We start from the raw sequence: 57,671 nt of genomic DNA, 5'->3' as shown, positions 1-57,671 counted from the left end.
CACCCCCCCCCCCCTCCCCCCCCCCCCCCCCCCCCCCCCCCCCCCCCCCCCCCCCCCCCCCCCCCCCCCCCCCACGACTCCATCCACGGGCGCCCTGACTCGACCCCGAGACCGGCCCCGGGCTAAATCCCGGAACCCGGCACACGCGGACTTCCAGCTTCGACCCAATGCTGGCCGCCAGCCTGCACCGCCTCAACCCATGTCGGTTCGACTTCCCGGCTTCGAACCTCGGCCTTGGTCCCTCGGCCTTGGTCCCTCGGCCTTCGACCCCGGGCCGCCGTCGGCCCGCATTCGGCCGCGGCCTCGACGGCGCCTGCATTCGACCCTGACTTCGACCCAATGCTGGCCGACAGCCTGCACGGCCTTAACCCATGTCGGTTCGACTTCCCGGCTTCGAACCTCGGCCTTGGTCCCTCGGCCCCGGGCCGCCGTCGGCCCGCATTCGGCCGCGGCCTCGACGGCGCCTGCATTCGACCCTGACTTCGACCCAATGCTGGCCGACAGCCTGCACCGCCTCCACCCATGTCGGTTCGACTTCCCGGCTTCGAACCTCGGCCCTGGTCCCTCGGCCCTGGTCCCTCGGCTCTGGTCCCTCGGCTCTGGTCCCTCGGCCCTGGTCCCTCGGCCCTCGGCCTTCGACCCCGGCCCGCCGTCGGCCCGCATTCGGCCGCGGCCCTGACGGCGCCTGCATTCGACCCCGACCCCGACGTCGCCTCTGCCGCGGCGTCGACCCCGCCGCGGCCGTCGCCCAGCCCTCGGCTGCGGACCCCAGAGCTCCACCTATGGTCCGTGGCCTGCGATCTGCCGACGCCGACGCCGACGCCGACGCCGACCTCGGCCCCGACGCCGACTCGGCCCTCGGTCGTGGCCCGGGGCTAGACATCCAGCCCCGAACTCGCGGCCCGCTTCGACTTGGTCCTCGAACGGGCCCACCGCCGTCTGGCTCTCGGCCAAGGACCCCGGGCGTCGCTCCCGGGCGGGCCGCTCCAGGGCGTCGCTCCGGGGGTGGGCCGCTCCGGGCGTCGCTCCGGGGGTGGGCCGCTCCGGGCCTCGCTCTGGGTGGGCCGCTCCGGGCGGGCCACTCCAGGCCCTCAACCCGAAGCCGGACCCGGACCCTGTCCCCGGCCCTTGTCCCAGCCGGGTCCGCGCACCTACCTCAGCCTGATGTCGGCTCCGACTCAAGCACTCCCCAGCCCGCATCCCAACCGACCAGAGAACACCTCGCCCCCGCCACGCCAAGCCCAAAAATCAGGGTGGCCACCCCACACGCGCGGGACGACCACCCTCAAAAGAACGATTGGACTCAAGCAGCCCCCCGACCCACCGCCCGCCCCACCAAAGCCGCCAGCATCTTCCCGAAGTCCAACCCCTCAGCCTGCACAGCCAACGGCAGCAAAGACGTCTCCGTCATCCCAGGTGACACATTCACCCCGAGCACATGCGGCCGCCCTTCGGAATCCACGATCAGATCCACCCGAGAAAGATCCCGCAATCCCAGAGCCTCATGCGCCGCCAACGCCGCCTCAGCAACCGCCCCCGCCACGGCAGCAGACAGCCGCGCAGGAGCATGCCACGTGGTCAACCCAGCCGTATACCGAGCCGCATAGTCGTACACCCCGTTCCGGGGGACGATCTCCACAGCCGGTAGAGCCTGCGGCCCGGACCCCAGATCAACCACCGACACCGCCACGTCCGTACCCGGCACGAACCTCTCCACCAACGCCGTCGAGTCGTACGCGAAGCACCCCACCATCGCCGCCGGCAGCGCCGCAGCCTCCCGCACCACCGCCGCGCCCAGCCCCGACCCGCCCTGCGCCGGCTTGACCATCAACGGCAGGCCGAGCCGCTCAGCGATCCGGTCCAGCACCGCCACCGCGCCCAGCTCCGAGAACCGGTCGTGCGGCAACGCGACCCAGTCCGGCGTAGGGATCCCGGCCTCGCGCAGCATCGACTTGGCGGTCGGCTTGTCCCAGGCGAGCCGGGCCGCGCGCGCGTCGCAACCCACGTACGGGATGCCGCAGAGATCCAGCACCCCGCGCAGCGACCCGTCCTCCCCCGTCGCCCCGTGCAGCGCGATCACGACCGCATCCGGTGGGTCCTCGCGCAGCGTCGGCAGCAGTGACACGTCCGCGTCCCGCATCTCCGCCGACAGGCCGGCCGCGCGCAGGGCGTCCAGCACCCGGCGGCCTGACCGCAGCGACACGTCCCGTTCGTAGGACAGGCCGCCGGCCAAGACCAGGACGTGCGTTTCTGATGGCGTACCCATGGTGTTGATCATGCCAAGTCCGGGCCGGGAGTGTCCGCGCCGGCGTGGCCACGACGGCGCGATGGGGTTGTCGGTCCGAAGACCGCGCGCATCGCCAGCTCCTGCTCCATCACGCCGGCCAGCCGGCGCACGCCCTCGCGGATGCGTTCCGGGGGCGGGAACGAGAAGTTGAGCCGCAGGTTGGTGCCGCCGGTACCGTCGGCGTAGAAGCCCGTGCCGGGCACGTAGGCGACGCGGGCCGCGATCGCCCGCGGCATCATCGCCTTCGAGTCGAGGCCTTCCGGCAGGGTCGCCCAGACGAACAGGCCGCCCTCCGGCCGGGTCCACGTCGTGCCGGCCGGCATCAGATCACGCAGCGCGTCGAGCAGCGCGTCGCGGCGCTCCCGGTAGATCTCGCGGTACGTCTTGATCTGCTCGCGCCACGGCATGGTCGACAGATACTGCGTCACGGCGCCCTGCGCGAAGGCGCTCGGGCACAGGATGTTCGCCTCGCTGGCCATCACCAGCTTTTCCCGTACGGCATGAGGGGCGAGCACCCAGCCGACCCGCAGCCCGGGCGCGAACGTCTTGGAGAACGTGCTGACGTAGATGATGCCCTCGCGCCGGCGGGCCCGCAGGGGGCGCGGCGCCTCGCCGGCAAAGCTGAGCATCCCGTACGGGTCGTCCTCGACCACCAGCATCCCGTGTCGCTCGCAGATGTCGAGGATCTCGTCGCGCCGGGCATCGGTGAGCGTGACACCGGCCGGGTTCTGGTACGTCGGGATCGTGTAGAGGAACTTAGCCCGCCCCCCAGCCTCGACGATGGCCTGTTCGAGCGCGGCGGGCACCAGGCCGTCGGCGTCCATGGCCACGTGCCGCACCTGTGCCTGGGCAGCCTGGAACACGCCGAGTGCGCCGACGTAGGTCGGCCCCTCGGCGAGCACCATGTCACCCGGGTCCAGGAACAGCCGTGCCACCAGATCGAGGCCCTGCTGGCCGCCGACGGTCACGACCACGTCGTCCGGGGACGCCCCGACGGACGCGTCGATGCCGGACAGGCTCATGACCTCACAAATGCGTTCGCGGAGCTCGATCGTGCCCTGGCCGATGCCGTACTGGAGGCTGGTCGTGCCGAGCTCGGTCGCGAGCCGGCCCATCATCTCCCCCACCGCGTCCAGTGGCAGCGCCGCGATGTACGGCGACCCACCGGCCAGCGAGACCACCTCGGGCCGGCTCGCCACGGCGAACAGGGCGCGGATCTCGGAGGTCGTCATCCCGCGGACCCGCCGCGCGTACCGATCTGTGTAGTCGTCCTGGGTCGTGCCGGTCATGCGGCTCACCTCGATAAATCGCTGGTCACATCGGCGTCCATGCTAAAGGTCCGACGCATGGGGGCGCCTGCGGTTAACGACCGTTACGCTCCCGTTCAAGGCCATTGCGGCGTAGTATCCGTGCGGGGGCGCGGACGAGCACGTGAACAGGACCGTGCTTCGAGTCCGGAAAATTGTCGATTCTCAAGGGGTCCCGCATGTCGCGACGCCTGGTCAACCTGACTCTCGACACGCTCGAGGATCTGCCCCGGCCCTGCCGCCAGTGCGTCTACTGGGAGCTCGATCCGGTCTCCGCGGAGCGTGCTTGCGCCTCCGGCGATCCGGGCCTCGAGAAGGAGGCCTGGGTGTCGCAGACCCTCCTCGAATGGGGGAGCTGCGGAAAACTGGCATACGTCGACGGGATGCCCGCCGGCTTCGTCATGTACGCCCCGCCGGCGTACGTGCCGCGGTCCATGGCCTTCCCCACCTCGCCGGTCTCGGCGGACGCCGCGCTGCTGATGACCGCGCACGTGGTGGCGGCGTTCGCGGGCGGCGGCCTCGGCCGGATGCTCGTCCAGGGGGTCGCGCGTGACCTCACCAAGCGCGGGGTGAAGGCGATCGAGGCCTTCGGCGACGCGAAGTTCGGTGAGGCGGGCGACGGCGAGGAAGGCTGCGTCGCCCCGGTCGACTTCTTCCTGTCGGTCGGCTTCAAGACCGTCCGCCCACACCCCCGTTATCCGCGGCTGCGGCTGGAGCTGCGGACGGCCCTGTCGTGGAAGTCCGACGTCGAGTACGCGCTGGAGAAGCTCCTCGGCTCGATGAGCCCGGAGACGCTGCTGCGGCCGGTGCGTCCCGCGGCAGCCACTCGCTCCACCCCGAACTGATCGCTCAGGCGTTGCGGGACGCCAGCGCGAGCCGCAGCTGCCGCACGTCGATCGAGCCCGTCGGCACGTCGGCCTCGACGGGGAAGTACATGCGCTGGACCGCGGCCAGGATCGCCTCGACGACCTGCTCCCGGAAGGCCGGGTCGACCAGCCGTTCCCGGTCGGTCGGCGAGGTCAGGTAGCCCAGGTCCACCCGGACGGCGGGCATCCGGGTCAGCCGGAGCAGCTCCCAGGTCTTGGCGTGGATCCGGCAGTCGCGCATGCCGGTGCGCACGACGATCTCGCGCTGCACGAGGTTGGCCAGCCGCTCCCCCACCGTCGAGGTGAGGCCGTTGCCGGTGCCGTAGTGGTACGTCGCCACGCCGTCCGCGACCGGGCTCTCCTGGCCGTCCAGGTGCAGCGAGATGAACAGGTCGGCGCCGAGGCTGTTGGCCAGGGCCGCCCGCTCCTGGCCGGTCATCGGCTGCACCGGGGACGGGCCGCGGGTCAGGTGCACGCGCATGCCGGCGGCGAGCAGCCGGCCCTCGAGCCGGTTGGCGAGGTCGAAGACCAGGTCGGCCTCGGTCCACCGCAGCTGACCGTCCGGCACGACCACGCCCAGATCCTCGACGCCGCCGTGGCCCGGGTCGATCACGATGGTCTTGCCGACCAGGCTGGAGCCGGACTGGCGGAACGCCTCGGCCTCGCGCAGCCACTGCGGGCGGCCACCGACGACCTTGCGGCCGAGCCGGCGCAGCGCCTTCATGGTCTGCGGGCCGCACGAGCCGTCGGGGGTGAGCCCGACCTCGCGCTGGAACTGGGCCACGGCCCGGGCGGTGCGCGGGCCGTAGATGGCGTCGGCGCGGCCGCTGTCGAAGCCCATCTCCAGGAGCCGCTCCTGCAGCGCCCGGACATCCTCGCCGACCAGCGACGTCGGCACCGAGTGGTAGAGGGTGCGGGCGCCGAGCTTCCAGCGGGCGCCGTCGAGGGCCTGCCACGTCTCGGGGCCGACGAGCCCGTCGACGCCGATGCCGCGGCTCTGCTGGAAGGCCCGTACGGCGTTCTCGGTGGCCTCGTCGAAGGTGTCGGCGACCGCCGGCAGCAACTCCAGGCCTACCAGGATCGACTGGATCTCCTCGACGGCCGGTCCGGTGTCTCCACGTCGGATCGAACGCACGCGCGGCTCCCTAACGACTGGGGGGAAGAGCAGAGGGCAACTTACGGAGCGTACCCCTGGGCGGGGGGACGCGATGATTCACGGCAAAGCGCAACGCCCCGCATCCGGGCGGATGCGGGGCGTCGTGGAACGACTCAGAGTGCCGACTCGATGAAGTTCACGAGGGCGCCCTTGGGTTTGGCGCCGGCGACGGAGTTGACCGCCTCGCCGCCCTTGAACATGGTCAGCGTCGGCACGGACATCACCCGGTAGGCGCGGGCGGTCTCCGGGTTCTCGTCGATGTTGACCTTGACGATCTGGACCCGGTCGCCCATCTCGTTGGCGATCTCGGCGAGCAGCGGGTCGACCTTCTTGCACGGTGCGCACCACTCCGCCCAGAAGTCGACCAGCACCGGCTTGTCGGACTGCAGCACGTCGGTCACGAACGTGGCGTCGGTGACGGCCTTGGTTGCTCCCACGGAAAACCCTCCTGAATTACAGCTCTACGAACGAGGCGATGAAGCGTTCCGCGTCGAGCGCGGCGGCGCAACCGGTGCCGGAGGCCGTGATGGCCTGGCGGTAGGTGTGGTCGACGAGGTCGCCGGCGGCGAACACGCCTGGGATGTTGGTGCGGGTGCTCGGATGGTCGACCTTGACGTAGCCCTCGTCGTCCATCTCGATCTGACCCTTGAAGAGCTCGCTGCGCGGGTCGTGGCCGATCGCGACGAAAACGCCGGTCACGTCGAGCACCTTGGTCTCGCCGGTCTGCACGTTACGCAGCCGGGCGCCGGCCACCTTGCCGTCGTCACCGAGGATCTCCTCGACGACGCTGTTCCACTCGACCTTGATCTTCGGGTTGTTCCGGGCGCGGAGCGCCATCACCTTGCTGGCGCGGAACGAGTCACGGCGGTGCACGATCGTCACGGTCTCGGCGAAGCGGGTGAGGAAGGTTGCCTCCTCCATCGCGGAGTCACCGCCGCCGACCACGATGATGTGCTGGTTACGGAAGAAGAAGCCGTCACAGGTCGCACAGGACGAGACACCGTGGCCGAGCAGCTCCTGCTCACCGGGCACACCCAGCGGACGCCACGCGGAACCGGTCGACAGGATCACCGCGCGGGCGAAGTATTCCTTCTCGCCCACCCAGACCGTCTTGAGGCCCTCGGTGCCCGGCTCGGTCGGCTTGTCCCCCAGCTCGACGCGGGTCACGTCATCGGTGATGAACTCGGCGCCGAACTTCTCGGCCTGCTTACGCATGTTGTCCATCAGCTCGGGACCCATGATCCCGTCCGGGTGACCCGGGAAGTTCTCGACCTCGGTGGTCGTCATCAGCGCGCCACCGGACTGCACACCCTCGATGACCAGGGGCTTGAGGTTCGCCCGGGCCGCGTAGAGCGCCGCGGTGTAACCGGACGGACCCGAGCCGATGATGATCAGGTTTCGGACCTCGTCCACTGCCGACTCCTCAGTCTGGTTTCGCCGGGGACACCGGCGACATCGCATGCTGGAACGTCATCGTATGAGGGCGCATTCCCGCGCGTCACGGCATGTGCCGGAGGGCATAGGTAACCCACCTCACGCCGGGCGGGACGACGTCCGTTCAGCCTACCTTCACCGAAGCGCGGGTGTCCGCGCCGACTCCGCGCGTGCCGCAGGCCGGACCCACTGCCCACACCCACGACTCACCGTCGGCGACGAACTGAACGATCAGGGCCGGCCGGTTGTCGAACCGGGCGTAGTCGATGGTCTGCGGGGTGATCGAACCGACGCCGTGCTGCGCCGCGATGGCCTGGATGCACGCGCGCAGCGCCTCCTGCACCCGAAGGCGAGCGAGGGCCGGATCGGCCGCGGCCGCGACCTCCGCCGACGCCCCGACGCCCGGCAACCCCTTGCGGGCGTCCGTGCTGGAGTCCCGCGCCGGGGGCCGGTCGAGCATCGTCGTCATGCCGGCCGAACCCAGGGTGTCGCGGCGATAGTCGGTGCCCGATTCCAGGATCTGGGGCGCGGCATCCGGCGCGCCGAGCTCCTGGCCCGAGTTCGCCCGCGGCGCCTCCGCGGCGGAACCGGCGGCCGAGGTGTCGGCGCTGTCCGCGCCGGAGAACTGCTGGAAACCGAAGCCCAGAAACGCGAGCACCCCGGCGGCGATCCCGACCGGCGCGGCCCACCGCAGCCGCCGCGCCCGCCTACCCCGAGACCCCGAAGGTACGGAGACCAGATGCCGATCAGGCGCAGCACCATCGGTGCCCGGCTCCATAGCGGCCGGACCGGCCGTGACACCAGAAGAAATGTCAGCGATCGAAGTGACCTTGCCGCCGCTCTGGTCGGCAGCAGCCGCGGTCAACGCAGAGTCGAGCCGGGCGAAAACCTCCGCGGGCATCGGCTCGGCGACCGAACCCAGCGCCCGCAGCTGACCGGTCACGGCGGCGACCCCGCCGGAGAGCTGAGCGTGAGCGTCACGCCAGGCCGGGTTCTCAGCGATCAAATTGGTGACGAGGACCTCGTCGGGGGTGCCGTCCAGCGCGCCACCGACATAGTCGGCGAGCAGGTCGATATCGACCTCGCTGAACTCTGCCCCGGTCACTGCTGGTCCCCTCTGTCGGCGACAGACCCGTCACGCGCGGAAAGGTGCGGCGCTGTCGCAGCCGACCCGGATGGGACGCGCGCGGTAGCCCCCCGGTTCCCGGCGTGATCGCCGTCTCCCCCGGCCGCCCCGGCCGGCCCGGCCGCCGCAGTCGTGCCGGTGGCGGCAGTGGTCCCGGTGGCCGTCGCCACCGCTGGTCCGGAGCCCGGGGTGTCCGAGCCCGTCCGCAAGTGGCCAAGGGCCAGAGCCATCCGCGCCCGCCCACGGGCGCATCGGCTCTTGATCGTGCCTTCGGCGACCCCGAGGATCTCGGCCGCCTCGATGACCGGATAGCCCTGCACGTCGACCAGCACCAGGGCGGCCCGCTGCTCGACCGGCAAAGCCGCCAGCGCCGCCCGCACCACCAGCGCGGTGTCGTGGTCCTGCACCGGAGCGGCCGGCTCGGGACCACCAGGGCCGTCGTCCGAGCGGGTGCCGTCCGGCAGCGGGACCGTCGGGTGCGCCTGGCGGCGGCGGATGCGGTCCAGGCAGGCGTTCACCACGATGCGGTGCAGCCACGTGGTCACCGCGGACTCACCGCGGAACTTGGCGGCGCCGCGGTGCGCGGACAGCAGTGCGTCCTGGACCGCGTCGGCCGCCTCTTCGCGGTCGCCGATCGTGCGCAGCGCCACGGCCCAGAGGCGGTCGCGGTGCCGGCGGACGAGGTCGTTGAACGCCTGCGGATCTCCGTCGACGTGGGCGCGCAACAGCTCCGCGTCCGTCCGCCCGGGGTTGTCCGGGGCGGACGGGCCGCTCTGCGCGTCGCCGGAAGTCACGCCCAGCAATCTAGTCGAGGGGGGCGACAGGGTGGGTCACCCTGTCAGTTGCCGTAGACCTCGACCTTGCTGATCTCGGCGCGGTACTTGCCGTCGCTGTCCCGCGGCAGCTCGGTGATGAAGACCAGGATGTACTGGTACTTCTGGTTCTCGTCGAAGAGCGGGAACACGGCGTTGTTGCCGTCGGTCTTGGCCGTGTCGCCGTCGCCCAGCTTCTTGTAGTCCTTGACGATCTTCTCGTCGCCCTGCGAGTTGTTGCCCGGGTCGCTGGTGCCGGTCCGGATGTCCATCGCGATGCCGGGCGACGAGGTCTCGACGCGGACCTCGCTGACCGTGCGGGGCGTGCCCAGGTTGATCAGCAGGCCCATGCCGGGCTTGTTGTAGAACTTCGCCTGCAGGAAGCCCGAGGTCTTCCAGACCGTGTCCTTGTCGTCGTCGACGGTGTAGGCGGCTTCACCCTCGTCGGTGCGGTCACCTTCCGGCGGGTCGACGATGCGGACCATGTCGGGGGTGAGGGCGATCTTCTTGGGCGCGGCGGCCGGGGCCTCGTTGTCGGTGTTGCCCGTGCCCGTGTTGCCGCCCGCGGGATCCTGCGGCGCGGTGTTGGCCTGGGTGGTCGACGGGGTGTCGTCGCCCGACTTGCTGATCGCCTGAATGCCGAAGACCAGCCCGATCACGGCGATGACGACCAGCGCGCCGATGCCGATGACGATCTTGCGGGTGCTGCGGACCGGCTCGGCCGACGTGCCCTGGGTGAAGCGCAGCGGGCCGACGTCTTCGTAGTCGTCGTCGGCGGAGTCCAGCCGGGCCAGCTCGGCGGTGAGCGCGTCGGCCTCGGGGGACGCGACCCGCTTGTCGAGCAGGTCCATGGTCAGGTCGTCGAGGTAGGCCGGGACGCCGGCGCGGATCTGCCGGGGCGGGATGACCGCGCCGCTGCTGTCGCGCATCGCGTCGGGCAGCGCCGAGCCCCTGATCTCGGCGTGCGGCCAGTGACCGGTGAGCGAGAAGTAGAGGATGCCGCCGACCGAGCGCACGTCCGTCTCGGTGCTGTCGGCGGAGTCGGCGCGCGCGTCGGCGAGCACGATCCGGCCGTCGTCGCCGATCAGAGTGGTGCCGGGGTGCACGTTGCCGTGGACCATGCCGGTCGCGTGGACCGCGGCCAGCGCGTCGGCGATGGAGTGGGCGATCGCCGTGGCGCGGGCCGGATCCAGCGGGCCCTCCTGTGCCACGAGCTCGCGCAGCGCCTCGCCGTCGACCCATTCGCGCACCACGTACGCCCGGGAGCCTTCGTCGATCGCGTCGTAGACGCCGACCAGGTTGGGGTGGATGACGCGGCTCGCGTCGACCGCCGCCTGCAGCATCTCGGTCGCGGAGTCCCCGCCGGGATACCGCAGCACGACGGCTACGGGGCGCCGGAGGATCACGTCTATGCCGCGCCAGACCTGCCGGCCCGCGCTGTCGTTGTTGACGTGTTCCTCGAGCTGGTACCGCTCGGCCAGGATCTCACCGACGGTGGGTGCACCGAAGGTCATGACCGGTCCGGCCTCATCGGCCGCGGTCTCGTGGCCTTCGCCGACCTGGGTCACCCGTCCTCCCTCGGTGGGTCCGCACGTGTCGACCACGACCTTACCCGCCCCGAGCCAGTGACCTACACGTCATCCCCCGCCGCGGCACTCGTCCGACACCGCCCGCCAGGACCGTTTCCGCCGCTCGGGGACCGAAAATTACCTGTTCAGAGATTTGTCCACAGGTTTTCCACACGCTAGCGCCCGAGTTTGCGCCGCACCATGCCGACGACCTGGTTGATCTCCCGCACCCGCAGCAGCGCCGCGGTGGCCAGGTAGACGATCATGATGACGCCGCCGGCCGCGACGACCTGAAGTGCCGCTGTCAATCGCCCGGGCGTGTCACCTCCGGGCAGCAGGTGCACGACGAGCAGGCCCGCCGCGCCCGCGACAACGGCCGCCACGAGCACCTTCAGCAGGGCCTTGGCCACCGAGCCGAGGTTGAGCCGGCCGATCCGGCGGCGCAGCACGGCCAGCGAGATCACGGCGGACAGCAGGTAGGACACAGCATTTGCGGCGGTCATGCCGGCGGCCGCGAGTGACTCCGACAGCATCTCGGCCAGCACGAAGTAGCCGGCGATCCGCAGCAGGACGACGGGCACGTTGATCAGCGCCACCGTCTTGTTGCCCTGCAGTGAATAGAAGGCATAAGTACACAGGTAACTGACAGAGAGCGGGATCACAGCGAAGGCCGCCACCACCAGGACCGTGCCCGTCGCGAACGCGTCCTCGTAGGTGAAGGCGCCACCCTGGAACAGTGTCACCGCGATGGGCACACCGAGCACGCCGTACGCGACGGCGATCGGGGCCAGGGCGGTGACCGTCAGGCGGATGCCGCGGCTGAGGTCGGCGCTGACGTCGGCGTAGCGGCCCTCGGCGGCCGCGGCGCTCATCTTGGGCAGCAGTGCGGTCATCACCGAGACGCCGATGATGCCGTGCGCCATCATCGTCAGCAGGTAGACGTTGTTGAAGGCGAGCACACTGGCGTTGTTCTTGCCCGAGACGCCGTTCAGGACGCGGACCACGACGAAGACGGCGAGCTGGTTGGCGCCGACGTAACAGAGCATCCAGCCGGCCAGCCGGCCCACCTCGCCGAGGCCCAGTGAGCGCGGCGCCCACCGCCACTTCCAGGCGAAGCCCACCTTGCGCAGGGCCGGCAGCAGGCCGAGCGCCTGGGCGATCATGCCGAGCAGCGTGCCGCCGGCGATGAGCGCGATCCGCCCGGGCGTCATGTCCTCGGGCCGGAAGCCGTTGGTGGTGCCGAAGACCACGATGAAGACGCCGCAGGTGGCGATGACGACGACGTTGTTGAGGATGGGCGCCCACATCGGTGCGGCGAAGTGCCCGCGGACGTTGAGCACCGCGCTGATCATCGCGGACAGGCCGGTGAAGAAGATGATCGGCAGGATCAGCCACGCGAACGCGGTGACCAGGTTTCGGTAGGCGGGCGTGGTGTTGTCGCCGGACTGGATGTAGGTGATCAGCGGCGCGGCGGCCACCACCAGCGCCGTCGCGACCCCCAGCGTCACCACCGCGAAGGTCAGCAGCCGCTGGGTGAACAGCAGCCCGCCGTCCGGGTCGGCCTTGCGCCGCCGGACCAGCAACGGGATCAGCACGCTGGACAGGATGCCGCCGAGCAGCAGCTCGTAGATCTGCCCCGGCAGGAACTGGGCGCTGGTGTACGCGTCGCCGATGCCGGCGCCCAGCGTCATGCCGATCAGCATGTTGCGGACGAAGCCGATGATCCGGCTGACCAGGCTGCCGGCCGCCATGATGGCGCTGTTGCCGGCCGTGCTGCCGCCCTCGGTGCCGCCGCCGGTGGGCGGGACGTCCTCCGGCGGCAACGCCTCGTCACCGGCCGCGGTCGGGGCCGAGCCGTCGACGGAGATCAGGATCGCGCCGTCGGACGGCTGCGGGTCACCGTCGCTCGCCGCGTGCGCGCTCCGGTACAGGCCGCCGTTCACCAAGACCTCCCCAGGGGTACTGACACACCGTCACCCTAGCCAGGCGGTGCCTCACACGTGACGGCGCAGCAGGCTGCCGGGCAGCGCACCGGCCAGCGTCTCCACCATCCAGCACGCCTCGATTTCCACGATCGGCTCGCTCAGCGCGTCGAGCACGGTGGGGTGGTCACAGCCCGCCTCGGTGAGCACCCCGAGCAGATCGTTGACCGGGCGCAGGTCGCCGGTGTCCGCGATGTGCCGCGCCAGTGGCCGGACCTCGGCGTACCACTGCTCCTCGGGCAGCCGGGACAGGCGCTGGGCTGCCTGCCGTACCAGCTCGGCCAGGCCGTCGGCCGGGAAGCGGGAGCCGCCGCGGACCTCGAGCCGCGAGTGGGCCGGGGCGGTGTAGGCCGCGACCGCGGCCTCGTCGATCACCCGGGGTGAGGGCGCCGGCGGCTGCGGCCACCAGGCGTCGGCCGCGAAGAGCGGCAGCGGAGCCTGCTCCGGACCGGCGGGCGCGGCCGGCGGCACCTCACGGCGCAGTGACCGGTACGCCGCCTCGCGCACCGCCGCGGCCGCGCTCTCGTCATCGTCGGCGGTGAGCGGCGCGAACGGCGACAGCAGGGCCACGACCAGCCCCGGATGCGGCAGGGTCGGGTCCTCCAGGGCGATCACCCGGGCGCACAGCTCCAGCTCGTGCCAGCGCAGCGCCGCCGGATACGGCCGGCCCGGCGCGGCCCAGCCGAGCTGTACGGGCTCGCTGCTCGCGGGCTCGCGCAGGCCCAGGGTCTGCTCGCCGGTGACCAGGTCGAGGTCGAGCACGAGGCCGTAGCCGCCGGTGACCGGGAGGCTGACGCGCAGCTCGACCGGGTCGGGATCGGGTAACGCGCCGTCGTGCACCAGCAGGAAGGACCAGAACCGCGGGTCCTCACTGAGGCGACGCAGCGCCGCGGAAATGGGCACGACGTCCATCCTGCCCGTCGTCCCCGGCGACTGCCAGGAAGCCCTGCCCACCGCCCTTGAGCTGAGGCGGGGACGCTACCCTGGTCGTCCCATGTCTGAGTTGAGCCGAGCCCAGCGCAACGCCGTCACGGAGTTGCTGCGCGTCTCCCCCGTCGCCGATGAGCTGGGACGCCGTTTCGGCGCCGCCGGCCATGAGTTGCACCTGGTCGGCGGTTCGGTGCGGGACGCCCTGCTCGGCCGGCTCGGCGACGACCTCGACTTCTGCACCGATGCCCGGCCCGAGCAGACGCTCGCCCTGGTCAAGGGCTGGGCGGACGCCATCTGGGAGACCGGCCGCGAGTTCGGCACGATCGGCATCCAGAAGGACGGCCTGCGGCTCGAGATCACCACGTACCGGGCCGAGGCGTACGACGGGGTGACCCGTAACCCGGTGGTGGAGTACGGCGACAACCTGCTCGACGACCTGCGCCGGCGCGACTTCACGATCAACGCGATGGCGGTCAGCCTGCCGGGTCACGTCTTCACCGACCCGTACGGCGGGCTCGAGGATCTGGCCGCCGGGATCATCCGGACGCCGGACTCGCCCGCGTCGTCGTTCACCGATGATCCACTTCGGATGCTGCGCGCGGCCCGGTTCGCCGCCAAGCTGCGCTTCGCCGTGGACAAGCCGGTCGTCGAGGCGATGACGGAGATGGCCGCCGACCTCGACCGGATCACCGCCGAGCGGATCCGCGACGAGTTCACCAAGCTGCTGTGCGGGCTCGACCCGATCGCCGGGCTGCGGCTGCTGGTCGACACCGGCCTGGCCGACCGGTTCATCCCGGAGATCTCCGGGCTCAAGCTGGAGATCGACGAGCACGCCCAGCACAAGGACGTCTACGAGCACACGCTCATCGTGGTCACCAACGCGATCCGGCTCGAGGGTGACGCCGGGCCGGACTTCGTGCTGCGGATGGCGGCGCTGATGCACGACGTCGGCAAGCCGGCCACCAAGGCGGTCGGCCGCGACGGGCGGGTCAGCTTCCACCACCACGAGGTGGTCGGGGCGCGGCTCACCAAGCAGCGGATGAAGGCCATGAAGTACCCCAAGGACGTCACGTCCCAGGTGGTCGAGCTGGTCGCGCTGCACCTGCGCTTCTACGGGTACGGCCGCGGCGAGTGGACCGACTCGGCAGTGCGGCGCTACGTCACCGACGCCGGCGAGCTGTTGCCGCGGCTGCACAAGCTGACGCGTTCCGACTGCACCACCCGCAACAAGCGCAAGGCGGCGGCGCTGTCCGCCGACTACGACGCGCTCGAGGAGCGGATCGCCCGGATCGCCGCCGAGGAGGACCTGGCCCGGGTCCGGCCGGACCTGGACGGCAACGCGATCATGGAGCTGCTCGGGGTGCCGCCGGGACCGATCGTCGGCCAGGCCTGGCGCTTCCTCAAGGAGCTGCGGCTGGACCGCGGGCCGCTGGACCGCGACGAGGCCGAGGCGGAGCTGCGCCGCTGGGCCCGCGAGCAGGGCCACACCTCCTGACTGTCGTACCCGCGCGGCACAATCGGGTCATGCAGCTGCTCGTGGACTCCCCCATCGGACCGCTGGGCGTCCGGCTCGACGGTGACGTCGTGGTCGGCGTGCGGTTCGGCGCGACCTCCGGCGAGGCGGCCGAGCATCCGGCCGTCGAGCAGCTCAAGGCCTACTTCGCCGGTGCGCTGACGGATTTCACGGTGCCGGTCGAGCTGCGCGGCGGATCCGATTTCGAGCGGGCCGTGTGGGGCCAGATCGCCGCTATCCCGTACGGCGAGATGCTCACTTACGGCGCGATCGCGACGGCACTGGGTGATCCGGGCGCGGCCCGCGCGGTGGGGACGGCTTGCAACCACAACCCGGTGCCGGTGATCGTGCCGTGCCATCGGGTGGTCGGTGCGGGCGGCAAGCTGACCGGGTTCGGTGGCGGGCTGCCCCGCAAGCGGCAGCTGCTGGAGCTGGAGGCCCGAGTCGCCCTGGAACGCGCCTGGGGCTGACGCCAGCGGCCCGGGGCCGAGGCCGGCGGGGCCGAGGCCGGCGGGGCCGGGTTGGCCGGGCCGGATTGGTGGGGCCGGGTTGGCCGGGCCGGATTGGTGGGGCCGGGTTGGCCGGGCCGGATTGGTGGGGCCGGGTTGGCCGGGCCGGATTGGTGGGGCCGGATTGGCCGGGCCGGATTGGTGGGGCCGGATTGGTGGGGCCGGATTGGTGGGGCCGGGTTGGCCGGGCCGGATTGGCGGGCCGGATTGGCGGGCCGGATTGGCGGGGCGGGTTGGCGGGGCCGGGTTGGCCGGGCCGGCCGGGGTCGGCGGAGCCGCTGTCGGGATCAGGGGTGGCAGGTGCCGTCGGGGCCGGGTGGGCCGATGCTCAGGTCCGGTCCTTCTCCTGCGAGGCTGCCGTGCACACAGGCGTCGCCCGTCGCGGCCGCGAAGGCCGGTCCCGGTCCGATCATCACGCCGGTCAAGCCCTCGCGGGTGAGGAGCGCCCGCAGGGTTTGCTCGTCGATCGGACCGCGGCCGTGCATGAGCAGGTTGAGCTGCGGCGACAGGCTCCGGGCGCAGGTCTCGGCCTGGGCTGCCGCCGCGGACGGCAGCGGGCCACGCCGGGGCAGCGGCGGGTTGGCTGCCTCCAGCGCCCGGCGGGCCCGTTCGGCGGCGTCGGCCTGCGCGCTGGTCATCGGTCGCGGCAACGCCGAGCTCATCCGCTTCGGCTGAGCCGGCTGGATCCGCCGGCCGTCGCAGCCCACCGCCGGTGTGCCCCGAACTGGTGGCGGCACCACCTGCGGCGGGGCGGGTGCCGCGCTGGCCCACAGCGTTACCGTCTCGGACTTTGCTATGGGCGTACCGGATGGGGTGTCGCCCGGGCTGGCGCAGGCCGTCAGAGACCCGGCCAGGGCGAGCACGACGGCGGCCGTGATGAGTCGCACATCGATGAGCTTAGCGATGGCGTGCCGAAGATCACATGAAGAAGGCCGGGCCGCATCGCGGTCCGGCCTTTCCTCTGGCGCTGGATCAGCGCTCGATGTCGCCCTTGATGAACGCCTCGACCGCGTCCTTCGCGTCGTGGTCGTTGTACTGCACCGGCGGGGACTTCATGAAGTAGGAGCTCGCCGAGAGGATCGGGCCACCGATGCCGCGGTCCTTGGCGATCTTCGCCGCCCGGACCGCGTCGATGATGACGCCGGCCGAGTTCGGCGAGTCCCACACCTCGAGCTTGAGCTCCGCGTTCAGCGGGGTGTCGCCGAAGCTGCGGCCCTCGAGCCGGATGTAGGCCCACTTGCGGTCGTCGAGCCACGGCACGTGGTCCGACGGGCCGATGTGCACGTCGCTCTTGACCATCTCGTGCGGGATCTGAGAGGTCACCGACTGGGTCTTGGAGATCTTCTTCGACACCAGGCGCTTGCGCTCCAGCATGTTCATGAAGTCCATGTTGCCGCCGAAGTTGAGCTGGTACGTGCGCAGCAGCTCGACCCCGCGGTCCTCGAACAGCTTGGCCAGCGCGCGGTGCACGATCGTCGCACCGACCTGGCTCTTGATGTCGTCGCCGACGATCGGCAGGCCGGCGTCGGTGAACTTCTGGGCCCACGCCGGGTCGGAGGCGATGAAGACCGGCAGGGCGTTGACGAACGCGCAACCGGCGTCGATCGCGGCCTGCGCGTAGAACTTGTCGGCCTCCTCGGAACCCACCGGGAGGTAGGAGACGACGACGTCGACCTCGGCGTCGCGCAGGGCCTTGACGACGTCGACCGGCTCGGCCGACGACTCCTCGACCATCTCGCGGTAGTACGTGCCCAGACCGTCGAAGGTCGGTCCACGCTGGACGGTCACGCCGGTGGGCGCGACGTCGGCCAGCGTGATCGTGTTGTTCTCGCTGGCGACGATCGCCTCGGCCAGGTCCATGCCGACCTTCTTGGCGTCCACATCGAACGCCGCGACGAACTTCACGTCGGACACGTGGTAGTCGCCGAAGGTCACGTGCATGAGACCCGGGACGCGGTCGTTGGGGTCGGCTTCGCGGTAGTACTCCACGCCCTGTACGAGGGACGAGGCGCAGTTACCCACACCGACGATGGCGACGCGGACGGAGCCCATCGCGTTTGCCTCCTTGTTCATCACGGCCGGTCCTGACGCGGACTCGGGTCTTCGAGGGGTGTCTCCCCGGCTGGGGACGTGCCTTGTTTGAGGTTTGTCGCTGTTGCCGGTGATTTGCCGGAGCGCTCGTTGGTGATGAGCTCCTCCAGCCAGCGGACCTCGCGCTCGCAGGCGTCCAGTCCGTGGCGCTGTAGTTCGAGGGTGTAGGCGTCGAGGCGGTCGGACGCGCGGGCGAGAACCTCACGCAGCCCTTCCCGGCGTTCCTCGATCCGGCGGCGGCGGCCCTCGAGGATCCGCAGCCGCGTCGCCCGGTCGGTCCGGGAGAAGAAGGCGAAATGCACGCCGAACCCGGCATCGTCGTACGTCTCCGGGCCCGCCTGGGCGAGCAGCTCGGCGAAGCGTTCCTTGCCTTCGGCGGTGATTTTGTAGACAACCCGGCCGCGCTTGCTCGTCAGCGGGGGAATGATCTCGGTGTCGGCCGCCTCGGCCTCACCGATCCAGCCGGCCGTCTGCAGCCGCTTCAAAGTCGGGTACAGCGTGCCGTAGCTGATCGCCGCGCGGATGGTGCCCAGCTTGGTGGCGAGCTCCTTGCGCAGCTCGTAGCCGTGCATCGGGGATTCCTGGAGCAGTCCGAGGATCGCGAGTTCCAACAAGACGCCCACCCCCTTCACTGCTTGCCACGATGTATCGGCCCGATACATCGTCACCGTAGATCGGGATACGGTTCACCGCAAGGGCGGTCATGCCTGCGCAGTCGCCGCGCCACGCTGTGTGATGACTGTCGCCGTACGGGTGCGGACCGCGTACTCTCTTCGCCATGCGTACGCAGCGGCAGGTGGTCGACTACTCGCTTCAGAAGCGAGCGCTGCTGCGTGACGTGCACAACGGCAAGGTGGGGACGCTGGAAGTCTGCGACGCGTCGCCGTACCTGAAAAACGCAGCTAGGTTCCATGGCGAGCCGACCGACGACCGTTGTCCGGTCTGCCGTCGCGACAACCTCACCCTGGTGCATTACATCTACGGCGATGAACTCAAGCAGTCCGCCGGGCAGGCCCGCAAGCTCGCGGAGCTCCCGGTCCTGGCGATGACGCTGCGTGAGTTCCAGGTTTTCGTGGTCGAGGTGTGCCAGTCCTGCGCGTGGAACCATCTGATCGAGCAGTACCTGCTCGGCCGGGACGCGCTGACCCCCGACGAACTGGACCAGGGCGGGGCCGTCGCCTCGTCCGCCTCGGGCCGCCACCGCGAGACAGGGTCGTCGTCACATCGCCGGGAGGGCCGACAGTGAGCGGCCTCAACGTCGCTAACGTGGACACGACCCCGACCGATACGGGCATCCAGCGCCGCAGTCGGTCATTCTTGACATCCGACAGGGCGGCTGCAGACCCGCAGCCCAGAATCGTCCGCCCGTGGCAGCGCCTCCGAAGCCCCTCCAGGGCTTCTCTGGTGCGCCACCGCGACCGGTAGGTGTGACCGAATGAACTCGTACGGCGACCAGCAGTCTGCGCGTGCCCGGGCCCGAGTGCCCGGGCCGTCCGCTGCATCCACGCCTGACGACGACCAGTCCGGCTACGACGAACGGCCCTCGCCCGACGCCTACCGGCGTCCGGCCGGCGGTCGGGCGAGCGTCGGCGGCTCCGCGCCGCGTGGCGCCGCCTCCGTCGGTGCGGCCGCGGTCGGTGGCCGGGCCTCCGTCGGTGGTGCGGGCCGGGCGTCGGTCGGGGCAGGCACGGGATCCGTGGGTTCGGCCCGCGTCGGCGGCCGGGCCTCCGTGGGTGGTCCCTCGGATGCCGCACCGGGCTACGGCAGCCGCGGCGCTGTCGCGCGCGCGGCCGTGCGGCCGGTGTCCCCGGGCGTCGGCGGGCCGGGTGGCCCCGGCGATCCGGACGGTGCCGGGCACGACAAGCGGGGCAGCGCCGGCAAGATCCTCACCAAGGCCTCCAAGCGCCGCCGGCGGACCAACATCCTGACCGCGGCCGCCGCGGTGCTGGTCATCCTGCTCGGCGCCGGTGTGGTCGGCGGCACCTACTTCTTCGACAACGTCGACTTCAAGGAGCCGACCGCCGAGGCGCAGACCACCCAGTTGCTCGCGGGCGACAACAAGACGGTGCTCGCCTCGCTGGGTCAGTTCAATCGGTCGATCGTGCCCGACGGCAGCATCAACCCGCTGGTCAAGCTCGCGGTGGTGTCGGCCGAGGACAAGGGCTTCTACAAGCACAACGGCATCGACATGAAGGGCATCGCCCGCGCCGCGTGGAACAACTTCACCGGCGGCGACACCCAGGGTGCCTCGACGATCACCCAGCAGTACGCGAAGTACGCCACCAAGCGCAAAGAGATCACGTACAACGTCAAGCTCCGTGAGGCGGTCATCGCCCGCAAGATGGAGGACGAGTACACCAAGGACGAGATCCTCGGTCGCTACCTCAACTCCGTGTACTTCGGGCGGGGCGCGTACGGCGTCGAGGCCGCCGCGAAGGCGTACTTCGGCAAGTCCGTCCTGACCCCGATCGGCCAGAAGAACGCGATCACGGCCGGCGAGGCCGCGGTCCTCGCCGCGGTGATCAAGCAGCCGGAGCCGACGGCCACACACAAGGGCTACGACCCGCAGAACAGCATGCCGGACGCCCTGGACCGCTGGCGGTACACGGTCGGCAACATGACCGAGCTGGCCCTGCCGGCCGGGCTGCCCGCGGCCGGCGTGCCCGCGGGTATCAATCCGCCGACCGAGTACCCGAAGACCTGGAAGAAGTGGGACCCGGACAAGTGCACCACCACGTGCGCTAACAACAAGCCGAGCGCCAAGATCGTCAAGTACGTGAAGCGCGAGCTGCGCGACATGGGCATCAGCGACGCCGAGCTCAACCAGGGTGGCCTGCAGATCCGCACCACGATCAACCCCGAGGTGCAGGAGCAGGCCGAGAAGGCGGCGAACGCCCAGAGCAAGAAGTCGCCGCTGAACGGGATGGCCTCCACCTACAAGTCGGCCCTGGTCGCCATCAACCCGGAGAACGGCCGGGTGCTTGCTTACTATGGCGGCCCGGACGCGGCGAGCTGGGACTACGCCGGTCCGAACTACACCGATGACGGCAAGACGTTCATCGGTGGCGGCCGGCCGCCGGGCTCGACGTTCAAGATCTACACGCTGATCGCCGCGCTGAGCGACGGCTACGGCATGGACACGATCTGGGACTCCACGCTGAAGAAGGTCAACGGCGGCGGCAAGATCAGCAACTCCGGCCGTGAGGGCGGAAACCTCAAGTGCCCGAACCCGAAGGCCTGCACGCTCGAGGTGTCCACCGAGCAGTCGTACAACTTCACCTTCTACTGGCTCGCCGACAAGCTGGGCCCGGAAAAGGTCATCGACATGGCCCACAAGGCCGGCATCCAGCTGATCGGTGACCCGGAGACCACAGCCCGCTACGACCTCAACAAGCTGAGCGAGGCCGAGCTGAAGAAGAAGGGCTACGGCCGCGAGGTCGGCTTCGGCCAGTACGCGATCACCGCGCTCGACCACGCCAGCGGCGTCGCCACGATCGCCAACGACGGCGTCTACAACAAGGCCCACTTCGTCCGCTCGGTGTCGCAGCGCGACCCGAAGACCGGCAAGTTCGTCGCAGTCAAGAACACTGGCGAGAAGCTCGACCCGCAGAAGGCGTTCAGTCCCGACGTCGCCGCCGCGGTGCAGAACGTCATGCAGAAGATCCCCGGGATCAACGGCATCAGCCTGGACAACGGCCGCAAGGCCATCGGCAAGACCGGCACCTGGGAGTTCACCGGCAAGGGCGGTAAGCCCGGCGAGAACGGTGACGCCTGGATGGTCGGCGGCACCAAGGAGATCGCGGCCTCCGTCTGGGTGGGCCGCGAGAAGGTGAACAAGAAGACCAAGCAGATGGAGCTGTTGCCGATCTTCAAGCGCAACGGCAAGCCCATGAACGGCGGCTCCATCCCGGGCGAGATCTGGAAGATGTTCCTGGACTCCGCCTCGAAGGCGATCAAGGCCGAGAACAAGCCGTTCCTGCCGAACTCGACCGCGTTCGTCGACCCGAGCAAGAAGGGCAACGGCGTCGAGCCGCCCCCGCCGCCGCCCCCGCCGGCCGGCGATCCGCAGAACCCGTTCTGCGGGATCTTCCAGCAGTGCGACAACAACAACAACGGAAACGGCAACGGGAACGGCGGCAACGGTAACGGCAACGGCAACGGCGGGCCCGACAACGGCACGCCGGGCATCAACTTGCCCGAAACGCCGAACGGGGACACCGGTAACAACACCGATGGCGGTGGCGGACAAGCCGACGAGAACACCGACGACGGCAACTGACGTCCTCGACACCCGAAGTGGCGCCCTCTCTCCGGAGGTGGGCGCCACTTCGCTTTTGTGACGTTGTGGCCGGACTGTGCCGTAGGGCGTCTCCTGCCCGTCCGGCGCATGCGGCATGATGCCAAAGCATGAGCGCGCCATCGTCTGAGGAGACCGACCGGTCTGACCTGCCCGCCGAATCGGACGGCTTCGTCCGAGGGCTGTCCCAGGCCATCGGCGGACCGCTCGGCGAACACGCCGTACGCCCGGAAGCCCGCCGGGGCCGGTTCTGGACCGTGCCGCGGATCGTCCTCGGGCTGCTCTGCCTGACGCTGGCGCTGAGCTGGGTGCAGAAGTCCCCCTGCCAGGACGGCGACTGGCAGAAGAACGTCCAGTACACCCGGTTCTGCTACACCGACGTGCTGGCGCTGTACTACGCAGAAGGGCTGAACGAGGGCAAGGTCCCGTACAGGGACCACCCGGTGGAGTACCCGGTGGTCACCGGCTACTTCATGGGCGCGCTCGGGCTGCCGGTGCACGCCCTCGGCGAGAAGTACCCGCAGATCAACCAGGGCAAGTGGTTCTACAACGCCAACGCGCTGGTGCTGTCGGCGCTGGCCGTCGCCTCCGTGGCGATGATCCTGGCGCTGCGCCGCCGCCGGCCCTGGGACGCGGCGATCTTCGCGCTCTCCCCGATCGTGCTGGTCACCGCGACGGTCAACTGGGACTTCCTCGCCATCGGCCTGGCCGTGTTCGGTCTGTACGCCTGGGCCAGACGCTGGCCGGTGGCCGCCGGCCTACTGCTCGGCCTCGGCGGTGCTGCCAAGCTGTGGCCGCTGTTCATCCTCGGACCGCTGTTCGTGCTGGCTCTGCGGGCCAAACGCATGCCGCAGTTCTGGACGGCGACCGCCACGGCCGTCGCCGCCTGGCTGATCGTCAACATCCCGGTCGCCGTGCTCTACCGCGACAGCTGGATGCGCTTCTTCGACCTGAACCGGGAACGGCCCATCGACTGGGGTACGTCCTGGTACATCGGCCGCTACCTGGACACCAAGTGGAACACCGGGGTGGCCGGCGACCAGGGCCCGTTCCAGTGGCTCAGCGACCACGTCCCGGTGCTCAACAACGTCTCGTACGCGCTGACTGCGCTCGCCTGCCTCGGTGTCGCCGCGTTGTGTCTGCTGGCCCCGCGCCGGCCCCGGCTGGCCCAGCTCGCGTTCCTGGTGGTGGCCGCGTTCCTGATCTTCAGCAAGGTCTGGTCCCAGCAGTACGTGCTGTGGCTGCTGCCGCTGATCGTGCTGGCCCGGCCCCGTTGGGGAGCGATCATCGCGTGGACGGTGGCGGAGATCGGCTACTTCGCGGCGTTCTACGCGGAACTGCTCGGCGCGGGTGGCAAGCCGGTCATCCCCGAGGGCACGTTCGTGCTGGCCTCGAGCCTGCGGCTGATCACGGTGGCGATCCTGTGCGGGCTGGTGATCCGCGAGATCTGGCGGCCGGAACTGGACGTGGTCCGGCACAACTACCGGGACGACCCCGACGGCGGCGTGCTCGACGGCGCGCCGGACGCCGGCTGGATCGAGCCGCTGCGCCGGCGGCTGCGGGTGGCACCACGACCGGCCGTCGACGACAGCGCGCCGGTCGCGCCGCCACCGACCCCGGTGGCTTGAGCTCAGTCCAGGTAGAAGACCACGGAGTTGTCGTCCAGGTCCTCGCGGCGGATGCCGAGGGTCTCCACCGGCACGTCACCCGAGCGTTCCCACGGCGTGCCGACAACCTCCGCCCGCAACAACAGGACCGTGCCGATCCGGCGCTGCCGCAGATACTCGATGCTCGCCACGTCCGGGAAGGTGGCCACCGAGCGGCGCAGCTCGGACTGACGCTGCGGTGCGAACCCACCGCTGCCGTTCGCCACCTCCTGGAACCGTGACGTCGACCAGAGCATGACGGTCTGATCGGTGAGCGCGGTCGTCGGCAGGACCAGCATCGGACCGGTGAGGGTCCGCATCGCCGTGGGCTGCGCCGGCACCACCGGATGCGCGGTCGCGTTCCACGTCTCGACCAGCACCAGCAGCAGCGGCACGAGCGTCGCCAGCCGCAGCCACGGACCGGGCCACGGCGGCACTCGGTGCGCGGCCAGATGCTCGGCCCGGCGCACGAACTCGGCGACCGCACCCGCGGCGAGCACAGCCAGCAGCAACGTCACCCACAGCATCATCCGGCCGGGGATCCGCACCCCGAAAGACGCCGGCAGATGACCGAAGAGCGGCAGATAGGACCAGCGGCCCTCGAAGAACGTGGTGCCGACGGTGAGGATCACGCTGACCACAACAGCGACGAGCAGCAGCAGGCGTTGCCACATCCGCCAGACGGAGAACACCAGGCCGACCAGCGCAAGGGCGTAGAGCACGAACCCGGGCAGCAGCGCCATCTCGGCGGGCCAGCCCAGTGACTGGCGCGGAACGGCATGCGGGGCGCCCCAGATCCGCGACTCGGCCGGGCCGATCAACAGCGACCGCAGCGGAGCCGAGAAGAACCGGATCTCGGTGCCGGCCGGACCGGTGTCCGGCACCCGCAGGTACGGCAACGCGATCAGCAACCCGACCCCGGCGAAGATCAGCGCTCCCAGCAGATCGGTGACCAGCAACCGCCACCCGAGTACGGGCCGCGGCGACCGGCGGCGCAACCAGCGGACCAGCACCACCAACCCGACGACGACGATGAGCAGGGCGAGGACATAGGCGAACGGCAGACCGAGCGAGAACCCGAGAGTGACCTGCCACGTCGCGACGAGCCAGCCCACCGTGGCCCAGCCGGCGTGGCGGCGGTCGGGGCGGAAGCCGTACCGCATGGACCAGCCATGGCCGCGGGCGAGCATGGCCAGGGCGAGCGGGATGCCACCCGCGGAAATGATGTCGAGGTGGCCCTCCTGGGCCAGCCGCCACGGCGCGTAGGCGAAGGCGACCGCCCCGACGATGGCGCCGGTGCGGCCGGCACCGAGCTGACGGATCAGGGCGTAGCCGCCGATGGCCAGCAGGGCGTGGGCCAGCACGTAGAGGATGTTGTAGCGCAGGACGGCGGCGAGCGGGCCGCTGCCGATCATGCCGGCCGGGGCATAACCGAGCAGGCTGCTGCCGAACGCGTAGCTGTAGGCCTCGGGGAAGAAGGCGTTGGACTGCCAGAGCCGGGCCGGCTCAGTGATCAGGATGTGCCCGGCCCAGGACACCTGCCACGCCTGCCGCGACGGATCCCAGATGTCCTGCGGGAACGTGTGCAGGGGGTAGCGAAGGGTGGGCCAGGTCAGCAGGACGGCGAGCAGCAGGGAGCCGTAGACGACCAGGGCGTACTCGTGGATGAGGGCGCGGCCGAGAGCCCGGGTGGCCTTTCTCATGCGGCCGGGGGCGCGCTCGGAGGTTTCGGCGAAGGCGGTCCACGGGTCTGGTGGGGCGCCGGGTGGGCGGGTGGAGGGGAGTTTGGACTTTCGGCGGCGGGTGGGCTTTCCGGTGGGGGCTTCCTGGTCGGTCTTTCCGGTGCCTTTGCTGTCGCCTTTGCCGTCGCCTTCGGGGGTCCTGTCGCTCTTGTCCTTGTCGGCGTCCGCCTTCGAGGCGTCCTTGGTGTCGGTCTTGGTGTCGGTCTTGGTGTCATCGGCCTTCGCGGGGTCTTTGGTGACTGTCTTCGCGGGGCCTGACTTTGCGGTGTCGTTGGCGGTGGGTGCGGCGTCGGTCTTGGTGCTGTCCTTGGCGGTGGGCGCGGCGTCAGTATTGGTGCTGGTCTTTCCGCCAGGTTCGGTGCGGGGGGCGTCGTCGCCGGTGGCTGTGGTGTCGCGGTCCGGCGGGGCGCCGACCTTGTCCGCCGCAGAACCAACCTTGTCCGCTGCCGCGCCGGCCTTGGTTTTTCCCTCTGCGGCTGCGCTCGACGGCTTGGCCGGAGGGATCAAGTCGGGCGGCAGGCCGTTGGTGGGGAAGACGCTTTCGTCAGCGACCGGCGGGTTGGGCCGGGGGCTTTCCACCGCCGGGTTGCGCGATTTCGCCGAGGGATCCGCACCGGCTGCCGACGGGTCCTTCGTGGACTGGGAGCCGGCGAAAGGATCCGCCGCCGAACCGCTGTGCGGCGGCACCGCGGGCCGCAGGGCAGCCGGCGCGACCGCTGCGGACTTTCCGGCACGGGCCCTTCGCAGACCAGCCCACCGCCGGACCGGCTTGGTCGGCGGACGGGCGCTGTCGCCCATCAGGGCGGCCGCGCTGGATTCCGTCGCCTGCGCTGTGACCGCACCAGCATCAGTGCCACCCGATCCGGTCGCACCCGATCCGCTGGCACCCGATCCGCTCGGGCTCGGTCCGCTGGCACCCGATCCGCTCGGGCTCGGTCCGCTGGCACCCGATCCGCCGGCACCCGGTCCGCTGGCACCCGATCCGCTCGGGCTCGATCCGCTGGCACCCGATCCGCTCGGGCTCGATCCGCTCGGGCTCGATCTAGTCGCGCCGGATTCAGCCGCGCCGGATTCAGCCGTACCCGGTCCGGTCGCGGACACTGCGCCCGTTCCCTCGCTCGAACCGGCCGCGCGCTCCCCCGGCCCGGATCCGCCCGCGGTCGGGTCGGCCCCGCGCTGCGGCGGCTGCTCGGTCGTCATGCTGCTCCCTTGTGCCGCTGCGTCAGCTGGCCGCCCTCTCGCGCAGCAGCGCGATGTCGGCGGATTGGCCTTCCACGCCGCCTGGCGTCTCCACGATCGCCGGGGCGCCCGCGGCGCGGATCGCCGCCACGACCAGCTCCGGGTCGATCTTGCCATTGCCGAGGTTGTCGTGCCGGTCGCGGCCGGAGTCGAAGCTGTCCTTCGAGTCGTTGGCGTGGATGAGATCGATCCGGCCGGTGATCGACTTGACCCGGTCGACGATGTCGAGGAGCTCTTCGCCGCCCGCGTGCGCGTGGCACGTGTCCAGGCAGAACCCGGCTCCGAACTCGCCCACGGCGTCCCACAGGCGGGCCAGGTTGTCGAAGCGGCGGGCGATCGCGTGGTCGCCGCCGGCCGTGTTCTCGATCAGGATCGGCAGCGGCAGGCCGCCTTCCTTCTCCGCGTACGCGAAGGTTTTGCGCCAATTGTCGAATCCGACGGCGATGTCGTCGCCGGCGTTGACGTGGCCGCCGTGCACGATCAGGCCGCGCGCGCCCACCGCGGCCGCCGCACGAGCGTGGGCCAGCAGCAGCTTGCGGCTCGGGATGCGGATCCGGTTGTTCAATGTGGCCACATTGATCACGTATGGCGCGTGGATGTAGACGTCCACGTCGGACGCCTTGAGCGCCGCGGCGTCCGGGCGCTCCGCCGGGGCCTTCCAGCCCTGCGGATCAGCGAGGAAGAACTGGACGGCGTCAGCACCGCGGGCGGCGGCCGCGTCGAGGGGTTCGGCGGGATCGACATGGGCTCCGATGCGCATGGGTCCGAGCCTACGACGAGGGTACGACGGTCACCGGCCGTCGCCGTCTGACGACCGTGCGCGTCACCGCCCTTGTCGGCGCGTCGTTAATCGAGCGGATCACACATACCTACGTACCGGTGCCAATCGGTGCGAGCTGGGAGATGGTGCATGTCGCGGCAAGTCCGAAACCGTGTGACGGCGACGGCGCTGGGCGGGTTTCTGCTCGGTGCCGCGCTGCTCACGACCGGCACGGCCAACGCCGACCAGGTCGAGGGTGGTGGCCGGCAGGTGGTCTTCGCGGGCGGCGGGGTGCTCGGCCTCTCCTGCAGGTCAACGCCGTCCGTCGAGGTCATGACCGTGCCCGCGGACGGCCGGGTGCGGCTGGTCAACCGGACCGGGCACGGCGCCCGGCTGCGGCTCAACGGCGAGTCCCGGGGCACGATTCCGGACGACGGCTCGACCGAGGTGGTCTTCCGTCGCGGCACGACCGCGGTCACCCTCGATCCCAGTTGCGCGATCACGGATCAGGCGACGCCGGTGCTGGTCACCGCTTCGCCGACGCTGACGGCCAAGCCCGACCCGATTCCCGCGCCGGTGGACACGACCACCGATCCGGCCGATACGCCCACCACGCTCGATGCCCCGGCCGCCACGACGGGCACGCCGACCGACAGCGGCTCCACGCTGCCCGACTCGGTCGCGCCGGCGACGCGCCCGCAGCGGTCGTCGACCACGACCGCCGGGCGGCCGGCGACGATCCGGCCGGGCACGTCGCACGCCGGCAGCGTCGCAGCCCAGGCCGCGACCACGGCGGCACAGGCCATGCCGCAGGGCGGTGCGGCTCCGCGGATCAAGACCAAGATCCCGACCCGGGGTACGGCGGGAGCAGCGGTTCCGGCGTTCTCGGGGATGCCGCCCGGTGACGACAAGACGATTCTTCCCGGCGTACCCACGCTTGATCTGCCCTCGTCGCCGACGGCGGCCGCGCCGGAGCTCCCGGCCGGTCCGTCCTCCGGGATCGTCGCGGCGGAGCCGGTCGCGACGATGCGCCCGCTGCCGGAGTCGCAGCCGATCGGTTTGCTCGCGGTGATCGCCACGGTGAGCGTGCTGGGCGTAGCAATCGGAGTAATTCGGGCAATTGTGTCGCAACGTGCATCTCGGGCAAGCGTCGCGTAGACTACTCCTCAGCAAGCTCCGCGGGGCGGCCGTTCCAACCTCATCGGTGTGGTCGTTCCTCCCCAGGTCCCACCCAGCGAATGCGGACCGGACGCCCCGCGGCTTCCACCTCGAAGGGCCTCGTCTGTGGACGGGGCCCTTTTTGGGCGTCGGGCCGGCTCCGGGTATGCTGGCTCGGTTCGCAACAGGTCTGCCGTGGGCGCCGCCCACGGTTTTCTGTTGCGGGCGACACAAGACCTCCTGCCACGGAGAGACCGTGGCCGTTCAGCCCACAGGAGGTGAGAACGTCTTGCGTCATTACGAACTCATGGTGATCCTCGACCCCAGTCTCGAGGAGCGCACCGTTGCACCGTCGCTCGACACGTACCTGAACGTGATCCGCACCGCGGGCGGCTCGGTGGAGAAGCTCGACGTGTGGGGCCGTCGCCGGCTCTCGTTCGAGATCAACAAGAAGGCCGAAGGCATCTACGCCGTCGTCGACCTGCAGGCGACGCCGGAGGCCGTGGCCGAGCTGGACCGTCAGCTCCGGCTGAACGAGTCGATCCTGCGTACCAAGGTCATCCGGCCCGAGACCCGCTGACGGTCGTTTTTGTCAGGGGGCTCTGGGAGCCTCCTTGCGAAACGCATGAAGCGGCGAGGAGAAGATCATGGCAGGAGAAACCACCATCACGGTCGTCGGCAACTTGACCGACGATCCTGAGCTGCGCTTCACCCCCTCGGGGGCGGCGGTCGCCAAGTTCCGCATCGCTTCGACGCCGCGGACGATGGACCGGCAGTCGGGCGAATGGAAAGACGGCGAGCCACTCTTCCTCGCGTGCAACGTCTGGCGTGACGCTGCCGAGCACGTCGCCGAGTCGCTGCAGCGTGGCGCTCGGGTGATCGTGCAGGGCCGGCTGCGCCAGCGGTCCTACGAGACCCGCGAGGGCGAGAAGCGCACCGTCTATGAGCTCGAGGTCGACGAGATCGGCCCGTCCCTGCGCTACGCCACGGCGAAGGTGCAGAAGATGTCCCGGTCCGGCGGCGGCGGCGGTGGGGGCGGCTTCGGCGCCTCCGGCGGCGGCGCTGGTGGTGGCAACCGGCAGCCCAGCGGCGGCGGAGGCGGCAACAACTTCGACGACCCCTGGGCCACGGCGGCCCCGGCTTCCAGCTCTCGTCCCGCCGCTGGCGGCGGTGGCGGCAGCAACTCCTCGTTCGACGACGAGCCACCTTTCTAAACCCGTACGGGTCATGATTTCAGGAGTCAAGAGCTATGGCTAAGGCTGCGGCACTTCGCAAGCCGAAGAAGAAGGTGAACCCGCTCGACAAGGACGGGATCACCTACATCGACTACAAGGACACCGCGCTGCTGCGCAAGTTCATCTCCGACCGCGGCAAGATCCGCGCTCGGCGGGTCACCGGCGTGACCTCGCAGCAGCAGCGGCAGATCGCCCGCGCGGTCAAGAACGCCCGTGAGATGGCGCTCCTGCCGTACACGGCCACGGCGCGCTGAGGGGAGGCACCGATATGAAGATCATCCTCACGCAGGAAGTGTCGGGCCTCGGCACCCCCGGCGATGTCATCGAGGTCAAGAACGGCTACGGCCGTAACTACCTCCTGCCGCAGGGCTTCGCGATCCAGTGGAGCAAGGGCGCCGAGAAGCAGGTCACGGTCATCAAGCGGGCGCGCGACGCCCGTGAGATCCGCGATCTGGGCCAGGCCAACGAGGTCAAGGGCCAGCTCGAGGGCCTGAAGGTCACCCTGACGGCGCGCTCCGGCACCGGCGGCCGCCTGTTCGGGTCGATCACCCCGGCCGAGATCGTGGACGCGGTCAAGTCCGCCGGCGGTCCGGCTCTCGACCGGCGTCGCCTGGAGCTGACGGCCCCGATCAAGACCACGGGCGCCTACAAGGTCCAGGTCAAGCTGCACCCCGAGGTGACCGCGTCGTTCCCCGTGAACGTCGTCGCCGCCAAGTAACACGCTTCACGCTGAGCGCGCCGGCCCTTCGGGGTCCGGCGCGCTCTGTCGTTTCCGGGGTTTCGCTTGTCAGCTGAGGGATTGACCGGTGATGGCGGAGGTCAGCACGGTCGCCAGGCCGCCGCCCATCACCGCGGCGGCGAGGCCGACACTGGCTGCCTTCCAGGAGCCGCTCGCCCAGCGCAGGCCCACCGCCACGAGCATGCTCAGCACCAGGGACAGGCCGAACTGCGGGGCGGCGCCGGCCAGGGTGTCGAGCGCGTGCGCCTGCTGGCTGCCGTTGAGCACGAGCATGTAGAGCACGAAGAGGACGACCGGCACGCCGTACCAGACGACCGTGTAACCCACGGCCGCGAGCGGACCGCCGGTGTCCTCCTCGAACTCCTCATCCGGTTCGAGCAGGTCGTTCTGCCGCGCCGACGGCGACGGGAGCGTGCTGACCGGGCGCCGCTCGTAGGTGCCGGCGGCCGAAGCCACGGCCCCGCGCGGCGGCCACTGGGTGTCCGGCGGGTCCTGCCACCGAGCTCCCGTACGCTGAATGACCTCCGTGGCGCCCTCGGCGGCCGAGTTTGCAGCCGGGACCTTCACCGACGCCGCAGCACCGTTCTTCGACGGCGGCCGGAACGGCACGAAGTCAGCCGTGCTGATTCGCCGCGACTCACCGTCGGCCAGGTCGCCGTCGGTGCCGAGCTCGCGCCGCCAGTCCCCGGTGCTGTGCTCGCGGTAGGTCGCCGAGCCGCGGCCGGGACCCTCCGCCTCAGCCTCCCGCCACGCCCCCGGCTCACGGGGGCGGATCTCGGTGACCGCGTCGCTGACCAGCGGTGGTTCGCCCTGCTCGGCGCGCAGCTGGTTCCGCCAGGCGTCGGCCCGGGCGGCGGCTTGGGCATCGGCCCGCCAGGCACCGGGCTGGGACGACACCGGCGCGGCCGCCGTGCCGGACACGGGACGCGTGGGTGTGCCGCCGTCACGGCGCAGCGAGTCGGGTCCGGGCACGGACGCAGCGCCGCGGGGCCGCTGGTCCGGCGGCGCGGACATCGGATCGACATCCCGCTGCCAGGCTGCCGGCTGCGCGGAAACCGGGCGGCCTGCGCCGTCGTAGGCCGCTTCATCGAGATCAGGTGCGATGGCCCGCCGGCGCTGGTCGGGCGGCTGGTCGGTCTCCCGCGACCGGTATCCGGGCGCGATGTCCTCGTCGCGGTCCCGGGTCGCGGGCTGGGCGGACACGGGCATGTCCCGCTCGCGGTCCCACGCGCCCGGCTGGGCTGACACCGGCGCGCCGCGGTCCCATGCGCCGGGCTGGGCTGAGACCGGTGCGTCGCGGTCCCACGGGCCGGGCTGGGCCGATACGGGCATGTCGCGCTCGCGGTCCCAGGTGCTGGGCTGCGCTGAGACGGGCATGTTGCCGTCGCGCTGTCGCGTGAGGGCCTGCGGGGGGATCGGCCTGGTGGGTGATTCGCCGTCGCGGCGCCAGATCTCGGGGTCGAGGGGCGGTTCCGCGCTCGCCGTCAGTTGCAGACGCGTCGAACGGGGCTCGGCCGTGCGGCGCCGGCCACCCTGGTCCTCGTCGGCCGGCTCACCGCGGAAGCGCGCGGACTCGTCCCGATCACGGCGGGAGACCGCCTCGCTGCTCTCGATGGCGCGTCGGCCGCCACCGTTACCGCGATCGTCGTCACGGGGACCTCGGCGCGGGCCTCGGTCATCGTCCTCGTCTTCCTCGTCCTCGAGCTCCTGCCGGTGCCACTGGCCGGTGTCGCTGTCGCGCAGCCACACATCCGACTCGGGGTCCCGGTTCCAAGCGCCGGACGCGAGTTCCTGCTGCCAGCTGGTGTCACGTTCGCGCCGGCGGCCCCGGTCCGCGTACTCCCGGGGGGATTCCGGTCCGCGCTCGAACTCCGGGCGTGACCGTCCGCGCGGTCCTTCCGGGCCGCGGGGGATGCCGCCGGTGCGCTGGCCGCCCTCGACGCCTCGCCCGGGCTCCGGGCCGCGCGGCGCGTCGATGTCTCGCCGGTCCCGGCCACGGCGTGGCTCGGGACCGCGGGGGGCCTCGAAGTCACGCGGCGGCTCAGCTCCGCGCCACGGGTCTGCTCCTGGCTCGGCTCCGCGCCACGGCTCCGGTCCCGGTTCGGGGGCACGGTAGGCGTCCTGACCACGGCGAGGGGCCGGGCCTGTTTCGGGCACGCGGTAGGGCTCTTGGTCGCGGCGGGGTTCCGGACCGGCTTCGGGGGCGCGGTAGGGCTCCTGGCCGCGGCGTGGGTCGGAACCGGGCCAGCGCTCGATCTCACCACCGCGCGGCGGTGCCGGGGTCTGGAAGGCCTGCGGCGCCTCGATCTCGCGGCGCCGCGGTCCTGCGTCGGCGCTACGGCCGTTCGGTGCACCCTGCTGCCAGGAACCGGTGTCTGTGCGACCGGTTTCGGGGCCGCGCTGCCAGGAGCCGGTGTCTGTGCGGCCGGGCTCGACTCCACGCTGCGAGGAACCTGTGTCTGTGCGGCCGGGCTCGACTCCGCGCTGCCAAGAACCTGTGTCTGTGCGGCCGGTTTCGGGGCCGCGCTGCCATGACCCGGTGTCGGTCCGCCCGACTTCCGGACCGCGCTGCCAGCTGCCCGTATCGGTGCGGCCATTTTCGGGTCCGCGTTGCCAGGAGCCCGTGTCTGTGCGGCCACTTTCGGGTCCGCGCTGCCAGGAGCCCGTGTCTGTGCGGCCACTTTCGGGTCCGCGCTGCCAGGAGCCCGTGTCTGTGCGACCACTTTCGGGTCCGCGCTGCCAGGAACCGGTTTCGGTGCGGCCGTTGTCCGGTCCGCGCTGCCAAGAACCGGTGTCTGTGCGGCCGGTTTCGGGTCCTTGTCGCCATGAACCCGTGTCGGTTCGGCCGTTGTCCTGCTCGCGCTGCCAGGAGCCCGGCTCGATCCGGCTCTGGCGGTTGCCGACCTCGGTTTCGCGCTGCCACGAACCCGTATCCGTGCGACCGGATTCCACGCCGCGCTGCCACGAGCCGCTATCGCCGTTCACACCCGGGTCGCTGCCGCCTCGGCGGCCGGTGGTGTCTGCGTCGCGCTGCCAGCTGCCGGTGTCCGTACGGCTCTGCCAGCTGTCCGGGTCGCGGTCACGTGGCTGCAGGGGCAGCGGGATGACGCCCGTCTCGGCGGCGCTCTGCGCCCACGGGTCGACTGCTGGGCCCGGCTCCGGGTCGCGGCGCCAGGAGCCGGTGTCGCGCCGGCCATCGGCGCGGGCCTCGTCGCCGCTGCGCCATCCCTCGGCTGCCGGCGGCGTGCGCCAGCTGTCCGTGCGGGGCTGATCCGTGCGGGCTTGATCAGCGCTGCGCCAGCTGTCGGTCACCGGCGGACTGCTCTGCCAGCTGCTCGTGGTGGTGCTCGTACGCCAGCCGTCCGGCGCCGGCGGTTCGGTGCTGCCGCGGCGCCAGCTCGGTGCGTCGGTGGTCGCCGGGTCCTGGAACGCGGGCATGCTGCCGGTGTCGGTGTGCCCCGCCCAGTTGTCGGCTTCGGAACGCGCCGTCCACCCCGTACCCCCGCTTGTGCGAGAGCCCACATCGGGGGCCCGGCGGCGCCCCACCTGGGGCGGGCCGTCGGCCGGTCGCGTCTGTCCGGCGGCCGATTCGCGCCAGGCCGCGCGGTCGTCCTCGCGGACGAGGTGCCGGCCGTCGTCGACGGGTGCCGACCAGCTGCCGGAGTGTGACGTCGGGGCGCTCGGCTGGGGCGTCTGCCAGCTCTCGGCCGGCCGCGCGGGCTCACGCCAGGACGGCTCGGCCGCGGGCCGGGGCGTCTCGGCGAAGGCCTGCCAGCTCGGTCGGCTGTCCCAGGACGGCCGGGCGTCGGGCTGCCGGGGCGGGGGCGCGTCGGCGGGCTGCCACGACGGGGTGGCGCTGGAGGACGTGAACTGCTGCCACGCCGGCCGGTCCTCGCTGCGCGCCGACTCCCACGGTGGGGTCGCGCTGGGCTGACTCTGCCGCGGCTCCCCGGGCTGCTGCCACGACGGGGTGGCGTCCGGAGGCTGCCAGCTCGGGGCCGAGCCGGCCTGGTCGTCGGTCGCGGGAGTCGGCCACGCCGTGCCGGAGATGGCCGGGAGCCGGGTCGGGGCTTCCGCCTGCGGCGGGATGACGGCGTCGGCGTCGCCGCTCTGCCATGCCTCGGTGGTCGTGCGCCAGCCGTGCGTGCCCGAGGCGGAACGCCACTCGGTCGTCTGCCGCCAGCGGGCGCTCTCCGCGGTGGAACGCCATTCGGAGGTCTGGGTGCGCCAGCCGACGCCCTCGGCCGGCAATGCGGGACGGCCGGTCGCCGCTACGTCGGACCATCGACTCACCGTGCCCGAGGACTCACCCGGTGTTTCGGGATTCTGCGCCCAGGCATCGGCCCGCAGCGACCAGGCCACAGCCTCGGGAATCGGCTGCATGCTGCCGGTGTCGGCCGGCGAGCCGGTGCCCCAGACGGTGGCTCCAGGCTCCGCTTTAGCGGACGAATCGGGATCTTCCGGGCGGTTTGTGGGTGTCCAGGAGTCCGACGCGCTTCTTTCGCGCGGCAGGCGGGCTCCGTAGTCCCACTCCCGTTGGTCCACCAGAAAAGCGTGACGTGCGCGCGTCCGATCTGCAATGTCTTGGGACGACAGCTTGCTCACGATGGCGTTCTTTTTATCTCTCCACACGGTGGGGACGACAAAAGTGCTGCTCAGATGGGCGCGCCTCCCGGAATCCCCAGGCGTTGTACACAGGCTGTGCACAGGGCCGCGCACAGGAGGAGGCGGGTTGTCCACAGGTTGTCCCGAGGCTCGTCCACCGGCCCGCTTGGGTCTGTGACGTGCGGCTTCGTATGGTTACCCGCGCCGGATCAGGTCCCTCTTCGTGGCCTGGGCCGACTTTTCCGGTGAATCTGTGGTCCCCGTCACTCACCTGGGGGTCCTGCTCACCCGAAAGTGTCGTACCCGGGCTGTTTGATCACGGAGCAGGAACGACGATGAAGGGGTAGGTCGGCATGTCGATCACCGACGACGCACGACCCGATTCCCGGCCGCAGTCACCCCCAGGAGGTAAGCCCCCCGGTGGCCGCCCGCCAGGCGCCGGTGGACCGCCGCCCCAGACCGGCGGCTTCGACAAGTCACCGCCGCAGGACATCGCCGCGGAGCAGAGCGTGCTCGGCGGCATGCTGCTCTCCAAGGACGCGATCGCCGACGTCGTCGAGATCCTCAAGTCACACGACTTCTACCGTCCGGTGCACGCGACCGTCTTCGACACGATCCTCGAGCTCTACGGCCGCGGCGAGCCGGCCGACGGCGTCACCGTCGCGGCGGCGCTGTCCGACTCCGGCGACCTGCAGCGCATCGGCGGCGTGCCCTACCTGCACACTCTGATCGAGAGCGTGCCGACCGCCGCCAACGCGTCCTATTACGCCCGCATCGTCTCCGAGCGCGCCGTGCTGCGCCGCCTCGTCGAGGCGGGCACCAAGATCACCCAATTGGGGTACGGCACGGGCGGCAACGGCGGCATGGACGTCGACGACATCGTCGACCTGGCCCAGCAGGCTGTGTACGACGTGACCGAGCGCCGGGTCTCCGAGGACTTCGCGGTGCTGGCCGACATGCTCCAGCCGACCCTGGACGAGATCGAGGCGGTCGGCGCCACCAACGGCATGATGACCGGCGTACCGACCGGCTTCTCCGACCTCGACCGGCTGCTCAACGGCCTGCACGCCGGCCAGCTGATCATCGTCGCCGGCCGTCCGGGTCTGGGTAAGTCGACCGCGTCGATGGACTTCGCCCGCAACGCGGCCATCCGGGCGAACTGCGCCAGCGCCATCTTCTCCCTGGAAATGAGCAAGATCGAGATCGTCATGCGCCTGCTGTCGGCGGAAGCCAGGGTGCCCCTGCACGTGCTGCGCTCCGGTCAGCTCTCGGACGACGACTGGACCAAGCTGGCCCGCCGGATGGGCGAGATCAGCGAGGCCCCGATCTTCGTCGACGACACCCCGAGCATGAACCTGATGGAGATCCGGGCGAAGGCCCGCCGCCTCAAGCAGCGCCACAACCTGAAACTGATCGTGGTCGACTACCTCCAGCTGATGTCCTCCCCGAAAAAGACGGAGAGCCGCCAGCAGGAGGTCGCGGAGCTGTCCCGAGGCCTGAAGCTGCTCGCCAAGGAGGTCGAATGTCCGGTGATCGCGGTGAGCCAGCTGAACCGTGGCCCGGAGCAGCGCACCGACAAGCGCCCCCAGCTGTCCGACCTGCGTGAGTCCGGCTCGATCGAGCAGGACGCCGACGTGGTGATCCTGCTGCACCGCGACGACTACTACGACAAGGAGTCCCCGCGAGCGGGCGAGGCGGACTTCATCGTGGCCAAGCACCGAAACGGCCCTACGGACACGGTTACGGTGGCAGCGCAACTGCACCTGTCGCGCTTCGTCGACATGGCGATCGTCTAGCGCGGCAATCACGAAGGCGGAGGCACGGGCGGCCGGTGCCCGGTAGAGAGGCGACTCACCCAGCACGGTGATTTCGGACGGCCGGGCGTCCACGAGGACAACGAAATGGTCTCGGAAGCCCTCCACCGCGACGCCGGCCGGTCGGGTGACGCGCTTCTCAAGCCGCCAGCCGTGCGCTGCCAGCAGGGTGCTGACACGGTCCAAGGCCTCGACGGGGGGCAGATCACCCAGGCCGGCGTGGATCGTCACCTCGAAGCCGAAGCTCTCCTCACTCCAGTTCACCGAGCCGGCCGACCGGCGCAGGGGTCCTGGGTCGTGCGCGGTGAAGACGTCTTGGCCGGGCAGGGCAGTGGTGACCAGCTGGATGAGTTCCTCACGCACGGCGCGATGCGCATCTTCGACGGCGCGAATCATGGCTGCCCAGGACGGTGGAACCGCGGGGTCGTGACGAGCAGGACGTACCGGCAGGGGCACGCCGTCGACGAGGTGTCGCTGCTTGAACTCCTCCCAGGTCGGCACGCCGATGGGCCGGGTCGCATGCCGTCCGGATGTCACCTCGACCTCGTAGATGACGCCGGCTCGAGTCATCGCGGCGTCCGCGGACTCAACGACGGCCTGAGCGAGCTGCGGGTCGTCGTAGACCCGCTCGTCGATGAGGAACGCCGGCCGGAGATCGTCGTAGGCCTCGCCGTACGCGTACAGGTGAAGGCTTTTCCCGGGGTCAGGCATCGCCCGGCTCGGTCCGAAGGACGAAGCCGTTCCACTTGTCCTCGTCCCAGTCGTAGATCGTCGTGCCCTCCGGGAACTCAGCCGTGCCGGCGCCAGGCAGCGCGGCGCGCAGCAGCACGTCGTCGTCATGCACGTGGATCACGGCAAGGTGAGCGGAGGTCGCCAGCGCCTGGAAGACGGCGGTTGCGGCGAGCTCCTCGATGTCGGCGCCGGTGGTCGGCTCCACGCGGCGGCCGCCGGCCTGCCACAGCCGCAACTCCACGTCGTAGGCGTCCGGTGCCTCGAACTCGCCGTCGGGCCGGAACGCCGCCTCGGAGTTGTGCGCGACGACGGGACCGCCGAACTCGCCGTCGACGCCTGGCACCAGGCGGGCGGTGTCAACGAGCAGCCAGACCTGCTGGTCGCGTACCTCGGTGCGGCCACCGATCAGCTTGGCCACGAACTCGGCGACCTCCGCCGGTGACCCGTCGGTCCGCACGAACAGCTGCTCACGCACTGACATTGATGTCTCCCGTGTCACCACGCCACACGACAGAACCTCCGTCGCCCGTAAAGACGATCATGCGCTGCTCAGGCAGCACATCGCGCCCCTGCTGCCGCCAGAACCCGAGCGCGCGCCGGATCCCCCGCACGGCCGCGTCGATCGTCAACCCGACCTCACGGCCGTCGACCACCGCCACGGTGATCCGCGGGTCCTGCCCGAAGGGCTCACGCAAGCGCTTCTCGACCCGCCGGGAGAAATCCGCATCCTTGCGGTCGGGCTTCAGGTCGGGATCCAACCGCTTGAGATCACCGTACGCACCAACGTCGGCACCGTCGGTCCGCAGGAGGACATCGGGGTTGCCGAGGCCGTCGGAACGCCCGTGAGCAGCTTCGAGGGCCCGGACGTCGAAGGACTGGCCGAGGTGTTCGGCCTGCCGGCGTTCGTGCTCGTACTCGAAAAGCTCCAGGTAGTGGGCACCGATGGCGAAGTCATCACCGAGTGCGCCCTGCATCTGGCCGATCAGGCCGTTGATCACCACGGGGCCGGCGTTGGTGGGCAAGCTCTCGCCTGCGACCGGCGCGTCGGAGGTCAGCTCCGGCGGGGGCCCGTTTTGCCCTCCTGGCACATCTGGAGCAGCGTTTCCTCGTGGGGTAGTTCCGTGCTCAAGGCCGGCTCCGCCGTGTCCTGGTGCTGGTGGTCGTTCAGCCTGCGCGCTGCTATTGCCGGAGCGTAGATCCACGCCAGATCCGCCGCGCTCCACAGGATCCTGTTCGTGCCGGTCTACTCCTACGCCTGGGGTGGGCCGAACTCCCAGCCCATCCTCTCGCCCTCTTCGAACATCTCCAGGAGCGTCTGTTCCTTTGGGAGTTCCGAGTGCAGGGCCGCCCGGGCGATCTGTTCCGCCTCCGCGCGATCCAGCGGCCGAGTCCTTCCCTGATAATTCGGGTCGAACAGAAATGTGGCCGCCACGCTCGGGTTGTAGATCCACTTCTTCCGCGGCACGCTCCACAGCACCGCCTGAAGTGGACCCCTCATGTGAACCTCGTAGGCGATGAGGCTCGTCACCGTGTTCAGCTCCGAGTCCGTGACTGCTCGGTAGCCGAACTCCCCGTCCGTCATTGCCATCCCGTGACGTGTCAGCACTGCTGGGGTCTGCTGGGCCTGCTACTGGCGCGGTGGACCGAAGTCCCAGCCCATTGCCTGGCCCTCGTCGAGCATCTCCAGGAGGGTTTGCTCCGTCGGAAGGGGCGACAGGAGAGACTCCTGCGCGATCTGCTCGGCCTCGGCTCGGTTGATTCGGCGGATCCTCTCTCGATAGTTCGGATCCCTGAGGAACGTTCCGGCTTGCTGGGGGGCGTAGATCCACGCCTTCCGAGGTGCGCTCCACATCACCGCTCGGAGGGGAGCCGTCGACTGCACCTCGTAAGCGATCACGCTCGTCACCGCTCCCGACATGTCCGACTTCAGGATCGCCCGATAGCCGAACTCCGCTGCTGTCATCGTCATCCGATCCCATGCTCTCGAAAACATCGGCTCGGACTAGACCGGTCCGATCGAGAATTCTATCGAAGCTTGAGCCTTCACTGTGCAGGTCCCTCAGGTACCTGTGCCAATCCTCATCCCGTTCGGCAACCCACTTCTGGAAGGTCGAATTGACGTCCTTCCAGTCAACGCCCTCGAGTTGTCTCAATCCATGCAAGCTGGTGGGGAGTCGGTCTGCTATTCCCGCATTCTTGTTGATGGCAAGCATGCGGAGGAAAGCATCGACCTGGGCGGCAGTTGGTGCCGCCGGGTGCCGCACTACCTCGTAGAGTGTATGCGTAGCCGCTCCAATAGACCGTGATAGCTCGGTCGGGAACTGCAACTCGTAGATTACACCCTGCGGGTCGACGACAGTGACGTTGAGTCCATTGTGGCGTCCATCTCCGCGCCAGAAGTTGACGACCTTCTTGAAGTCGTGGCCCCGGCTCCGTAGTTCCGCTATAGCCGTCAGGGCATGCGCGTCATATCCGGCTTCAGGTAGCTGAATCGAGAACCGCACCCGGTCCTTGGTATTGCTCAAGAACGTTTCGGGCGAAATTTCTTCCGCTTCGAACTCGGCGGCGAAGGCACGGGCAAGTGAGGACTTCGTCTTATAAGAATGCTCGACGCCGACGAGTTGGGCAGCGCCGTCGCCGAAGGCATCGTTGATCGATGCGACCACGTCTTGGAGAGTCACCTGCAGCCGGGCGGCGTCCTTCATGGCCTGGTCGACAGAGCCTTCAATGAGGGCTCTGTGCTCTGGCTCCAGCGCCGCCAGCTGACGGCGCTCCGCCTCGCGTGGATCGAAGTCCTCGGCGACCATCTCGGACACCGGAATTCGCGGCGGTTTGGCGCCGCTGGTGCCTGCCGGCCCCGCTAGCGACTCGTTACCAGGCGCTACCGGCGAGGTGGACCGAAGGTCCAGCCCATCCTCTCGCCCTCCTCGCACATCACTCGGAGTGTTTCGTCGCTCGGAAGTTCCGTGTGGAGGTTCTCCACTGCGATCTGTTCCGCCGCGGGCCGAGTCACCTGTTCCCGGCGTTCCTGGTACTTGTCGTCGTACAGGATCGGGACTGCCAGACCCGGAGCGCTGATCCAGGCTCTCCGCGGGACGCTCCAGATCACCGCTTGGAACGGGTTGTCCAGTAGCACCTGGTAGGCGACCAGGCTCGTTATCGTTCCTGATAGATCGAATCGCAGGATCGCCTGATAGCCGAACATCCGCATCTTCATCCGTGTCGTTGAGCGGTCCAACCTCGGTTGAGTCGCTCTGCTCATCCACCGACGGCTGCGGATCCTGCTCGGCCGTATCGCCCTCGTTCGCTGCTCCATCGTCGGCCGGGTCAGCGGGCGTCGCGCCGGTCGGCTCCAGTGACGATCGGCTCCACAGGCCGGCCTCGTGGTACGGCAGCGGCGCCGGGCGGCCCTGTCCGTCCACCACCACCGCGTCCATCGAGATCACGTTGCCGTCGTTCTTGACTCCCGCGTGGGAGTACAGCGGCGTTTCCTCCGACAGGCGGCCCGTTTGTGGATCCAGGAACAGGATCGTGCCGTTCTGGTTCACCGCTGCCCACGCGTGGGCCGTGCCTTCCTCCGAATCCGTCACGATGAATGCGAAAGCGCCATGGCCCGCGTTGTACAGATGGTTGTGCAGATTCGTCATGGCCGTGTCCACAGCCTGTTTCGCCTGCTGCGGGTCCAGCCCACCCACGTACGGGCACAGCCCCTGGAATTCACCGCCGACGGTGTCCTCGATGCGGGCCAGGCCTCTATCTTCCGCACCCAATGGGCGTGTCGGGTCGCCGTACGCGTATGAATCGAATGTGCGCGGCGCCGAGACGCGGGGGCGACCGTGCACGTAGGTCTCATACAGGGAAAGCACGCCGTCCACGCAATTGATGCCGCGGGTCGGGTCGGCGGCCGGGCCGCCGTCATTCACCAGGCCGAACCAATTCCCCTGCCGGGGATCGGCCAGGCGCACCACCCGGCCGTCCGCATCGCGCGGCATGGCATTTTCCAGATCAACCTGATGTACGGCGAGAGGCGCGCGCAACCCGCCCCGTTTCCCGTACGGCCGGCTTTGGTCGACCGGCGGCGGAATGCCGTCGCCGGTGAGCGCCGACTGATCCCCGGTTTCGACCCCGCCCAGCGCCATCGTGCCGACGTCGTCGTTGATCCGCACCCAGTCCGCCGGCTCGACCTCGACCCGCTCGGGCGCGAACTCCCCGGCCAGCACCTGCCGGGCCCTGAGCTCCAGGTCGTCGGCGTCCTCACTGGTACGCCGCGCCTCGGCCCGAAGATGCTCGCCGAGCAGCGTCGAACCCGACGCCAGGGCGGCATTCGCCTGTATGCCCAGGTCGAGCACCTTGGCCCGCTGCCCGTCAGCGATCCGCACCAGATAGTCGGCATACTCGGCGCGCCGATTGTCCTCGTGCGTGGCGCGCGCATGCTGCATGTACTCGCGGTACGACTTCCGTTCCCGCGCGTCATGCTCGGCCAGCCGCACCTGCTCAAGCCACTCGGCCCGGTCGGGGTGAATCCCGGCCGTCTGATTCGGCGTGCCGGATTTCAACGCCTCGTCGATCGGCGAGTCCGGATCGGTGGGGTTCGGGTCGGTGGAGTTCGGCGTGCTGCCGTGCGTCGGCTGCCGGTCGTCGCGGGGAGCGAGCGCTTCCGCGATGCGATCCACCGGCGCGGGCCTCGGGGCCAGCGCTTCGGCGATGCGGTCGACCGGGCGTCGCGGCGATGGGACCGGGTTGGGAGCGGGCCGCGGCGTGACGGGCGGCTCTGGTGTCGGCGGCGTCGGGCTGGGCTGCGGGTCAGGTCCCGGTCGCGGATCGAACGGCGGAACCGGCTCGGCCTGGCTGACCCGGCCGAGGTCGTCCGCCAGCAGGGCGTCTGGCGTCTCCAGCCGGGGAGTCGGCGTGGGCTCGACAAGATCGAGAGCTGGCGACGGAGAGGGGGCGAGCAGCCGAGGCGCCGGCACCGGGTCGGGCGCGGGTGCAGGCTGCGTCGCGAGATCAGGCGCAGGTGGCGATGCAGACCAGAGCGCCGGCGCCGGGTCAGGTGCGGGCGAAGGCGCAAGGTCAGGTGCGGGCGAAGGCGCAGGGTCCGGAGCAGGTGAGGGCGGCGGAACCGGCGAAGGCGGCGGCCCAGGCGATGGCGACGGTGCAGGCGCGGGGCGCGGCGTCGGCGAAGGCGTAGGCCCAGGCGACGGCGAGGGCCCCGGGAAAGGACCAGGCGACGGCGAAGGAGCAGGCTGCTGCTGGTACGCCGACGAGTAGTAGATAGGCGCCGGCCGCGGAGGCGGAGGCGGCAGAGTCGTCTGCTTGGGCCGCCACAGCCCATCCGGCCTCCCGTTGAACGGCATCGGGTTCCCCCGCCCGTCCACCACCAGCGCATCCAGCGCCACCACGTTCCCCGCGTCGGGACGTCCGAGATGGCCGTACAAGCTGGTGCCCGGGGGCGCGACCCGGCCCGATTGCGGGTCCACGAACAGGATCTGGCCGTTCTGGTTCACCGCCGCCCAGGCGTGCGCCGAGCCGCCTTCCCACGCGTTGACCAGGAACGCGAACGATCCGTGCCCACCCGCCAGCAGCTGCGCGGACACGTCACCAAGCGCCTGCTGGATCTTCTGGCCGGCGACCGCCGGGTGGTCGCCGCCCACACCCGCGCACAGTGACTGGAACCGGCCGCCGGTCGCGTGCTCGACGCGTTCCGGGCCGATGTCCTCGCCGTACAGGGGCTTTGTCGAGTCGCCGTCCGCGTAGCCGTCGAACGTTCGCGGGGCCGAGACCCGCGGCCGGCCGTGCACGTACGTGTCGAAGAACGACAGCACGCAGTCCTGGCAGTTGATCCCGCGCGTCGGGTCGGCCTTCGAGCCACCGTCGTTGACCAGCTGGAAGTACGGCGCGCGCGGGTCGGCACCGCGTACCGGATCGCCGTTGCCGTCGCGGGGCACCGCGCTTTCCAGGTCGATCTGGTGTTGGGCGAGCGGCTCGCGCAGGCCCGCCCTCGTCCCGTAGGGCCGGGTCGCGTCGATCGGCGGCGGATGATCGTTACCGGTGAGCATCGACCGGTTGCCGAACGTCACCGCACCGCGCGCCAGCCGGCCGCGGTCCTCATTGGCCCGATGCCAGTGCTGCGGCGCGACGTCGGTGATGGTTCCGGGCGGCGGCCGCCACGCCGGGTCCTTGAGCGCCGCCGCCTGCGCCTCCGCCCGCTCGGCCTCCGCGGTCGCCACATCGACGTGAGCCTGGAAGAACGCCGCCATGTGCGGATCGAACTTGAGGAAACGGGCAACCCGGGCAGATCGCCGTGCGCTGCGGGCCCGGCGGCGCGCGCTCTCCGCCTTGCTCTCGATCGCGTCGATCACTTCCTGACGACGGTGCGCCGCATACGACTGGCGGAGCCTCCGGGCGTACCGGAGATAACCGTCCACTTCGGTCTCCGGCGCGGCCGCCGTCTGCGGCGCCAAACCGCGGCCGGGACCGGCGCCGACCACGATCGCCGCCGGATCCGTCGAGGTCGTGCTAATTCGCGACGGTACGTCCACAGCCCCGTCCCGCGGCCCGGGCACCTGCGGCGGTCGGGTGGTCGGGTTGCTCGGCGCAGGTCCACCGGAATCGGTCCGCCCCGGAAGCAACCCGGTCCCGATCCCGCTGGCCGCCGGCGCAGTGACATCAACTCGAGCTGTCCCCGGCACCGAGGCCACCCCGACCGGCGCCGCAGAAGTCCGCGGTGACGTGGAACCGGGGTCACTGCCAGCAGGCGTGCTGCCCTCAGGACTGGTCCGAGGCGACGTGACAGTCGGACCCGTCCCGGCGGGCGTGGTGACGTTCGGGTTGGTCCCGGCGGGCGTGGTGATGTTCGGGTTGGTCCCGGCGGGCGTGGTGATGTTCGGGTTGGTCCCGGCGGGCGTGGTGATGTTCGGGCTGGTCCCGGCGGGCGTGGTGATGTTCGGGCTGGTTCCGCCGGGCGTGGTGACGTTCGGGCTGGTCCCGCCCGGCGTGGTGATATTTGGGCCGGCCGTGGCGGGCGCGGTGCTGTTGGGACCGGCCGTAGTCGGCGCGGTGCTGTTGGGACCGGCCGTAGAGGGCGCGGTGATGTTGGGACCGGCCGTAGAGGGCGCGCTGATAGTGGGACCGGCCGTAGCGGGCGCGGTGCTGTTGGGGCCAGCCGTCGCGGGCGCGGTGATGTTCGGGCCGGGCCGAGTGGTCGAGTTCAGACCGTTGGGCGACGTGACGTTCGGAGAGGTGCCGGTCGGCGTCGGATGCGTGCCATTGCCGACAGGCCCAGCCACCGAGGGGTTGGATGCGGCGCCGTTCGGCCGGCTCCCAGCCACGGTGTCCGGGTGCGAGCTGAGATCAACCCCGGAACCCCGGCTCGCGGAAGGCGTGGTCCCACTGCTCGACGTATCGGTTCCGAAGGGAGACCACGGACTGAGCCCACCCGCGGCCGCAGCGGACCGGGGGCCTGCGCTGCCCGACACCCCATCGCTTGAGGAATACCCGCCAACCGGACCCCCGCTACCCGCCGCCGAGGTCGAGGTCCCCGCCACCGAGGCCGGCGAAGGCCCAACTGCGGAAGGCGCCGAAGCTCCAGCAACAGAAGGCCCAGATCCAGAGGCCAGAGACCCGGCGGGGATCGACCCACCACCGGAAGAACCAAGCCCACCCGGCGCCATCGACCCAGGCGTTCCGCCAAGCGACCCAGACCCAGACCCCGCAAGCCCGCCAGGCGAGCCGGCACCCGCGCCATTGCCTGAGGAGCCCGAGGACCCCGAAGACCCGGAAGACCCGGAAGACCCGGAAGCAGCCGTATCCCCCGCGAACGAGGAAGGCGCATCAACCGGAGGCGCAAGGCTCGAAAGATTGACCCCACCAGAGGGCGCCGGAGCCGAATAAGCCACCGAAGTCGACTCACCCGAACGAGCCGAAGACCCCGACCCACCATCTGCCGATACGGACACCGCCCCAGCCGACGAACCACTCGATCCACTGGCGAATGACGTCGGATCGGACGAACCAGACAAGGGAGAAGGCGAACCGGACAAGGGAGAAGCGGGACCGGACAAGGGAGAAGCCGGACCGGACAAGGGAGAAGGCGAACCGGACAAGGAGGAAGCCGGACCAGGCAACGAGGAAGCCGGACCAGGCGAGGAAACCGACGACAACGGCCCGGACTCGTCGCCCGACCCCGGCCCGAGAGACCCCGGACCACCAGGCACCCCGAGATTGCCGACCTGATCAGCCAACCCGTCCGCGAAGCCCGTCCGCGCGCCGTCCATCAGCGACCCACTGGCCCCCGAGCTCGCCGACTTGGCGACACTCTCCAGATCCGGCAGATCCCCGCTGACCGCAGCCCCGCCGAACTCCCCGAGCACCTCCGCGGCCATCCCACGGGTCATTCCCCCGCCACCGTGGCCACCCTTGCCGATGCCGGCCCCACTCGCCGCGAACCCACCGGCGAATCCGCCGGCCGCCGACATCCCGAGATCCCGTACGTCGAAGCCGTGCGCCCGCCCGGTCGAGTTCTGGTACGCCTGGATCGCCCCGTTGGTGGCGATCTCCTCGCGCATCTCGTCGAAGCCCTCCTTGAAGGCTTCCTTGCCGAGCTTCTTCAGCCCCGCCTTCGTGGTCAGCTGCTTGGCCGCCCGCTGCCCGGCCTCCTTCAGCGACTGCTTGATCGCCTTCTTGCTGAGCTGCTGGACCAGCCGCTTGAAGATCTGCTGGATGGCCAGCCGGGTCGCCGCGATCAGGCCGCCCGCCACCGGGGACGCCGCACCCAGGGTCAGCGCCACGGCGACCGCCATGCCGATCAGTTCGATCAGGAACAGGCCGATCTCGATCCAGGCCTCGAGTTTGGCGCCTTCGATGTCGCAGCCGCATTCCTCGACCAGTTTGCCCAGCTCGTCGGCGATGGCCAGGAGCGAGTTGAGCGGCGCGTTCTCGTCCGCGGACAGCTGGTCCCAGGCGCCCTTGAAGGCCTGCGCGCCCGCTCCGCCGTACCCGGAGAGCACCTGGCCGGCCGCGTCGTAGGCCTCGTCGCGCGGCTCGGCCAGGCGTTGGGCCAGCGCGTACCAGCGGTCGGCGACGTCCCAGGTCGTCTTCTCGTTGCCTTCCGGCCAGTCGAAGCCGACCACCCATTCGAGCGCCTCGTACGCCCAGCCGGGCACGTCGAACGGCATGTAGTCGAGCGGGTGCGGGATGGGGCTGGGCAGGATCGTCACGAGCGTGTCCTGTACGTCCGCTCCACCTGGACGGCTGCGTGGTGGTCCGTCTCGGTGGCCTCACGGACCGTGTCGACCACCGCGTCGCCCAGGCCCTCGACGTACAGGCCGAGCTTTTCCCAGGCCAGCAGCACCTGCTGCTCGATCGGGCGGTAGTTGTTCTCGAAGGCCTGGCCGATCTCGTCGGCGCCCCAGGGGCGCTGGCCGCTGAGGGCGGCGAGCTCGCCGCCGGCGCCGGAGCGTTCCGCGGTCAGGTGCTTGCCGGCTGCCGCCAGGTCACGGCCGCCGCTCAGCACGCGGTCGGGGTCGAGCCACAGTTCCTCAGCCATTGCCGTCCGCCTCGCGCATGATCGCGTCCTGGCGGCGCAGCAGTGAGCCGAAGTTGTTGTCCCGGATGAACTGCATCGGGCCCGAGTCGGCCGGCAGGTAGCCGGACATCATTTCCTGCACCTGCTCCGCCACCTGCGCGGCCGCCTTCTCCGTGGTTGCGACGATCTTGCGGCCGAGCTCGGCCGCGTCCATGTCACGGTAGATCCGCCGATCCAGGCGCAGGTCGATCAGCTGACCCCGAGGGCCCACCGTCGCCCGGATCAGACCGTCCTCGGATTCCGCGGTGACCTGCAGTTCCGCCAGTCGCCGCTGCATGTCGTCCATTCCGGACCGAAGCCGCTGGTACTGCCCGTACACGTCGTCGAAGCGCGCTCGCAGCGCGTGGTTGGCATCGCGATCCGCCATGTCCGCCACGGTCGTCCTCCCCCGGCACCCGACCATCGATCGAGGTGACCCTACCGGGCGGCGCGACGCGTCGTGGTCCGGTAGTTTCACCTCCGCACACGGATGCGGGGCGACAGGGGTTCAGATGATCACGCGGGAGGACGCCGAGGAGATCGCCGCCGGCTGGGCGCGCAGCGAGACCGAGCGCCGGGGGTACGAGTGCCTGCCCATGGTCTCCGAGTTCGACCTCGGTTTTGTGGTCTGGACGAAGCAGCCGCCCACCGTGCTGCCCATCCCCGGTGACGGCGCCCGCACGGTCATCGACCGCCAGACCGGTGCCCTGTCCACCTATCCCGGTGTGCCCGCCGAGGTGATCGCCGACCTCTACCGCACCCACCAGCCAAACGTGGTCGCCCAGCGCCGCACGGTCGATCCCGAGGTGGAGCTGCGCCGCAACGCCCGTCGCCGGCCGACGCCCACCACCGCCGCGCACCTGACCGTCGACGGCCGGCTGTTCATCGCCCGCGGCGCGAAGGGCGACCAGGAGATCGACCATCATCCGCTGGTCCGCGCCTATCTGGGGAGTCTGGAGCCCGGGCGGACGGTCCGCGGCACCGAACGCCACGCCGAGCTGATCGTGCTCTCCGACGCCCTGCACGAGGCGGACCGGCAGCGTGGTGAGCCGTTGACGCTGGACGAGGCCCGCGCATGGTTGCGCACCGCCGACTTCGAGGCCTACTACGTCCGGGACCGGGGTGACCCGCTGGGCGCGACCGCGGCGCGGCCGTGCGAGTCGTGCATCCTGACGCTCGTCGACTTCGCGCTGCTGCCGTGGTCACATCTGGCTTTTGTGGAGCCCTTCCGGCCGTACTCGGAGAACATCGCCCAGCCCGGTCGCTTCCCGGACCCGGTCGCCGGGGCCCTCGCCGACGCGGGCTGGCGCCCGATGCAGCCGGTGGTGGCCGAGGTGCTGGCCGACGGGATGATCGACGACGTGGTCAACGTGCCCGGCCTGCGGTTCCGGCACGTGCCGTTCCCGGCGGCCCGGGCCGCGATCATGGATTTCCCGGGCATCTTCTGCGGCCTGCGCGGCCCGGGGGTACGCCGCTGGGTCCGCTGGCTCAACCTCGAGCCCGTCGCGGCGGCGCACTCGGCGGACGTGCTGGGTGAGTTCGCCGAGGTGATCGGGGCGCCGCTGTTCCCCCTCGGCGTGGAGGCCAAGGGCGACGCGATCGTGGCGATCGACGAGCGCGGCCGGTTGTTCGCGCTGGACCAGGGCGGCGAGTGGTTCCTGGGCGAGACCCTGGACGAGGGCCTGCTCAGCCTGCTGACCGGCGACGGCCCGGCGGAACGCGTCCGCGACGACGGCACCTGGTAGGTCGTCAGCTCAGCAGCGGGAAGAGCTCCACGCGATCGCCCAGCGCTTCGCGGTCGTCGGTGGTCAGCCCTTCGCGGCCCGAGCACTTGAGCAGGGCTTCCGGCTCGGACCAGTAGTCAGGCAGGCCGTCGCCACCGGCCAGGCCGTCCACGGTGGACATCGCGATCGCCACGGCCTCGGGTGCCGGGTCGGGCGCGTCCGGCAACGACACGATCAGGTCGAGGTGGTGGATGACCGCCTCGGTGATCAGCGTGGCGATGAAGTCCGGGACCGGGAGCACCAGATTCTGCGTACGGATGACGCTCGTCGGGTCGGCCTGGCGGGCCGCGTACCCGGCGGCGGCGACCGTCTCGGTCCAGCGCTCGACGACGCCGTGCGGCCGGGTGAAGGCCGCGGCCGTGCGGCGGACCCACTGGGCGTGCGCGATGGCGCCGGTCTCGCCCGCACCCGGGAACGACCGGAAGTAGGTGACGAAGTCGGTGTCCGGCGGACCGTCGGCCGGCGTGGCCAACGCGACCAGGGCCCGCTGCGGATCGAGGCTCAGGTGCAGCAGCAGGTCGCAGATCGTCCAGCCGCGGCAGCCCGACGGCAGCAACAGGTCGAAGTCGTCGAGATCACGGACGACGGCCGTCACGCCGGCATAGGCGGCGGTCAAGGCCTCGGCGAGGGCGGCGGGCGCGGGGAGTCCCATGACTCAGCACCCTGGCACGCCGCGAGCCCGCCCGCATCCAGAAGGCGCGGGCGGGACTGCGGCTTGCGCGGGCCGGCTCAGCCGAAGAACTCGTTCAGGAAGCCCTTGTGCTTCTTGCGGCCGCGGTAGTGACCGTGGTGGCCCTGCTGGCGGTAGTGGCCGTGGTATCCGGCGGCGTACTGCGGCTGGGGCGCGCCGTAGGGGGCCGCGGCGGGGTACGCCGGCTGGCCGTAGGCGGGCGGCGGCGGAGACGCGTAGCCACCACCGTGGGGCGGCGGGGGCGGCGGGGCGTAGCCACCCGGCTGCGGAGCCGCGGGCGGGGCCTGCGCGGGGCGAGGGGCGGCGGGCGCTCCTCCCGGTCCGCTCCAGTTGGCCTCGGCCTCGAAGAGCTTCTCCAGCTCACCCCGGTCGAGGAAGATTCCCCGGCACTCGGTGCACTGGTCGACCGTGACGCCGCTGCGCTCGTAAACCCGCATCTCGCCATGACACTTCGGACAGGTCATCTGCATCTCACAAACGGTACAAGGCTGTGTCTCCGTGTGGTGCCGTACTTGCTGTGGGTCTGCTGAGTGCTGTGCCGAGGGCGGGCACCCAGACCAGCAGGGCCAGGGGGTAGAGCAGGTATCCGAAACGGGTCGTGGGCATCAGCAGGATCGCGGCCAGCAGGCCGTACCCGCAGAAGAGCGCAGCCGCCGCGGCCGTGTGCGGCGGCCGGCGGACGAGCACGACGGCGATCGCCAGGGCCACCGCGACCAGCAGGCCGATCGCGACATAACGACCGCCCGGCACCGCCTGGGTGATCAGGTAGCCGGGGAACGGCGACTGGGCCGGACTGGTCACCAGGCCGTGCCCGAGCGGGAAGCGGATCACGTTCTCGACGAACGCGTTCCCGTCGACCAGCAGCGCGGGCATCAGCGTCAGGAGCGGCAGGCCGAGGGCGCCGGGCAGGAAGCGGCGGCCGTTGCCGGTGGTGAGGGCGAGGACGGCGAGAACGACCACGATCGGCAGGGCGAAGAGCTTGAGGGCGGCGGCCGCGCCGACGGCGAGGCCCGCGGCGCCGTAGCGGCCGCCCGCCCACAAGGCCAGGGCCAGCAGGGCGAGAGCCAGGACCGGCAGGTCGTCGCCACCGGTGGCCAGGGTCAGGGCGCAGATCGGGAGTACGGTCGCAACCTGCACCGCTCGCACCAGGCTCGCGCCCCGCGGCAGCAGCCGGATCGCCACGATGAGCGCAGCCGCGGTCGCCACCGCGAACCAGACCCGGGCGTCGGTCCACCAGACGTCACCGAAGGCGGCGCGCGGCAGGCCGAAAACGGCCATACCCGGCTGGTACGGCGCATACCCCAGCAACTGCTCACCCGGCGGCAGCGCGGCGATCGCCTCCGGCCCCAGGTACGGCGTCCCGGTGCTCGCCAGCCGCTCACCCATGTGCTCGACGACCAGCACTTCCTCCTGCGCCCGGTCGGTACGCCCACCGGCCCGCTGCACCGCCTCGATCACCAGCGGCAGGATCGCCGTGCCGGCCCAGGCGGCCCAGGTCAGCGTCATCCGCCACCGTGGCCGCCGCAGCACCAGCTGCCCGGCCACCACCAGGAACGCGCCGAGGTAGGCCCAGGCGGCAACGGCACCCCAGGCCCGGTGCGGCAGCAACGTCGAGGTCAGCGCGGTCACCAGGGCGAACGCGGCGGCGAGGCCGTACAGCGCGGCGTCGGCGGCGAGGCCGTCCCGGGCCCGGTCGAGTCGCGCGAGCAGAGTCACGCGGGCAAGTGTGGCAGAGAAGACCTGCCCTGCCCCGGCGTCCGGCGCCGGGGCATCCGGACGACGGACCCGGCCGGATGCAGAGCCCCGGCCAGCACACCTGGACGTCCGCCGGAACCGCGCTGCAGCGTGGCCAGCAGCCGCCCGGAACGCATCGGACGCGCGAACAGGTGGCCCTGCCCCGCGACACAGCCCAGCTCCCAGAGCGCGAGACGCTGCGGCTCGCTCTCGACGCCCTCGGCGACGACCGTCAGGCGCAGGCTGCGCGCGAGGTCCACGGTCGAGCGGACCACAGCGGCGGCCTCGGACGAGGTCTCGACCGCCCGGACGAACCCACGGTCGATCTTGAGCTGGTGCACGGGCAGCCGGGACAGCACCGAGAGCGACGAGACGCCGGTGCCGAAGTCGTCGAGGGCCAGCCGTACGCCGGCATCGCGCAGCTCGTTGAGCGCCCGGTCGACGACGTCGAGCTGGCTCAGGGTGAGGGTCTCGGCCAGCTCGAGCACCAGCCGGTCGGCCGGCACGGCGTGCCGGCCGAGCTGGGCGAGCACGGCGGCCGGGAAGGTCTCGTCGAGCAGGCTGCGCGGCGAGACGTTGACCGCCACCGGCAGGTCGAAGCCGGCTTCGAGCCACATCCGGTACGCGGACAGCGACTGCTCCAGCACCGCGTTGACAAAGCCCGGCAGCTGCCCGGAGCGTTCGACGGTCTGCAGGAACTGCGTCGGGGTGAGGTGGCCGTGCTGCGGATGGTGCCAGCGGGCCAGCGCCTCGGCCGAGATCACCTCGCCGCTGCCCAGGTCGACGATGGGCTGGAAGTCCACGGTGAACTCGTGCTCGGCCACCGCGCGGGACAGCTCCCCGCCCAGCATGAGCCGGCCCACGTCGGCGGTGTCGCGCGCGTGTGCGTAGGTCGCCGTCCGCTGACCGCCGCGTTTCGCCTGGTACATCGCCACGTCCGCGCGGCGCATCAGCTCCTGGACGCCGCCGCTGCCGGGGGCCAGGGCGATGCCGCCGGCCGCCTGCACGGTGAGCTGCATGCCCTCGACCTCGATCGGCCGTTCCAGGCTGTCGAGCAGCACGGTGGCCCGGTGCGCCGCGACCGCGGGGGTGGGCAGGCCGGTGAGCAGCAGCGCGAACTCGTCGCCGCCGAGCCGGGCCACCAGGTCACCGGGCGCGGCCGCCTCCTCGAGGCGCTTGGCGACCTCCCGCAGCACGTCGTCACCGGCGGTGTGCCCGAGCGTGTCGTTGACTTCCTTGAAGTGGTTGAGGTCGATCAGCAACAGGGCGAAGATGCCGTCGGTGTTGCGCGCCTCGAAGATCGTTCTCGCCTGTTCCAGCAGCTCGCGGCGGTTGGCCAGGCCGGTCAGCGGGTCGTGCGCGGCGGCGTACGCGTTCTCGGCGTTGATCCGCTTGAGCTCGGCGTAGGCCCGGGCGTTCTGCACCGCGGTGTAGAGCGAGGAGGCGAACGTCTGGAGTTTGTACTTCTCGGAATCGCTCAGCTTGACCGACTTGCGGAAGAGCAGCCGTAGTACGCCGATCCTCTCGTTCTCCGGGCCCCGCAGGTCTTCCTCGATGACCTCCCCGGTCCGAGCGGGCGCTTCGGTGGCCGGTCCCTCGTAGGAGATCCGGCTCGCCGAGCCTCGCACCAGCCGCGGTGGACTGACGTCGCGTAGCTCGATCTCGGCACCGTCAGCCGAGAACAGCTCGGGAACCCGGGTCACAGCCGCGTGCAGGACCCCGGTGAGATCCGTGACGTTGAGCTGGCCGGTGCTGGCCGCGAGGCGTTGCCAGGCCTCCTGGTCGACGCGTTGCCGGATCTGGTTCTTCGTGGCGAACTGCAGGGCGAGCATCGCCGGCACCATCGCCGCGATGAACAGGGGCTCGCTCTTGACCACGTACAGAACCAGCAGGGCGACGGCGACATTGATCAGCCGGACGACCGCGACGACGTCCCAGTTGCGCTTGAACGACTGCAGCCACGACGTGCGGGTCGCCAACGCCACCACAGTGTGGGAGAGCAACTCGTCCACGACGGCGTAAGCGAGCGAGGCCAGCACGAGAGCGGCGACGAGACGGGGCCCGAACTCGACCGCGAAGGTCAGGTTCGTCGGTGGCCGGATGCCGGCCAGGTTCGCGGCGGCGCCCGCGGCCGCGGCGGCGAGCACGTTCTTCGCGACACTGAAACTGATCTTGAGGGAGTCGCGCAGGAAGGCCTTGGCGATCAGGATGCCCAGCGCCGTACAGATCAGGGCCAGGGGCAGCGGCACCGTGGCCACCGCGACGAGGATCGAGCCCGAGGTCGAGGTGAAAGTGTGGTGGTCCGACCGGACCCGCATCTCGATGAGCCGGGAGGTGGCCGACGCGACGATGACGGTCAGTGCGGTGACATAGAGCAGTTGTCCGGGCGCGACAGCGGTGAGGGCGCCGGCAGCCCAGATCAGGCAGCACAGACCCCCGAACACGACGAGACCGACATACAGCCGGAGCTGCCTGTCGGTCTTCGCGTCGTTCACTGCGGACTTCCCATACCCCATGGTGACCTGTCGCCCGTACGGGCTGTCAATGGCTGGGTCTACCTGGGTGACGGTACCGGCTTCAGCTCCACTCGTGCTCACGCATCGCACACCTCCGCTCCCGTGAATGCGCGGCGGCCATTGTGTGGCGCCGGCGCGACGAATTCCTTAGATCTGAGCTCGCGTTTCTGACCAAAGGTTAGGAACGATGAGCAGATCTGTGAAGAAGGATTTGTCGCTCGTTTCACGAATTGCGAGTATCGCGACGAATGTACCGAATGTGTAGCGAAGGAATAACGCTCCGCATGCAATCGGTATGGCTGGGTGCCCCGGTCCCATACCGGCCAAACGTCGGCAAATGCCCTGCTCCGGTGGTGGGTGGTCGAAGTGAATGTACTTCTGTCGACGCGGCTTCGCTGCGGTGAATAGCGCACGATGGCCCAATTCACCGCGCGGAACGGATTGCGAATCAAAATGGCTACGCAAAGTTGGTGATCGCTGACGAAGCGAGAGGATCCGCGGGGTTAATAAGGGACCGCACCGCCACCCTCGATACGCTGTACGGGTGACGAACGCAGCGAAAATGACGCATGTCGACGCCCATGGGGCCGCCCGCATGGTGGACGTGACGGCCAAGGACGTGACCGAGCGCCTGGCCGTCGCCGCCGGCCGGCTCAGCACGACGCCGGAAGTCGTCGCTCTGCTGCGCGGCGACGGCCTGCCGAAGGGTGATGCCCTCGCCGTCGCGCGGATCGCCGGGATCATGGGCGCCAAGCGCACGCCCGACCTCGTGCCGCTGTGTCACCCGATCGGGCTGCACGGGGTCACCGTCGACCTCAGCATCACCGACACCGGCGTCGACATCACCGCGACGACCAGGACAGCCGACCGCACCGGCGTCGAGATGGAGGCGCTGACCGCCGTCGCCACCGCCGGGCTGGCGCTGATCGACATGGTCAAGGCCGTCGACCCGGCGGCGAGCATCGAAGCCGTACGGGTGCTGCGCAAAGAGGGCGGCAAGACCGGCCAGTGGCTGCGCCCGCAGGACCGCTCGTGATCCGCGCCCGCGTCATCGTCGCCTCGAACCGCGCCGCGGCCGGCGTGTACGCCGACACCAGCGGTCCCCTGCTCGTCAACGGGCTGCGTGACCTGGGCTGCGAGGTGGACCCGGAGCCGGTCGTGGTGCCCGACGGCGAACCGGTGGCCGAGGCGCTGCGAGCCGCCGTCGCGGACGGGATCCAGGTGGTGCTGACCAGCGGTGGGACGGGTGTCACTCCGACCGACCGGACCCCCGAGGCGACCCGTCCGCTGCTCGACTTCGAGGTGCCCGGGATCGCCGAGGCCATCCGGGCATACAGCAGGGAAAAGGTGCCGTCGGCGGCGTTGTCCCGCGGCCTGGCCGGGGTGGCGGGCCGCACGCTGGTGGTCAACCTGCCCGGCTCGACCGGCGGCGCACGCGACGGCCTGGCCGTGCTCGGGCCGATCCTTGTCCACACCGTCGCCCAGATCGGCGGCAGCGACCATAAGCTCTCGGGGTGAGCGCAGACAGCATCCCGGTCGACTGGGACAAGGCACGCACGTTCGGATACGAAGCCGGCCGGGCAGTGGCCGGTCCTGCCGAGGATGTGCCGCTCGCCGTGGCCGACGGCCGTACCCTCGCTGATCCTCTGGTCGCGCTGACCGACCTGCCCGCGTTCCCGACGTCGAGCATCGACGGCTGGGCCGTCCGCGGCGCGGCGCCCTGGCGGCCGACCGGCCGCGTGCTGGCCGGCGGCGCGGCGGCCCCGCTCACCGCCGACGGCACCTGCGTCGAGATCGCCACCGGCGCGATGGTCCCCGAGGGTGCCGAAGCCCTGATCCGCGTCGAGGAGTCGACCCGCGACGCCGAGGGCCGGGTCAGCGGCGCACCCCGCCCCCAGCCCGAGTGGCGGATGCCCGGTGACGAGGCCCGCCGCGGCGAGCAGCTGCTGGCGGCCGGCACCCCGGTCGACCCCGCGGTCCTCGGCATGGCGGCGACCTGCGGGTACGACCGGATCCCGGTCCGCCCGCAACCCCGCGCGGCCCTGCTGGTCTTCGGCGACGAGCTGCTCACCAGCGGCCCACCGGGAGCCGGCCGGGTCCGTGACTCGCTGAGCCCGCTGGTCCCCGCCTGGCTGCGCCGCTACGGCGCGACTGTCAGCCCCGGGGCGGTGCGCGGCCCCGTGCGGGACACCCTCGAAGCGCACGTCGCCGCGATCCGCGAGGCACTGACGATCGCCGACGTGATCTGCACGACCGGCGGCACGATGAACGGCCCGGTTGACCACCTGCACCCGGCCCTGGCCGAGCTCGGCGCGGAATACGTGATCAACACGGTCGCGGTCCGCCCCGGCTTCCCGATGCTGCTGGCCAAGGTGCCGTCCCCGGACGGCCGCTACCGTTTCCTGGCCGGCCTGCCCGGCAACCCGCAGTCGGCCGTGATCGCCCTGATCACCCTGGTCGCCCCGCTGCTGGCCGGCCTGCACGGCCGGGAGCTGCCGCCGCTGCGCAAGGTCGAGCTGACCACGCCGGTCCCGGGCCGCGGCGGCTTCACCCACCTGGCCCTGGCCGCCCTCGACCAGGACGGCCGCCGGGCCACCCCGGTCGGCCACGTCGGCTCGGCAATGCTGAGAGGCCTGGCCACCGCCGACGGCTTCGTCGTGGTTCGCCCCGACACCGAAGCGGCCGCCGGCGACCTGGTTCCGTTCCACCCCCTGCCGCTGTATCCGGGAGAGCGCCCGTGACCACCACCGAGACAGTCCGGATCGCCGAGGTCCACGACACGACCCTGGACCTGGCCGCCCACGAGAAGGCCGTGGCGGACCCCCGAGCCGGCGCGGTCGTGTCCTTCCAGGGCGTGGTCCGCGACCACGACGACGGCAAAGGCGTGACGCTGCTGGAATACGAAGGCCACCCGACCGCGGCGGCGGTGCTGCGCGAGGTGGCGGAAGAGATCGCGGCCGACCCGGATGTCTACGCGGTGGCGGTGTCGCACCGGGTGGGAGTGCTGGGCATCGGAGACGTGGCGCTGGTGGCGGCGGTGAGCACGGCCCACCGGGCGGCGGCGTTCACGGCGTGCGCGCGGCTGGTGGACGAGGCCAAGGCCCGCCTGCCGATCTGGAAACGGCAGGTGTTCACCGACGGCAGCGAGGAGTGGGTGAACTGCCCCTGAGCATCGGCGGGCAGGTTCGCCGGTTCACCTCCACCGGGCGCGGCTCAGCGGCCCGGGTCGCGTGGCGGGGGAATGGCTGTCGCCGGCAGCGGACCACCCGGCCGGTTGCTCGCCGGCCCCACCCGCCGGGCAGGACCCGGGCTGGCGCCCGCCGGACCGCCGCCCGCCGAGCGGCCGCCACCTCCACCGCCCAGACCAGCGGAGGCCGGCTTCCGGCGTGCTCCAGGAGAGACCCGCCCCAACCACCGATTGATCGGAAACGCCGGCGCCACCCCCGGACGCCAGGGCAACGCGTTGACCAGCAGAATCAAGGCCAGCGCATAACAGTTGTCCGAGAACGAGTCACGCAGACTCCACATCGGAGCCAGCACGAACAGCAGATACGTCATCCCGGCGACCACTGCGAAGGTCATCCCAGGCCGGCGACCGGGCGGCCGCCGCTGCGACGTCACCCGCCGCCGCGCCGCCGCGTCGATCAGGATCAGCACCGCCGGCAGGATCCAGATCAGTTCGTGGGTGTCGGTCACCGGGCCCACGATCGCCACCGTCAGCCCGACCAGCGTGAACGCGGCGATCTCGTCCCCGTCCGCGTGGGCCGCGCGTGCGCGGATCAACCCGACCGCGATCAGCAGCAACGAGAACGACAACCACAAGAGCACCGGCGCTG

Annotated in this window: 42 protein-coding genes (1 of these 42 cut by a window edge); 17 read left to right on the top strand and 25 right to left on the bottom strand. The window is 70.7% G+C overall.

Going from position 1 to position 57,671, the window contains the following annotated elements; genetic code table 11:
* Positions 1 to 1,303: 1,303 nt before the first annotated feature.
* Positions 1,304 to 2,278, bottom strand: coding sequence for a D-alanine--D-alanine ligase family protein (locus ACZ6S4_RS21010; RefSeq protein ID WP_465476550.1), 975 nt, complete (start codon positions 2,276 to 2,278; stop codon positions 1,304 to 1,306).
* On the bottom strand, positions 2,275 to 3,576 hold the full coding sequence (locus ACZ6S4_RS21005) for an aminotransferase-like domain-containing protein (protein ID WP_465476549.1): 1,302 nt from the start codon (positions 3,574 to 3,576) through the stop codon (positions 2,275 to 2,277). Before ACZ6S4_RS21005 ends, ACZ6S4_RS21010 begins: the two co-directional genes overlap by 4 nt.
* A gap of 197 nt (positions 3,577 to 3,773) precedes the next feature.
* On the opposite strand from ACZ6S4_RS21005, the gene ACZ6S4_RS21000 reads away from it, so the two are divergent.
* Positions 3,774 to 4,439: a GNAT family N-acetyltransferase gene (locus ACZ6S4_RS21000; protein WP_360546662.1), complete on the top strand. Its 666-nt coding sequence runs from the start codon at positions 3,774 to 3,776 to the stop codon at positions 4,437 to 4,439.
* A 4-nt stretch (positions 4,440 to 4,443) separates the two neighbouring features.
* Here the strand turns inward: ACZ6S4_RS21000 and ACZ6S4_RS20995 are convergent, their stop codons facing one another.
* The 8 genes from ACZ6S4_RS20995 to ACZ6S4_RS20960 form a co-directional block, all read right to left on the bottom strand.
* Positions 4,444 to 5,595: an N-acetylmuramoyl-L-alanine amidase gene (locus ACZ6S4_RS20995; RefSeq protein ID WP_465476548.1), complete on the bottom strand. Its 1,152-nt coding sequence runs from the start codon at positions 5,593 to 5,595 to the stop codon at positions 4,444 to 4,446.
* A 134-nt stretch (positions 5,596 to 5,729) separates the two neighbouring features.
* Complete coding sequence (gene trxA / locus ACZ6S4_RS20990; RefSeq protein ID WP_212987036.1) at positions 5,730 to 6,053, bottom strand: thioredoxin; 324 nt, start codon at positions 6,051 to 6,053, stop codon at positions 5,730 to 5,732.
* A gap of 16 nt (positions 6,054 to 6,069) precedes the next feature.
* Positions 6,070 to 7,029 carry a thioredoxin-disulfide reductase gene (gene trxB / locus ACZ6S4_RS20985; protein ID WP_465476547.1) on the bottom strand — a complete coding sequence of 320 codons (960 nt, stop codon included), beginning with the start codon at positions 7,027 to 7,029 and terminating at the stop codon, positions 6,070 to 6,072.
* Between the two features lie 145 nt (positions 7,030 to 7,174).
* Positions 7,175 to 8,155: a hypothetical protein gene (locus tag ACZ6S4_RS20980; protein ID WP_465476546.1), complete on the bottom strand. Its 981-nt coding sequence runs from the start codon at positions 8,153 to 8,155 to the stop codon at positions 7,175 to 7,177.
* The gene (sigM, locus tag ACZ6S4_RS20975) at positions 8,152 to 8,970 is read right to left on the bottom strand and encodes an RNA polymerase sigma factor SigM (protein WP_465476545.1); all 819 of its coding nucleotides are present in this window, start codon (positions 8,968 to 8,970) and stop codon (positions 8,152 to 8,154) included. The genes ACZ6S4_RS20980 and sigM overlap by 4 nt, the downstream gene beginning before the upstream one ends.
* 44 nt (positions 8,971 to 9,014) lie before the next feature.
* A complete protein-coding gene (locus ACZ6S4_RS20970) occupies positions 9,015 to 10,556 on the bottom strand; it encodes a protein kinase family protein (RefSeq protein ID WP_465476544.1) in 1,542 nt (513 codons plus the stop codon).
* 176 nt (positions 10,557 to 10,732) lie between these two features.
* Complete coding sequence (gene murJ / locus ACZ6S4_RS20965; protein ID WP_465476543.1) at positions 10,733 to 12,499, bottom strand: murein biosynthesis integral membrane protein MurJ; 1,767 nt, start codon at positions 12,497 to 12,499, stop codon at positions 10,733 to 10,735.
* Between the two features lie 51 nt (positions 12,500 to 12,550).
* The gene (locus ACZ6S4_RS20960) at positions 12,551 to 13,450 is read right to left on the bottom strand and encodes a hypothetical protein (protein WP_465476542.1); all 900 of its coding nucleotides are present in this window, start codon (positions 13,448 to 13,450) and stop codon (positions 12,551 to 12,553) included.
* Positions 13,451 to 13,532: 82 nt separating this feature from the next.
* Here ACZ6S4_RS20960 and ACZ6S4_RS20955 point away from each other — a divergent pair, with 82 nt between their 5' ends.
* Positions 13,533 to 14,963 (top strand): CCA tRNA nucleotidyltransferase, encoded by a 1,431-nt coding sequence (locus ACZ6S4_RS20955; protein ID WP_465476541.1) that lies wholly within the window; start codon positions 13,533 to 13,535, stop codon positions 14,961 to 14,963.
* Positions 14,964 to 14,992: 29 nt separating this feature from the next.
* A complete protein-coding gene (locus ACZ6S4_RS20950; RefSeq protein ID WP_433723341.1) occupies positions 14,993 to 15,451 on the top strand; it encodes a methylated-DNA--[protein]-cysteine S-methyltransferase in 459 nt (152 codons plus the stop codon).
* A gap of 326 nt (positions 15,452 to 15,777) precedes the next feature.
* Here the strand turns inward: ACZ6S4_RS20950 and ACZ6S4_RS20945 are convergent, their stop codons facing one another.
* From ACZ6S4_RS20945 to ACZ6S4_RS20935, 3 genes are all read right to left on the bottom strand, one after another.
* The gene (locus ACZ6S4_RS20945; RefSeq protein ID WP_465476540.1) at positions 15,778 to 16,377 is read right to left on the bottom strand and encodes a hypothetical protein; all 600 of its coding nucleotides are present in this window, start codon (positions 16,375 to 16,377) and stop codon (positions 15,778 to 15,780) included.
* A gap of 85 nt (positions 16,378 to 16,462) precedes the next feature.
* Complete coding sequence (locus tag ACZ6S4_RS20940) at positions 16,463 to 17,542, bottom strand: inositol-3-phosphate synthase (protein WP_360547126.1); 1,080 nt, start codon at positions 17,540 to 17,542, stop codon at positions 16,463 to 16,465.
* Positions 17,543 to 17,562: 20 nt separating this feature from the next.
* Positions 17,563 to 18,195: a PadR family transcriptional regulator gene (locus ACZ6S4_RS20935; RefSeq protein ID WP_465476643.1), complete on the bottom strand. Its 633-nt coding sequence runs from the start codon at positions 18,193 to 18,195 to the stop codon at positions 17,563 to 17,565.
* A gap of 164 nt (positions 18,196 to 18,359) precedes the next feature.
* Here ACZ6S4_RS20935 and ACZ6S4_RS20930 point away from each other — a divergent pair, with 164 nt between their 5' ends.
* The 3 genes from ACZ6S4_RS20930 to ACZ6S4_RS20920 all read left to right on the top strand — a co-directional run bounded on the left by ACZ6S4_RS20930 (position 18,360) and on the right by ACZ6S4_RS20920 (position 23,506).
* Positions 18,360 to 18,827, top strand: coding sequence for a DUF5318 domain-containing protein (locus ACZ6S4_RS20930; RefSeq protein ID WP_212992388.1), 468 nt, complete (start codon positions 18,360 to 18,362; stop codon positions 18,825 to 18,827).
* A 189-nt stretch (positions 18,828 to 19,016) separates the two neighbouring features.
* Complete coding sequence (locus tag ACZ6S4_RS20925) at positions 19,017 to 21,860, top strand: transglycosylase domain-containing protein (protein WP_465476539.1); 2,844 nt, start codon at positions 19,017 to 19,019, stop codon at positions 21,858 to 21,860.
* A 128-nt stretch (positions 21,861 to 21,988) separates the two neighbouring features.
* Positions 21,989 to 23,506 carry a glycosyltransferase family 87 protein gene (locus tag ACZ6S4_RS20920; protein ID WP_465476538.1) on the top strand — a complete coding sequence of 506 codons (1,518 nt, stop codon included), beginning with the start codon at positions 21,989 to 21,991 and terminating at the stop codon, positions 23,504 to 23,506.
* A gap of 2 nt (positions 23,507 to 23,508) precedes the next feature.
* Here ACZ6S4_RS20920 and ACZ6S4_RS20915 read toward each other — a convergent pair whose 3' ends face one another.
* Positions 23,509 to 25,227, bottom strand: a complete 1,719-nt coding sequence (locus tag ACZ6S4_RS20915; RefSeq protein WP_465476642.1) for a hypothetical protein — start codon at positions 25,225 to 25,227, stop codon at positions 23,509 to 23,511.
* A gap of 1,261 nt (positions 25,228 to 26,488) precedes the next feature.
* Positions 26,489 to 27,265 carry a deoxyribonuclease IV gene (locus ACZ6S4_RS20910; RefSeq protein WP_465476537.1) on the bottom strand — a complete coding sequence of 259 codons (777 nt, stop codon included), beginning with the start codon at positions 27,263 to 27,265 and terminating at the stop codon, positions 26,489 to 26,491.
* Positions 27,266 to 27,415: 150 nt separating this feature from the next.
* On the opposite strand from ACZ6S4_RS20910, the gene ACZ6S4_RS20905 reads away from it, so the two are divergent.
* From ACZ6S4_RS20905 to rplI, 5 genes are all read left to right on the top strand, one after another.
* Positions 27,416 to 28,423, top strand: coding sequence for a hypothetical protein (locus tag ACZ6S4_RS20905; RefSeq protein WP_465476536.1), 1,008 nt, complete (start codon positions 27,416 to 27,418; stop codon positions 28,421 to 28,423).
* Positions 28,424 to 28,712: 289 nt separating this feature from the next.
* The gene (gene rpsF / locus ACZ6S4_RS20900) at positions 28,713 to 29,003 is read left to right on the top strand and encodes a 30S ribosomal protein S6 (RefSeq protein ID WP_023563150.1); all 291 of its coding nucleotides are present in this window, start codon (positions 28,713 to 28,715) and stop codon (positions 29,001 to 29,003) included.
* Between the two features lie 67 nt (positions 29,004 to 29,070).
* Entirely contained in the window at positions 29,071 to 29,637 is a 567-nt protein-coding gene (locus ACZ6S4_RS20895; protein ID WP_465476535.1) for a single-stranded DNA-binding protein, read from the top strand.
* Positions 29,638 to 29,672: 35 nt separating this feature from the next.
* A complete protein-coding gene (gene rpsR, locus ACZ6S4_RS20890; RefSeq protein WP_007073789.1) occupies positions 29,673 to 29,912 on the top strand; it encodes a 30S ribosomal protein S18 in 240 nt (79 codons plus the stop codon).
* A gap of 14 nt (positions 29,913 to 29,926) precedes the next feature.
* On the top strand, positions 29,927 to 30,376 hold the full coding sequence (gene rplI / locus ACZ6S4_RS20885) for a 50S ribosomal protein L9 (RefSeq protein ID WP_465476534.1): 450 nt from the start codon (positions 29,927 to 29,929) through the stop codon (positions 30,374 to 30,376).
* Positions 30,377 to 30,445: 69 nt separating this feature from the next.
* On the opposite strand, the gene ACZ6S4_RS20880 is transcribed toward rplI, so the two are convergent.
* Positions 30,446 to 34,780: a hypothetical protein gene (locus tag ACZ6S4_RS20880; protein WP_465476533.1), complete on the bottom strand. Its 4,335-nt coding sequence runs from the start codon at positions 34,778 to 34,780 to the stop codon at positions 30,446 to 30,448.
* Between the two features lie 575 nt (positions 34,781 to 35,355).
* Between ACZ6S4_RS20880 and dnaB the strand changes: the two genes are divergently transcribed.
* Positions 35,356 to 36,798, top strand: coding sequence for a replicative DNA helicase (dnaB, locus tag ACZ6S4_RS20875; protein ID WP_465476532.1), 1,443 nt, complete (start codon positions 35,356 to 35,358; stop codon positions 36,796 to 36,798).
* Positions 36,799 to 37,519: 721 nt separating this feature from the next.
* Here the strand turns inward: dnaB and ACZ6S4_RS20870 are convergent.
* The 4 genes from ACZ6S4_RS20870 to ACZ6S4_RS20855 are packed head-to-tail and all read right to left on the bottom strand — an operon-like array spanning position 37,520 to position 47,498.
* Positions 37,520 to 38,029: a hypothetical protein gene (locus ACZ6S4_RS20870; RefSeq protein ID WP_465476531.1), complete on the bottom strand. Its 510-nt coding sequence runs from the start codon at positions 38,027 to 38,029 to the stop codon at positions 37,520 to 37,522.
* Positions 38,016 to 46,763 carry a toxin glutamine deamidase domain-containing protein gene (locus tag ACZ6S4_RS20865; protein ID WP_465476530.1) on the bottom strand — a complete coding sequence of 2,916 codons (8,748 nt, stop codon included), beginning with the start codon at positions 46,761 to 46,763 and terminating at the stop codon, positions 38,016 to 38,018. The genes ACZ6S4_RS20870 and ACZ6S4_RS20865 overlap by 14 nt, the downstream gene beginning before the upstream one ends.
* The gene (locus tag ACZ6S4_RS20860) at positions 46,760 to 47,092 is read right to left on the bottom strand and encodes a hypothetical protein (RefSeq protein WP_465476529.1); all 333 of its coding nucleotides are present in this window, start codon (positions 47,090 to 47,092) and stop codon (positions 46,760 to 46,762) included. Before ACZ6S4_RS20860 ends, ACZ6S4_RS20865 begins: the two co-directional genes overlap by 4 nt.
* Entirely contained in the window at positions 47,085 to 47,498 is a 414-nt protein-coding gene (locus tag ACZ6S4_RS20855; protein ID WP_465476528.1) for a YbaB/EbfC family nucleoid-associated protein, read from the bottom strand. Before ACZ6S4_RS20855 ends, ACZ6S4_RS20860 begins: the two co-directional genes overlap by 8 nt.
* Before the next feature lie 124 nt (positions 47,499 to 47,622).
* Between ACZ6S4_RS20855 and ACZ6S4_RS20850 the strand changes: the two genes are divergently transcribed.
* A complete protein-coding gene (locus tag ACZ6S4_RS20850) occupies positions 47,623 to 48,855 on the top strand; it encodes an SUKH-3 domain-containing protein (RefSeq protein WP_465476527.1) in 1,233 nt (410 codons plus the stop codon).
* A gap of 4 nt (positions 48,856 to 48,859) precedes the next feature.
* Here ACZ6S4_RS20850 and ACZ6S4_RS20845 read toward each other — a convergent pair whose 3' ends face one another.
* The 4 genes from ACZ6S4_RS20845 to ACZ6S4_RS20830 all read right to left on the bottom strand — a co-directional run bounded on the left by ACZ6S4_RS20845 (position 48,860) and on the right by ACZ6S4_RS20830 (position 53,835).
* Entirely contained in the window at positions 48,860 to 49,546 is a 687-nt protein-coding gene (locus ACZ6S4_RS20845; RefSeq protein ID WP_465476526.1) for a maleylpyruvate isomerase N-terminal domain-containing protein, read from the bottom strand.
* A gap of 77 nt (positions 49,547 to 49,623) precedes the next feature.
* The gene (locus ACZ6S4_RS20840) at positions 49,624 to 50,055 is read right to left on the bottom strand and encodes a TFIIB-type zinc ribbon-containing protein (protein ID WP_465476525.1); all 432 of its coding nucleotides are present in this window, start codon (positions 50,053 to 50,055) and stop codon (positions 49,624 to 49,626) included.
* A 1-nt stretch (position 50,056) separates the two neighbouring features.
* Complete coding sequence (locus ACZ6S4_RS20835) at positions 50,057 to 51,301, bottom strand: glycosyltransferase 87 family protein (RefSeq protein ID WP_465476524.1); 1,245 nt, start codon at positions 51,299 to 51,301, stop codon at positions 50,057 to 50,059.
* Positions 51,298 to 53,835 (bottom strand): putative bifunctional diguanylate cyclase/phosphodiesterase, encoded by a 2,538-nt coding sequence (locus tag ACZ6S4_RS20830; RefSeq protein ID WP_465476523.1) that lies wholly within the window; start codon positions 53,833 to 53,835, stop codon positions 51,298 to 51,300. The genes ACZ6S4_RS20835 and ACZ6S4_RS20830 overlap by 4 nt, the downstream gene beginning before the upstream one ends.
* A gap of 562 nt (positions 53,836 to 54,397) precedes the next feature.
* Between ACZ6S4_RS20830 and moaC the strand changes: the two genes are divergently transcribed.
* From moaC to ACZ6S4_RS20810, 4 genes are read left to right on the top strand one after another with little or no spacing between them, the layout of a single operon-like run.
* Entirely contained in the window at positions 54,398 to 54,871 is a 474-nt protein-coding gene (moaC, locus tag ACZ6S4_RS20825; protein WP_465476641.1) for a cyclic pyranopterin monophosphate synthase MoaC, read from the top strand.
* A complete protein-coding gene (locus tag ACZ6S4_RS20820; protein WP_465476522.1) occupies positions 54,868 to 55,353 on the top strand; it encodes a MogA/MoaB family molybdenum cofactor biosynthesis protein in 486 nt (161 codons plus the stop codon). The genes moaC and ACZ6S4_RS20820 overlap by 4 nt, the downstream gene beginning before the upstream one ends.
* Positions 55,350 to 56,576, top strand: a complete 1,227-nt coding sequence (locus ACZ6S4_RS20815; RefSeq protein WP_465476521.1) for a molybdopterin molybdotransferase MoeA — start codon at positions 55,350 to 55,352, stop codon at positions 56,574 to 56,576. Before ACZ6S4_RS20820 ends, ACZ6S4_RS20815 begins: the two co-directional genes overlap by 4 nt.
* The gene (locus ACZ6S4_RS20810; protein ID WP_465476520.1) at positions 56,573 to 57,004 is read left to right on the top strand and encodes a molybdenum cofactor biosynthesis protein MoaE; all 432 of its coding nucleotides are present in this window, start codon (positions 56,573 to 56,575) and stop codon (positions 57,002 to 57,004) included. Before ACZ6S4_RS20815 ends, ACZ6S4_RS20810 begins: the two co-directional genes overlap by 4 nt.
* Before the next feature lie 44 nt (positions 57,005 to 57,048).
* Here the strand turns inward: ACZ6S4_RS20810 and ACZ6S4_RS20805 are convergent, their stop codons facing one another.
* Positions 57,049 to 57,671, bottom strand: the end of a protein-coding gene (locus ACZ6S4_RS20805; protein ID WP_465476519.1) for a glycosyltransferase 87 family protein. The gene runs 874 nt beyond the window's last position; the window shows 623 of its 1,497 coding nt (coding positions 875-1,497); its start codon lies beyond the right edge, outside the window — the gene reads right to left on this strand; its stop codon occupies positions 57,049 to 57,051.

Source organism: Actinoplanes sp. NPDC051405 (assembly GCF_055586185.1).
Note: the sequence above shows the minus strand (reverse complement) of the source record. Positions and strands in the feature narration are given on the sequence as shown.

Coding starts and splice junctions, on each gene's coding strand:
- ACZ6S4_RS21010 (WP_465476550.1), bottom strand. CDS start 2,278: ATGATCAACACCATGGGTACGCCATCAGAAACGCACGTCCTGGTCTTG.
- ACZ6S4_RS21005 (WP_465476549.1), bottom strand. CDS start 3,576: ATGACCGGCACGACCCAGGACGACTACACAGATCGGTACGCGCGGCGG.
- ACZ6S4_RS21000 (WP_360546662.1), top strand. CDS start 3,774: ATGTCGCGACGCCTGGTCAACCTGACTCTCGACACGCTCGAGGATCTG.
- ACZ6S4_RS20960 (WP_465476542.1), bottom strand. CDS start 13,450: ATGGACGTCGTGCCCATTTCCGCGGCGCTGCGTCGCCTCAGTGAGGAC.
- ACZ6S4_RS20955 (WP_465476541.1), top strand. CDS start 13,533: ATGTCTGAGTTGAGCCGAGCCCAGCGCAACGCCGTCACGGAGTTGCTG.
- ACZ6S4_RS20950 (WP_433723341.1), top strand. CDS start 14,993: ATGCAGCTGCTCGTGGACTCCCCCATCGGACCGCTGGGCGTCCGGCTC.
- ACZ6S4_RS20940 (WP_360547126.1), bottom strand. CDS start 17,542: ATGGGCTCCGTCCGCGTCGCCATCGTCGGTGTGGGTAACTGCGCCTCG.
- ACZ6S4_RS20930 (WP_212992388.1), top strand. CDS start 18,360: ATGCGTACGCAGCGGCAGGTGGTCGACTACTCGCTTCAGAAGCGAGCG.
- ACZ6S4_RS20925 (WP_465476539.1), top strand. CDS start 19,017: ATGAACTCGTACGGCGACCAGCAGTCTGCGCGTGCCCGGGCCCGAGTG.
- ACZ6S4_RS20920 (WP_465476538.1), top strand. CDS start 21,989: ATGAGCGCGCCATCGTCTGAGGAGACCGACCGGTCTGACCTGCCCGCC.
- ACZ6S4_RS20915 (WP_465476642.1), bottom strand. CDS start 25,227: ATGAGAAAGGCCACCCGGGCTCTCGGCCGCGCCCTCATCCACGAGTAC.
- ACZ6S4_RS20910 (WP_465476537.1), bottom strand. CDS start 27,265: ATGCGCATCGGAGCCCATGTCGATCCCGCCGAACCCCTCGACGCGGCC.
- ACZ6S4_RS20905 (WP_465476536.1), top strand. CDS start 27,416: ATGTCGCGGCAAGTCCGAAACCGTGTGACGGCGACGGCGCTGGGCGGG.
- ACZ6S4_RS20895 (WP_465476535.1), top strand. CDS start 29,071: ATGGCAGGAGAAACCACCATCACGGTCGTCGGCAACTTGACCGACGAT.
- rpsR (WP_007073789.1), top strand. CDS start 29,673: ATGGCTAAGGCTGCGGCACTTCGCAAGCCGAAGAAGAAGGTGAACCCG.
- rplI (WP_465476534.1), top strand. CDS start 29,927: ATGAAGATCATCCTCACGCAGGAAGTGTCGGGCCTCGGCACCCCCGGC.
- ACZ6S4_RS20880 (WP_465476533.1), bottom strand. CDS start 34,780: ATGCAGCCGATTCCCGAGGCTGTGGCCTGGTCGCTGCGGGCCGATGCC.
- dnaB (WP_465476532.1), top strand. CDS start 35,356: ATGTCGATCACCGACGACGCACGACCCGATTCCCGGCCGCAGTCACCC.
- ACZ6S4_RS20870 (WP_465476531.1), bottom strand. CDS start 38,029: ATGTCAGTGCGTGAGCAGCTGTTCGTGCGGACCGACGGGTCACCGGCG.
- ACZ6S4_RS20860 (WP_465476529.1), bottom strand. CDS start 47,092: ATGGCTGAGGAACTGTGGCTCGACCCCGACCGCGTGCTGAGCGGCGGC.
- ACZ6S4_RS20855 (WP_465476528.1), bottom strand. CDS start 47,498: ATGGCGGATCGCGATGCCAACCACGCGCTGCGAGCGCGCTTCGACGAC.
- ACZ6S4_RS20850 (WP_465476527.1), top strand. CDS start 47,623: ATGATCACGCGGGAGGACGCCGAGGAGATCGCCGCCGGCTGGGCGCGC.
- ACZ6S4_RS20845 (WP_465476526.1), bottom strand. CDS start 49,546: ATGGGACTCCCCGCGCCCGCCGCCCTCGCCGAGGCCTTGACCGCCGCC.
- ACZ6S4_RS20840 (WP_465476525.1), bottom strand. CDS start 50,055: ATGCAGATGACCTGTCCGAAGTGTCATGGCGAGATGCGGGTTTACGAG.
- ACZ6S4_RS20830 (WP_465476523.1), bottom strand. CDS start 53,835: ATGGGGTATGGGAAGTCCGCAGTGAACGACGCGAAGACCGACAGGCAG.
- moaC (WP_465476641.1), top strand. CDS start 54,398: ATGACGCATGTCGACGCCCATGGGGCCGCCCGCATGGTGGACGTGACG.